53 protein-coding genes are annotated in these 57671 nt (G+C 65.3%); 25 read left to right on the plus strand and 28 right to left on the minus strand.

Going from position 1 to position 57671, the window contains the following annotated elements:
- The first annotated feature begins 47 nt into the window (after window positions 1–47).
- The 6 genes from C2U58_RS16760 (at window position 48) to C2U58_RS16785 (ending at window position 6065) form a co-directional block, all read left to right on the plus strand.
- Window positions 48–1268, plus strand: a complete 1221-nt coding sequence (locus C2U58_RS16760) for an HlyD family type I secretion periplasmic adaptor subunit (protein WP_301182359.1) — start codon at window positions 48–50, stop codon at window positions 1266–1268.
- Window positions 1269–1408: 140 nt separating this feature from the next.
- Entirely contained in the window at window positions 1409–2482 is a 1074-nt protein-coding gene (locus tag C2U58_RS16765; RefSeq protein WP_146033491.1) for a hypothetical protein, read from the plus strand.
- 14 nt (window positions 2483–2496) lie between these two features.
- Window positions 2497–3138, plus strand: a complete 642-nt coding sequence (locus C2U58_RS16770) for a sel1 repeat family protein (protein ID WP_146033492.1) — start codon at window positions 2497–2499, stop codon at window positions 3136–3138.
- Window positions 3139–3298: 160 nt separating this feature from the next.
- Window positions 3299–4738, plus strand: a complete 1440-nt coding sequence (locus tag C2U58_RS16775; RefSeq protein WP_102946896.1) for an SLC13 family permease — start codon at window positions 3299–3301, stop codon at window positions 4736–4738.
- A 34-nt stretch (window positions 4739–4772) separates the two neighbouring features.
- Entirely contained in the window at window positions 4773–5366 is a 594-nt protein-coding gene (locus tag C2U58_RS16780) for a HupE/UreJ family protein (protein WP_102946897.1), read from the plus strand.
- A gap of 15 nt (window positions 5367–5381) precedes the next feature.
- Window positions 5382–6065: an urease accessory protein UreF gene (locus tag C2U58_RS16785; protein WP_102946898.1), complete on the plus strand. Its 684-nt coding sequence runs from the start codon at window positions 5382–5384 to the stop codon at window positions 6063–6065.
- Here C2U58_RS16785 and C2U58_RS16790 read toward each other — a convergent pair whose 3' ends face one another.
- From C2U58_RS16790 to C2U58_RS16810, 5 genes are read right to left on the minus strand one after another with little or no spacing between them, the layout of a single operon-like run.
- Window positions 6066–7067, minus strand: coding sequence for an urea transporter (locus C2U58_RS16790; RefSeq protein WP_102946899.1), 1002 nt, complete (start codon window positions 7065–7067; stop codon window positions 6066–6068).
- A gap of 9 nt (window positions 7068–7076) precedes the next feature.
- Entirely contained in the window at window positions 7077–8780 is a 1704-nt protein-coding gene (gene ureC, locus C2U58_RS16795) for an urease subunit alpha (protein ID WP_102946900.1), read from the minus strand.
- Between the two features lie 10 nt (window positions 8781–8790).
- Complete coding sequence (locus tag C2U58_RS16800; protein ID WP_102946981.1) at window positions 8791–9096, minus strand: urease subunit beta; 306 nt, start codon at window positions 9094–9096, stop codon at window positions 8791–8793.
- A gap of 10 nt (window positions 9097–9106) precedes the next feature.
- Window positions 9107–9409 (minus strand): urease subunit gamma, encoded by a 303-nt coding sequence (gene ureA, locus C2U58_RS16805; protein WP_070207788.1) that lies wholly within the window; start codon window positions 9407–9409, stop codon window positions 9107–9109.
- Between the two features lie 22 nt (window positions 9410–9431).
- A complete protein-coding gene (locus C2U58_RS16810) occupies window positions 9432–10259 on the minus strand; it encodes an urease accessory protein UreD (protein ID WP_102946901.1) in 828 nt (275 codons plus the stop codon).
- Window positions 10260–10356: 97 nt separating this feature from the next.
- On the opposite strand from C2U58_RS16810, the gene C2U58_RS16815 reads away from it, so the two are divergent.
- The 4 genes from C2U58_RS16815 to C2U58_RS16830 are packed head-to-tail and all read left to right on the plus strand — an operon-like array spanning window position 10357 to window position 14197.
- The gene (locus C2U58_RS16815) at window positions 10357–10830 is read left to right on the plus strand and encodes an urease accessory protein UreE (RefSeq protein WP_102946902.1); all 474 of its coding nucleotides are present in this window, start codon (window positions 10357–10359) and stop codon (window positions 10828–10830) included.
- Complete coding sequence (gene ureG, locus C2U58_RS16820) at window positions 10827–11444, plus strand: urease accessory protein UreG (protein WP_102946903.1); 618 nt, start codon at window positions 10827–10829, stop codon at window positions 11442–11444. The genes C2U58_RS16815 and ureG overlap by 4 nt, the downstream gene beginning before the upstream one ends.
- Window positions 11398–12429, plus strand: coding sequence for a cobaltochelatase subunit CobS (cobS, locus tag C2U58_RS16825; RefSeq protein WP_102946904.1), 1032 nt, complete (start codon window positions 11398–11400; stop codon window positions 12427–12429). The genes ureG and cobS overlap by 47 nt, the downstream gene beginning before the upstream one ends.
- A gap of 1 nt (window position 12430) precedes the next feature.
- A complete protein-coding gene (locus tag C2U58_RS16830) occupies window positions 12431–14197 on the plus strand; it encodes a cobaltochelatase subunit CobT (RefSeq protein WP_102946905.1) in 1767 nt (588 codons plus the stop codon).
- Here C2U58_RS16830 and C2U58_RS16835 read toward each other — a convergent pair.
- Window positions 14152–14820, minus strand: coding sequence for a hypothetical protein (locus C2U58_RS16835; RefSeq protein WP_102946906.1), 669 nt, complete (start codon window positions 14818–14820; stop codon window positions 14152–14154). The two genes, C2U58_RS16830 and C2U58_RS16835, sit on opposite strands and share 46 nt — an antisense overlap.
- 60 nt (window positions 14821–14880) lie before the next feature.
- On the opposite strand from C2U58_RS16835, the gene C2U58_RS16840 reads away from it, so the two are divergent.
- From C2U58_RS16840 to C2U58_RS16860, 5 genes are all read left to right on the plus strand, one after another.
- Window positions 14881–16335: a PLP-dependent aminotransferase family protein gene (locus C2U58_RS16840; RefSeq protein WP_102946907.1), complete on the plus strand. Its 1455-nt coding sequence runs from the start codon at window positions 14881–14883 to the stop codon at window positions 16333–16335.
- Window positions 16336–16435: 100 nt separating this feature from the next.
- Entirely contained in the window at window positions 16436–17185 is a 750-nt protein-coding gene (locus tag C2U58_RS16845; protein WP_102946908.1) for a glucose 1-dehydrogenase, read from the plus strand.
- Window positions 17186–17564: 379 nt separating this feature from the next.
- Window positions 17565–17897, plus strand: a complete 333-nt coding sequence (locus tag C2U58_RS16850) for a multidrug efflux SMR transporter (RefSeq protein ID WP_070207799.1) — start codon at window positions 17565–17567, stop codon at window positions 17895–17897.
- A 96-nt stretch (window positions 17898–17993) separates the two neighbouring features.
- The gene (locus C2U58_RS16855; protein WP_102946909.1) at window positions 17994–18410 is read left to right on the plus strand and encodes a response regulator; all 417 of its coding nucleotides are present in this window, start codon (window positions 17994–17996) and stop codon (window positions 18408–18410) included.
- Between the two features lie 3 nt (window positions 18411–18413).
- Entirely contained in the window at window positions 18414–18773 is a 360-nt protein-coding gene (locus tag C2U58_RS16860) for a hypothetical protein (protein ID WP_102946910.1), read from the plus strand.
- A 25-nt stretch (window positions 18774–18798) separates the two neighbouring features.
- Here C2U58_RS16860 and C2U58_RS16865 read toward each other — a convergent pair whose 3' ends face one another.
- On the minus strand, window positions 18799–19185 hold the full coding sequence (locus tag C2U58_RS16865; protein ID WP_102946911.1) for a hypothetical protein: 387 nt from the start codon (window positions 19183–19185) through the stop codon (window positions 18799–18801).
- A gap of 91 nt (window positions 19186–19276) precedes the next feature.
- Window positions 19277–20161, minus strand: a complete 885-nt coding sequence (locus tag C2U58_RS16870) for a LytTR family DNA-binding domain-containing protein (protein ID WP_102946912.1) — start codon at window positions 20159–20161, stop codon at window positions 19277–19279.
- A gap of 154 nt (window positions 20162–20315) precedes the next feature.
- Between C2U58_RS16870 and C2U58_RS16875 the strand changes: the two genes are divergently transcribed.
- Entirely contained in the window at window positions 20316–21566 is a 1251-nt protein-coding gene (locus C2U58_RS16875) for an acyltransferase family protein (RefSeq protein ID WP_102946913.1), read from the plus strand.
- Here C2U58_RS16875 and C2U58_RS16880 read toward each other — a convergent pair.
- The gene (locus C2U58_RS16880; RefSeq protein WP_102946914.1) at window positions 21517–22425 is read right to left on the minus strand and encodes a LysR family transcriptional regulator; all 909 of its coding nucleotides are present in this window, start codon (window positions 22423–22425) and stop codon (window positions 21517–21519) included. The two genes, C2U58_RS16875 and C2U58_RS16880, sit on opposite strands and share 50 nt — an antisense overlap.
- Window positions 22426–22548: 123 nt before the next feature.
- On the opposite strand from C2U58_RS16880, the gene C2U58_RS16885 reads away from it, so the two are divergent.
- Window positions 22549–23298, plus strand: a complete 750-nt coding sequence (locus C2U58_RS16885; protein ID WP_102946915.1) for an SDR family oxidoreductase — start codon at window positions 22549–22551, stop codon at window positions 23296–23298.
- 13 nt (window positions 23299–23311) lie between these two features.
- Here C2U58_RS16885 and C2U58_RS20105 read toward each other — a convergent pair whose 3' ends face one another.
- Complete coding sequence (locus C2U58_RS20105) at window positions 23312–23530, minus strand: hypothetical protein (protein WP_172448176.1); 219 nt, start codon at window positions 23528–23530, stop codon at window positions 23312–23314.
- Between the two features lie 18 nt (window positions 23531–23548).
- On the opposite strand from C2U58_RS20105, the gene C2U58_RS16890 reads away from it, so the two are divergent.
- Window positions 23549–26755, plus strand: a complete 3207-nt coding sequence (locus C2U58_RS16890) for a response regulator (protein WP_172448177.1) — start codon at window positions 23549–23551, stop codon at window positions 26753–26755.
- 7 nt (window positions 26756–26762) lie between these two features.
- On the opposite strand, the gene C2U58_RS16895 is transcribed toward C2U58_RS16890, so the two are convergent.
- From C2U58_RS16895 to C2U58_RS16940, 9 genes are all read right to left on the minus strand, one after another.
- Window positions 26763–27167: a GFA family protein gene (locus C2U58_RS16895; protein WP_102946917.1), complete on the minus strand. Its 405-nt coding sequence runs from the start codon at window positions 27165–27167 to the stop codon at window positions 26763–26765.
- A 50-nt stretch (window positions 27168–27217) separates the two neighbouring features.
- Entirely contained in the window at window positions 27218–27742 is a 525-nt protein-coding gene (locus C2U58_RS16900; protein WP_102946918.1) for a DUF6622 family protein, read from the minus strand.
- 141 nt (window positions 27743–27883) lie between these two features.
- Window positions 27884–28306, minus strand: coding sequence for a GNAT family N-acetyltransferase (locus C2U58_RS16905; RefSeq protein WP_102946919.1), 423 nt, complete (start codon window positions 28304–28306; stop codon window positions 27884–27886).
- Window positions 28303–28692 carry a hypothetical protein gene (locus tag C2U58_RS16910; protein WP_102946920.1) on the minus strand — a complete coding sequence of 130 codons (390 nt, stop codon included), beginning with the start codon at window positions 28690–28692 and terminating at the stop codon, window positions 28303–28305. Before C2U58_RS16910 ends, C2U58_RS16905 begins: the two co-directional genes overlap by 4 nt.
- Window positions 28693–28770: 78 nt before the next feature.
- Entirely contained in the window at window positions 28771–29964 is a 1194-nt protein-coding gene (locus C2U58_RS16915; RefSeq protein WP_102946921.1) for a heparan-alpha-glucosaminide N-acetyltransferase domain-containing protein, read from the minus strand.
- Window positions 29965–30710: 746 nt separating this feature from the next.
- On the minus strand, window positions 30711–34532 hold the full coding sequence (locus C2U58_RS16925; RefSeq protein WP_216362414.1) for a M48 family metallopeptidase: 3822 nt from the start codon (window positions 34530–34532) through the stop codon (window positions 30711–30713).
- Between the two features lie 134 nt (window positions 34533–34666).
- The gene (locus C2U58_RS16930) at window positions 34667–35284 is read right to left on the minus strand and encodes a CPBP family glutamic-type intramembrane protease (RefSeq protein ID WP_102946923.1); all 618 of its coding nucleotides are present in this window, start codon (window positions 35282–35284) and stop codon (window positions 34667–34669) included.
- A 30-nt stretch (window positions 35285–35314) separates the two neighbouring features.
- On the minus strand, window positions 35315–35644 hold the full coding sequence (locus C2U58_RS16935) for a hypothetical protein (RefSeq protein WP_102946924.1): 330 nt from the start codon (window positions 35642–35644) through the stop codon (window positions 35315–35317).
- A gap of 88 nt (window positions 35645–35732) precedes the next feature.
- Entirely contained in the window at window positions 35733–36134 is a 402-nt protein-coding gene (locus C2U58_RS16940; RefSeq protein ID WP_146033493.1) for a hypothetical protein, read from the minus strand.
- 327 nt (window positions 36135–36461) lie between these two features.
- Here C2U58_RS16940 and C2U58_RS16945 point away from each other — a divergent pair, with 327 nt between their 5' ends.
- Complete coding sequence (locus C2U58_RS16945; RefSeq protein WP_102946926.1) at window positions 36462–36830, plus strand: DUF5329 domain-containing protein; 369 nt, start codon at window positions 36462–36464, stop codon at window positions 36828–36830.
- A gap of 13 nt (window positions 36831–36843) precedes the next feature.
- Here the strand turns inward: C2U58_RS16945 and C2U58_RS16950 are convergent, their stop codons facing one another.
- The 4 genes from C2U58_RS16950 to C2U58_RS16965 all read right to left on the minus strand — a co-directional run bounded on the left by C2U58_RS16950 (window position 36844) and on the right by C2U58_RS16965 (window position 40704).
- Entirely contained in the window at window positions 36844–37155 is a 312-nt protein-coding gene (locus C2U58_RS16950) for a SymE family type I addiction module toxin (RefSeq protein ID WP_102946927.1), read from the minus strand.
- A gap of 327 nt (window positions 37156–37482) precedes the next feature.
- On the minus strand, window positions 37483–38193 hold the full coding sequence (locus C2U58_RS16955; RefSeq protein ID WP_102946928.1) for a 2OG-Fe(II) oxygenase: 711 nt from the start codon (window positions 38191–38193) through the stop codon (window positions 37483–37485).
- 87 nt (window positions 38194–38280) lie between these two features.
- Window positions 38281–39294 (minus strand): class 1 fructose-bisphosphatase, encoded by a 1014-nt coding sequence (locus C2U58_RS16960; RefSeq protein ID WP_102946929.1) that lies wholly within the window; start codon window positions 39292–39294, stop codon window positions 38281–38283.
- Between the two features lie 207 nt (window positions 39295–39501).
- The gene (locus tag C2U58_RS16965) at window positions 39502–40704 is read right to left on the minus strand and encodes an amino acid aminotransferase (protein ID WP_102946930.1); all 1203 of its coding nucleotides are present in this window, start codon (window positions 40702–40704) and stop codon (window positions 39502–39504) included.
- Between the two features lie 133 nt (window positions 40705–40837).
- Here C2U58_RS16965 and C2U58_RS16970 point away from each other — a divergent pair, with 133 nt between their 5' ends.
- A complete protein-coding gene (locus C2U58_RS16970; RefSeq protein ID WP_102946983.1) occupies window positions 40838–42973 on the plus strand; it encodes a TonB-dependent receptor in 2136 nt (711 codons plus the stop codon).
- A gap of 48 nt (window positions 42974–43021) precedes the next feature.
- Here C2U58_RS16970 and C2U58_RS16975 read toward each other — a convergent pair whose 3' ends face one another.
- A complete protein-coding gene (locus C2U58_RS16975) occupies window positions 43022–43348 on the minus strand; it encodes a hypothetical protein (RefSeq protein ID WP_102946984.1) in 327 nt (108 codons plus the stop codon).
- A 179-nt stretch (window positions 43349–43527) separates the two neighbouring features.
- On the opposite strand from C2U58_RS16975, the gene C2U58_RS16980 reads away from it, so the two are divergent.
- The 3 genes from C2U58_RS16980 to ligD all read left to right on the plus strand — a co-directional run bounded on the left by C2U58_RS16980 (window position 43528) and on the right by ligD (window position 47574).
- Complete coding sequence (locus tag C2U58_RS16980; protein WP_102946931.1) at window positions 43528–43926, plus strand: hypothetical protein; 399 nt, start codon at window positions 43528–43530, stop codon at window positions 43924–43926.
- A 102-nt stretch (window positions 43927–44028) separates the two neighbouring features.
- Entirely contained in the window at window positions 44029–44991 is a 963-nt protein-coding gene (locus C2U58_RS16985) for a Ku protein (RefSeq protein ID WP_102946932.1), read from the plus strand.
- 6 nt (window positions 44992–44997) lie between these two features.
- Window positions 44998–47574: a DNA ligase D gene (gene ligD, locus C2U58_RS16990; RefSeq protein WP_102946933.1), complete on the plus strand. Its 2577-nt coding sequence runs from the start codon at window positions 44998–45000 to the stop codon at window positions 47572–47574.
- Between the two features lie 101 nt (window positions 47575–47675).
- Here ligD and C2U58_RS16995 read toward each other — a convergent pair whose 3' ends face one another.
- From C2U58_RS16995 to C2U58_RS17005, 3 genes are read right to left on the minus strand one after another with little or no spacing between them, the layout of a single operon-like run.
- Window positions 47676–48059, minus strand: a complete 384-nt coding sequence (locus C2U58_RS16995) for a hypothetical protein (protein WP_070208677.1) — start codon at window positions 48057–48059, stop codon at window positions 47676–47678.
- A 43-nt stretch (window positions 48060–48102) separates the two neighbouring features.
- Entirely contained in the window at window positions 48103–48741 is a 639-nt protein-coding gene (gene eda / locus C2U58_RS17000; RefSeq protein ID WP_102946934.1) for a bifunctional 4-hydroxy-2-oxoglutarate aldolase/2-dehydro-3-deoxy-phosphogluconate aldolase, read from the minus strand.
- Window positions 48728–49750, minus strand: coding sequence for a sugar kinase (locus C2U58_RS17005; RefSeq protein ID WP_172448183.1), 1023 nt, complete (start codon window positions 49748–49750; stop codon window positions 48728–48730). Before C2U58_RS17005 ends, eda begins: the two co-directional genes overlap by 14 nt.
- 266 nt (window positions 49751–50016) lie before the next feature.
- Here C2U58_RS17005 and C2U58_RS17010 point away from each other — a divergent pair, with 266 nt between their 5' ends.
- Together C2U58_RS17010 and C2U58_RS17015 are read left to right on the plus strand one after the other, a co-directional pair.
- Entirely contained in the window at window positions 50017–52776 is a 2760-nt protein-coding gene (locus tag C2U58_RS17010) for a TonB-dependent receptor (RefSeq protein WP_102946936.1), read from the plus strand.
- A gap of 140 nt (window positions 52777–52916) precedes the next feature.
- Complete coding sequence (locus C2U58_RS17015; RefSeq protein ID WP_102946937.1) at window positions 52917–56768, plus strand: LamG-like jellyroll fold domain-containing protein; 3852 nt, start codon at window positions 52917–52919, stop codon at window positions 56766–56768.
- Between the two features lie 24 nt (window positions 56769–56792).
- On the opposite strand, the gene C2U58_RS17020 is transcribed toward C2U58_RS17015, so the two are convergent.
- A complete protein-coding gene (locus C2U58_RS17020; RefSeq protein WP_102946938.1) occupies window positions 56793–57626 on the minus strand; it encodes a PhzF family phenazine biosynthesis protein in 834 nt (277 codons plus the stop codon).
- Window positions 57627–57671: the final 45 nt, after the last annotated feature.

Genomic DNA, 57671 nt, shown 5'->3' on the forward strand with positions numbered 1-57671 from the left:
GTAAGTGTCCGTGAAAACGGGGGTGAACCCCCAGGAGCGCGCTGATCATCGGATCCGTTGCGCTCCTGTCATGGGCGGCCCTGGTCCCACTCCCAAGCGACGTTGCATTGCAAGGGGTCGTCACACCAAATGGAAATAAGAAAGCAGTCGAAGCGCGCGGTCAAGGAGTGATCGATCAAATAAATGTTTCTGAAGGAGACATGGTCAGAGCAGGCGACGTGCTTGTTCGTCTTGACGCGACTTCTACTGTAGCCGACTACCACTCTCTTCAAGCGCGACACAAAATCGCCAAGGAAACTGCTACTCGAGTTCGCGCAGAACTGGCTTCCAGCAATCGACCGGGAGAAGCAAAAGCGCTTGACGAATCGACGCCACAGCTTGATCCCCTGCACCGTCAGATTCTCAAAGAAAATCTGGCCATCGACGCCCTGACGAGAATGGGAGCTCAATCTGAACTGGAAGCGGCAAAGAAGAAACGCCACGCGGCAACCCTCTCACTCGGCTACAAAAAGCGACAGCTGGAGTTGTCGTCGGAGCAACTGGCGGGCCTTCAAAGGTTGACCTTCGACGGATACCTGTCCAGACACCAACTCATTGGCATGGAGCGTGAGCATCTCAGTCTACAAGCGGAAGTAGCCCAGGAGCAGGCAGCGGTTGCCATTGCGAACGAATCCATCAAGCACCTGTCCTCGCGGCTATCGGGTGCCTCACATACAAGCGGCGCGCAGCGCCTTGACAGCTTGGTCATGCTTGATCGGGAGATGGAGGTCCTGAAGAGTGCGCTGACTTCTGCAAGGGTCTCGCTTGAGTCGGCAGATGTTCGAGCACCGGTGGCTGGAACAGTGGTTGCCTTGGCGGTGCACACCCGCGGAGGCGTAGTGCGTCCTGGCCAGCTCTTGATGGAAATCGTTCCTTCCGGTTCAAGTCTCGAGGTGACGGGGCGGCTGCCGGTCGGGCGCGTTGACGAAGTGGAGCTTGGGACGAACGCCGATCTCTACTTCACCGCAATGGACAGAAACAGCACCCCAAAGCGGCATGGCAGAGTGAAGCGAGTCTCGGCTGATCGAACGACTGACGAGCGATCTGGAGAGCCCTACTACACCGTTGTCATCTCCTTCCAAAATGCCCTGACCGCAGCAGCAGACTCGTTGCCGCTGAAACCCGGCATGCCGGTTGAGATTCGCATCAGGACGAAGGAGAGAACGCTACTAAGCAAGCTACTCAAGCCGGTCATAGACAGGACAAGGACCGAGCTCGCTCTGCAATGATCGATCGACCGTGCCGAAAATGAAATGCCAACTTCGAACGCAAAGGAAGCAAGATGCCCAAGCACTACTCGACTGTTCTACAGGAAGACACCCGCAACACATACGAGGTCTCCAGAGACAACGGACCAGGATATCTACACATGCAGAGCTTCACTGTGTGGACTGCTCCGGCAGGCTCAGTACGATCGGACGGCCACGTTTCGCGAACGGGACACGTATTCCTGACCGTAGAGCACTTCACGGACAACGGTTACAGGCGAGAGTCGATCGGCTTCAGTCCTGGCAGTGATTGGGGCACATCCAGCGACAACATGAGCTTCAGTGACATCGGGGACTACCCCGGGGCGTCCAGTCATCAGTTCTCTTCATACAATGCAAACTTCGCTGCGTCCATCGAAACAATGCTTGGCAACATCAATGGCTACAGATCGGGCGCCAAAACTCCCCCAAACTACAATCTGAAGGACAACAACTGCATTGACTTCGTCCAGGACTTCTTGGAGGCTGCCAGTGTCAACATTACCTTGGCAGCGACGCCCAACGGCGTTCTGGATCAGCTTAAGGATGTTGGAGATGCCTACTTCACTCCCATTGTCGTCGACCTTGACGGTGATGGAGTTCAGACACTGCCAAGTACCGCTGGCGTTTCCTTTGACTTCGATGGACACGGTGTGGCGGCTGCCACGGGGTGGGTCTCGGCACAAGACGGTCTGTTGGTGATGGACATTGACAAGAGTGGCAGCATCGATAGCGGTGCGGAGCTCTTCGGGGAGCACACGCTTCTTGGCAATGGCAATCGGGCGCGAGATGGCTTCCAAGCGCTAGCGGAGCTCGATTTGGATGGTAGTGGAATCATCGACCAGTCCGACGCCGCATGGAGCAGCTTGGGCGTGTGGCAGGACCTCAACATTAACGGCATATCTGAAGCGGGAGAGCTACGTACCTTGGAAGACTGGGGTATCGCGGCAATCAGTCTGGATGCACTCAGAAATGGCGGACGCGACGGGTCCGGAAACATCCATGCCCTTGACTCCAAGGTCTGGTGGGCCGACGGTCACGTTACTGAGGCTGTGGATGTGCTGTTCCGCCAAGGGCAGAATGATTGGTCCATGGAAACGGAAGGCCAAGCAGCGCTTGAGCTCGACGCAGAGGGTTTGGGACTACCGGACTTTGAATTCTGCATTCCCATTGACCAGCAGTATCTGGCTGCATGACAGGGGGATAGTTGATGAGGATTCGAGAAATATTGATAGCTATTGCCATGACACTATCAACGACATCACAAGCTACCGAAATAAGGATTGCAGATCCCATGGATCTCAAGGATCGCATCAAGCTTGCCGTTTCGAGCGGGCTGGATGGCTTTCCGGACTTGCCGCGGGCACAGGACGGTGGGGTCGACCTGGATGCGCTGTTGAACGCATCGGCACGCGGAGATGCGGCGGCAAGCTTGGCGCTTGGAAGAATACATGGCGATGCACGCATCTCAAATGGTTTCGAAGATTCCCGCAAGAGCGTGGCTTACCTGAAGCTGGCGATAGCACAGCGTCCGAGCTACGCGGCTGCCCACCTTTGGCTGGCAAACACTACACTTGAGCAAGGAGAACTTAGTGGAGAGCCTGTGTCCGTGGCATTAGAGCATTACCGGCTTGCAGGGGAGCTCGGGGACCCGAGGGGATATTACAACCTCTCTTCCCTTTACTTCATGGGGAAGGGCGTGACGCAGGATCTCAGACTATCGAAGGACTACGCAGAGAAAGCAGCGACACTCGGTAGTGAGAACGCCAAGCGCGATCTTGCTCACTGGGATCAGCTGGTGGATTCGCAGCTTGGAAGTTCAACTATGGGAGGTCAGAGCCCGCAGCACTGAAACAACGTTGGCGTGTAAGAAAAGTGTTAAGAACAGTCATTAGAGATACGCCGCCGTTAGTGCAGCACCAGTAAAAATACTGGAACAACCGCTGCACGTCCGTCGCGGCAGTATCCTTTCCCCATCCAGCCTCTGCGGGTTCGTCCTTGGGAGTGCATGTATGGGTCTGCTCGCGATTCTGATTTCCCTGGCGCTGCTCATGTGGCTGGCCTACAAGGGCTGGAGCGTGCTGCTGTTGGCGCCAGCGGCGGCACTGCTGACCGCGATACTCTCCGGCGAGGTGGTGCTGGCCAACTGGACCACCACCTTCATGTCCGGCGCTGGCAGCTTCGTCATCCGTTGGTTCCCGCTGTTCCTGCTCGGCGGCATCTTCGGCAAGCTGATGGACGATACCGGGTCCATCACCGCCATTGCGAAGTACCTGACGAAACAGCTCGGGGTGAAACGCACCATGTTGGCCGTGGTGCTGGCCTCTGCGGTGGTCACCTACGGTGGCGTCAGCGTGTTCGTGGCGTTCTTCGTGCTGGTGCCGATGACGCGCGAGATGTTCAAGGCCGCCAACATTCCTTCGCGGCTGATGCCCGCGGCCATCGGCCTGGGCGCTTTCACCTTCACCATGTCGGCGATGCCGGGCAGCCCGTCCACCAACAACGCCATCCCCATGCCGTACTTCGGCACCACCACCTTTGCCGCACCGGGATTGGGCATCGTGGCCTCGATCATCACCATGGCGTTCGGCATGTGGTGGCTGCACCGTGCCGAAGCCAAGGCGCGCACGGCGGGCGAGTCGTATACCGAAGACGATGGAAAGATCGTCATTCCGGAAAAGACCCGCGAGCAGGCCACGAACTCCGGCGACTTCGACCCGGCCGAACTGGAGCACGGCAAGCGCACCGACGACTACCCCTCCTTCATCGTCGCTGTCATGCCACTGGTCGTGGTCATCGTGGTCAACTTCTTGATGGCGCTGATCGTGCTGCCGCGCGTGGACTTCTCCGCGCTGGAAAGCGCGCCGTGGGGAATCGACGTCAACGCGTCCATAGGTGTCTGGTCGGTGCTGATCGCGCTGGCCACCGCCAACCTCACCGCCGTGGTGCTCAACTTCAAGCGCCTGCAATCGCTGCGCGAAAGCCTGGATGCCGGCGCCAACTCGTCCGCACTGCCCATCCTCACCATCGCCAGCCTGGTCGGCTTCGGCGCGGTGGTGGCGGCCATGCCCACCTTCGAAGTGGTGCGTGATGCAGTCCTGCAGATCCCGGGCGGCCCCCTGGTATCGCTGGTGGTGGCCATGAACTCACTGGCCGCATTGACCGGTACGGCCTCCGGCGGCATGGCCATCGCGCTCAACGCGCTGGGCAGCGAGTACATGCGGATGGCGGCCGAGTACGGCATCGACCCGGCGTTGATGCACCGGCTTACCGTGGTCAGCGCCGGCACGCTGGATGCGCTCCCGCACAACGGCACGGTGCTGCTGCTGCTGCAGATCAGCAAGCAGACCCACGCCAACAGCTACTTCGACATGTTCATGACGGTGATCGTCGGCGTGCTGATCTCGCTGGTGGCGATCTTCTTCCTCGGCGCTGCATTCGGTTCCTTCTGAACCCAACACCGCTTCCGTATCTGGAGAGTCAGCCATGAAAACGTTGGTGAAGTTCCTCGCGGCCACATCGCTCCTGCTGGCCTTCCCCGCGTTCGCGCACGTCAGCGCGACCGACCACGCGCACACCGACTTCGCCGCAGGCCTGGCGCACCCCTTCCTCGGGGTGGACCACATCCTGGCCATGGTCGCGGTGGGTCTGTGGGCGAGCACCCTGGGCAGGCGCGGACTGATCGCGGTGCCTGCCGCGTTCGTGGGGGTGATGGTGCTGGGCTTCCTGGCTGCGCTGGGCGGCCTGTCGCTGCCGTTGGTGGAGCCGGTGATCCTGGCGTCGGTGGCGGTGCTCGGGCTGGCCATCGCCTTTGCGCTGCCGGTGTCCCCGCTGTTTGGCGCTGCAGTCGCCGGCTTCTTCGGGTTCTTCCATGGCTACGCGCACGGCGCGGAAATCGGCAGTGCGCACATGCTCACCTACGGCGCCGGGTTCGTGCTCGCAACCGTGGTGCTGCATGCGGTCGGCCTGGGCCTCGGCGTGGGTGCCGGGCGTCTGATGAATGCCAGGGCCGGACGCCTGTCGCTGCGCGTGGCGGGGGGCGCCATCGCCGCCTGGGGCCTGCTGATGATGGTGGGCTGAAGCGGATTCCAGAACGTGGACTGCTTCGATCCCTCCTCTGCACTGCCCCTGCACCTGCTGCGGCTGATCAGCCCCAGCCAGCCGGTCGGCAGCTTCTCCTATTCCAGGGGACTGGAACCGGCCGTGCATGCCGGCGTCGTGCACGATGAAGGCACGGCGTCCTGCTGGATACTGGGCGTGCTGGAGCACAGCTACGCGCTGCTCGACGGCGCACTGTTCTGGCGCATGGCCCACGCTTTGGAGCAGGACGATGGCGCAGCGTTCCGATCAGCCAACGCGTGGCTGGCCGCCGGGCGCGAGAGCAGGGAGCTGGAGCTGGAGGACCGGCGCATGAGCGAGTCGCTGCTGCGCCTGCTTATCGACCTCGGCGTGAGGCGGGCCAGCGACGCTGCCAACGTGCGCCTCACCTACCCCGCGTCCTTTGCGCTGGCCTGCGCGCACTGGGATGTTGCGCCACCCACGGCGCTGCGCGGGCTGATGTGGAGCGTGGTGGAGGCCCAGGTCGCTGCCGCGATGCGACTGGTGCCGCTGGGGCACACCTCGGGCCAACGCATCCTGATTGCTTCGATGCCGGTCATCGAGCGCGCCGCTGGTCGGGCGATGACGGTGAGCGACGACGATATCGGCAACGTCTCCCCCGCGCTGGCGATGATGAGCGCGTGGCACGAGACCCAGTACAGCCGTCTGTTCCGCTCCTGATCAGGGCGGGGAGTGCGCGACGTGGCGCCGCCGGTTGTCTTCCGGCGTGGTCGACTCCGCCGGTGGTACCGGTACCAGCGCCTTGAACGCGTACTGCCCGACCAGCATCAACCAGGTCACGATCACGAACGACGAGGTCAGCACCGGCATGCCGATCGGCTTGAGGAAGATCGCCACCGACGCCCACAGCCACGCCGAAACCGCTGCGCCGAACAGCGCGTAGCAGAAGCTGCGCCAGGTCAACACCAGGAAGATGCCCCCCAGTGCCATCGCGGTCAGTGCCGCGTTGTAGCCGAACAGGCCATCGCGGATCGCCCCTTCCGGGCCACCGAACAGCGCGGCGACCACCGTACCCACCACCGCGCCCAGCAGGCACATCCCGGCCGCAATGCGCGAATGCAGCGCGATGCCCAGCAGAATGATGTAGCCGGTGATCCAGTTGTCCTGGAAGAAGATCTGCCCCACCGACGCGCCGATGCCCATGTACCAGGTGGGCAGCACATACGGCGCGACGTACGAGAACTGATCCGGCGACACCGGCTTGGCCATGGGCCCGGCCTCGATGGCGTCGAACTTCAGGATGGCGAACAGGAACAGCCAGCCGATCAGCACGAACGGCATCGTCAGCGGCGCCACCTTGTGCGGGCCCAGCAGTGCGGCCAGGCTGGCGAAGGCCAGGGTGCTCATGGCCGCGCCGCAGACCAGGTAGACGAACATCGCAACGGACGGGACCGCGCCGCTCTGGAAGTCCTCACTGGTGAACGCAATCAGGGCGAGTGCCACCAGCGCGCCGTTGAAGCCGAACAGCCCATCGCGGATCAGCCCGCGGTCGGCCTTGAGGACGACCGCCGTCAACGTGCTGGCCAGCACGCCGACCACGCAGATGGCGGCGTAGACCCAGGAGTTGAACGCGATGCCCAGCAGGATGACCAGGCCACTCCAGGGGTTGTTCTGGAAGACGACCTGGCCGATCCCCCGCAGTGTCCAGTTGGCCACATTCATCGCGCGGGCCTAGAACAGGAAGTAGCGCTGGGCCATGGGCAACACATCCACCGGTTCGCAGGTGATCAGTTCGCCGTCCACGCGGACCTGGTAGTTCTGCGGATCGACTTCCAGCTTGGGGGTGAGCCCGTTGTGGATCATGTCCTTCTTGCGCAGCGAACGGATGACCTTGACCGCCACCAGGTGCTTGTTGAGCTTGAGTTTCTCGCCGATGCCATCGGCCAGCGCGCTCCGGGACACGAACGTGACCCCGGTGGAGGCACCGGCACGGCCCATGCCGGCGTACATGGGCCGGTAGTGCACCGGCTGCGGCGTGGAAATGGACGCGTTCGGGTCGCCCATCGGGGCCACCGCGATCATGCCGCCAATCAGCACGGCCTTGGGTTTCACCCCGAAGAAGTCGGTCTTCCACAGCGCCAGGTCGGCGCGCTTGCCGACCTCGACCGAGCCCACCTCGTGCGCCAGGCCGTGGGTGATCGCCGGGTTGATCGTGTACTTGGCCACGTAGCGCTTGACCCGGAAGTTGTCATTACGCGCGTTGTCCTCGGGCAGCGGCCCACGCTGCACCTTCATCTTGTGCGCGGTCTGCCAGCAGCGCAGCGTGGTTTCGCCGATGCGGCCCATCGCCTGCGAGTCCGAGGACATCATGGAGAACACACCCATGTCATGCAGGATGTCTTCGGCGGCGATGGTCTCGCGACGGATCCGCGACTCGGCAAAGGCCACGTCCTCGGGCACCTGGGAACTGAGGTGATGGCAGACCATCAGCATGTCCAGGTGCTCGTCCACGGTGTTGATCGTGTACGGCCGGGTCGGATTGGTCGACGAGGGCAGGATGTTCTCTTCCCCGGCGGCGGTGATGATGTCCGGCGCATGGCCACCGCCGGCCCCTTCGGTATGGAAGCTGTGGATGGTGCGGCCCTTCATGGCCGCGAAGCTGTCGCGCACGAAGCCGCTCTCGTTGAGCGTATCGGTATGGATGGCGACCTGGATGTCTTCCTCATCGGCCACGGTCAGGCAGTTGTCGATGGTCGCCGGGGTGGTGCCCCAGTCCTCATGCAGCTTCAGCCCGATCACGCCCGCGCGGATCTGTTCGCGCAGCGGTTCGGGTTGGCTCGCATTGCCCTTGCCCAGCAATCCGACGTTGAGGGGCAGCACGTCGGCGGCCTCCAGCATGCGGTGGATCGCCCACGGTCCGGGCGTCACCGTGGTGGCCAGGGTGCCCACGGTGGGGCCGGTGCCGCCGCCGACCAGCGTGGTGGTGCCGCTGGCCAGTGCCTCGTCGGCCTGCTGCGGGCAGATGAAGTGGATATGGGTGTCGATGCCACCGGCGGTGACGATGTTGCCTTCGCCGGCGATGACGTCGGTACCGGGACCGATCACGATGTCCACGCCGGGCTGGATATCCGGATTGCCTGCCTTGCCGATGCCGGAAATGCGTCCGTCCTTGATCCCGATGTCGGCCTTGATGATGCCCCAGTGGTCGAGAATGATCACGCTGGTGATGACCACGTCGGCCACCTCGCTGGCCAGCCGCTGGCCCTGTCCCATGCCGTCGCGGATGACCTTGCCACCGCCGAAGATGACTTCCTCGCCGTAGATGGTGCGGTCTTCCTCGATCTCGATGATCAGCTCGGTGTCGGCCAGCCGTACACGGTCGCCCCTGGTCGGGCCATAAAGATTCGCATAGGCGTCGCGGGTGATGGTAACCATATGCCTGCCCCTACAGTTTGCCCATGATCAAGCCGTTGAACCCATGGACCTCGCGCGCTCCAGCGAGCGCCACAAGCTCCACCGTGCGGTCCTGGCCCGGCTCGAAACGAACTGCGGTGCCGGCAGGGATGTTCAGGCGGAAGCCGCGGGCCTGGTCGCGGTCGAACAGCAGTGCCGTGTTGGTTTCGAAGAAGTGGTAATGCGAGCCGACCTGGATGGGACGGTCGCCGGAATTGCTCACCTGCAGGCTGCGGCGTTCGCGTCCCTGGTTGAGCTCGATCGATCCTTCTTCGATGAAATACTCTCCGGGAATCATGACGACCACCTCACGGGATTGGATTGTGGACGGTAACGAGCTTGGTGCCGTCCGGGAACGTGGCTTCCACCTGGATGTCGTGGATCATCTCCGCCACGCCCTCCATTACATCGCTGCGGGTCAGCAGCGTGGCGCCATACGACATCAGGTCGGCCACGGTCCTGCCGTCACGTGCGCCCTCCACCACCGCTGCGGAAATCAACGCCACCGCTTCGGGGTAGTTGAGCTTCACGCCCCGCGCTTTGCGTCGTTCGGCGACCAACGCCGCAGTGAACAGCAGCAGCTTGTCTTTCTCACGTGGCAACAGGTCCATGGCTCTGCTCTCGTTGGTTGTCTCAGGTCGCCCAGATACGCGGTGCGACGCCACCCTTGCCGATACCGCCCTCACGCAGCACGTGCCACGCCCTGCGGAACAGCGACTTGGCCTGCGACATGTGGTCGCCCAGGTAACGGCAGACCACCACGCGCTCCAGCGCGCTCACCGAGAACACATGCTGCGCGTCGTCGCCGAGTGTGTCGCGGACACGCGCCGCCGCGTCTTCAATGGACGGTCCGGCGTACACCAGCGTGCCCATGATCGGTTGGCCTGCCAGCACGAAGGGCTGGTCTTTCACCGCCTCCGGCCCTGACACGCAGAAGCGTTCGAACCAGATCGGTTCGCCGTCGCGCACGATCTCCACGCACTGCCGGAACGTCCCTGCGCCGAAACGTTCGCCCGCAGCTGGCCGTCCGAAACTTACGAAGTCCCAGCCGATATACACGGCATCAGCCGCAAGCACGGCCTGGGTCTTCATGGAGGCGGTGGCACCGGCGAACACGATGGTCTCCTGGGGAAGGTATTCACAGACCGCTCCAGCGGCGACGTCGATGCGAACCTGCTGCATGCTGGTCCGTTCTTCGCTGCGGTAGAACTTGGTTGCGCCCGGTGTAGTGAGCACCGTCCGCGCCTGCTCGGCCAGGTGGCACTCGATCGCCAACTGGTCGCCACCGGCAATGCCACCGGGTGGGTGCAGTATGTACACATGTGCGGATCCGTCGGTTTCTGGATAGAACGCGCGCTGCACAGCCAGTGGCCCAACATGCTGGCGTCGCATGAGGCGGGTCTTGCCTTCCTGGTGCTCGAACCACAGCTCAAGCTTGCCACGCCAATCGTTCGCAGCCATCAAGGACTCCCTGTGACTTGCAGGCCAACGACGCATTCGAATCAACTGCGCTAGAGTAGATTCATTGGACACCCGTCATGTTCAGCCGGAGTGAAAGATGCTTAAGGCCATCGCGGTAGAAGACGGTTCCGTTGAACACGGCTGGTTGCCCCGAGTGTCACTGGGCACCTTGGTGCTGAGTTACGACGAACGGCATGTGCGCCGTCGCGCACTCACACTGCCGAGCGGCGAGAAGATCCTGCTGGACCTGCCTGAGCCGGTTGTGCTCGCTTCCGGCGCGCAGCTGCTGCTGGAAGATGGCACGGTCGTCCACATTCATGCAGCGGAAGAAGCGTTGCTGGAAGTCACCGCCAAGAACCCGCTGCACCTCACTGAACTGGCGTGGCACATCGGCAACCGGCACCTCGCCGCCGCCATCTATCCCGACCGCATCCTGATCGCGCGCGACCACGTCATTACCGCCATGCTGGAAGGCCTGGGCGCGAAGGTGCGCGAAGTCAATGAACCGTTCAGTCCGGTGCGCGGTGCGTACAGCCACCAACACTCGCATTCGCACGGACATACGCCATGAGCTCACAACATGGTCCCCTGCGTATCGGCATCGGCGGGCCGGTCGGCTCCGGCAAGACCACGCTGACCGAGAAGCTGTGCAAGGCACTGCGTGATCGCCTCTCCATTGCAGTGATCACCAACGACATCTACACCAAGGAAGACGCGATGATCCTCGCGCGTCGCCAAGCGCTGTCCGAGGACCGGATCATGGCCGTGGAAACCGGGGGTTGCCCGCACACCGCCATCCGCGAAGATGCCTCGATCAACCTGCAGGCGATTGCCGAGATGAACCGCGCGTTCCCCGATCTGGACGTGGTGTTCATCGAGTCCGGTGGTGACAATCTGGCCGCTACCTTCTCACCGGACCTGGCCGACCTTACCCTCTACGTGATCTCCGTCTGCCAAGGCGAAGAAATTCCGCGCAAGGGCGGGCCAGGCATCACCAAGTCGGACTTCCTGGTCATCAACAAGAGCGACCTGGCGCCATACGTGGATGTGGATCTCGAGGTGATGCAGCGCGACGCGCTGAAAATGCGCGGCACCCGTCCGTTCGGCTTCACGGACCTTTCCAGAGGAAAAGGGCTGGATGAAATTGTCGACTTCATCATGGAAAACGGCGGGCTCCACGCCTGATGCGGTGACGTCGGGCGATGCGAAAGCGTTGCCCGATTCCACGGTCGAGGTGGCGCAGCTGTTCGGCTTCGATAGCGGCATGCGTGTGCCCGCCTATGCGGAAGCAAGCGCGCACGTACCGGAAATCGATCCGGACTACGTGTTCCATCGCGAGACGACCCTGGCCATCCTCGCCGGCTTCGCCCATCGGCGCCGGGTAATGGTGTCCGGTTACCACGGCACCGGCAAGTCCACCCATATCGAGCAGGTTGCGGCGCGGCTCAACTGGCCGTGCGTGCGCATCAACCTGGACAGCCATGTCAGCCGCATCGATCTGATCGGCAAGGACGCCATCGTGATCCGGGACGGCAGGCAGGTCACCGAGTTCCGCGATGGCATCCTGCCGTGGGCTTACCAGAACAACGTGGCGCTGGTACTCGACGAGTACGACGCCGGGCGGCCTGACGTCATGTTCGTCATCCAGCGCGTGCTGGAATCGTCCAGCCGGCTCACCCTGCTCGACCAGGCGCGCGTGCTGCTGCCGCACCCGGCATTCCGCCTGTTCGCCACCGCCAATACGGTGGGGCTTGGCGACAGCACCGGCCTGTACCACGGCACGCAGCAGATCAACCAGGCGCAGATGGACCGCTGGTCGATCGTGGCAGCGCTCAACTATCTGGCGCAGGACGATGAAGTGGCGATCGTGCTGGCCAAGGCCAGGCACCACCGCAACGACGCGGGGCAGGAAACGGTGGTGCGGATGGTGCAGGTGGCGAATCTGACCCGCGCCGCATTCGCCAATGGCGACATCGCCACGGTAATGAGCCCACGCACGGTCATTACCTGGGCCGAGAACGTGGAGATCTTCGGTGACATCGCGTTTGCGTTCCGGCTCACCTTCCTCAACAAGTGCGACGAACTGGAGCGCGGCATCGTCGCGGAGTTCTATCAGCGCGTCTTCGGCGAGGACCTGCCGGAGTCGATAGCCAACGTGCAGTTGCCTTGACATGAAAGCGCAGCGCGGGGCGGAACAGGATGCGGTCCGGCTGGCCCTTGACGCATGTTCACGCGCACTTGCAGGTGACCGAAACGCTGAACAGACCGCGCCGCGAAGCAGCCTCGCGCTGAGCCGGCTTGCTGTCACCCGAGGCATCAGCGATGCCCGTGCGCTGCGCCGGGCCCACCATGACGCGCGCATGCATGAGGACATGGCACCGAACAATCCACATGCGCGCGCGGTGTACGACGCATTGGAGAGCGTCCGCATTGAAGCCGTGGGAGCCGTTCGCATGCGCGGCGTAGCGCGAAACCTGGCTGCTGCACTGGAGAACGCGCTGGACGAGCGCGAGGCGGACGCAACGACGGTGCTTGCGCTGATCCTTCGAACGCGGCTGACCAGTGAGCCGTCGCCAGTGACTGGAGCGGCGGCACTCGCGAAGCATGGAGCGTGGGTGCACGACCAGTTCGAAAATATGCTGCAGGAACTTCCATACGTTATGTACGAGCAGTCCAGCTTCGCACGGGTTGTCACCAGGCATCTGGATGCACTGGCAGCTGACGTGTTGCTGGAAGCGCACATGCATCGCGCACCATTGAACTACGCGTCCATCAAGGGGGCGGATGAACCTGGCCAGACCGATGCGGTGCGTGAGAAGCAGCATGAGCACTTTGAGGATGCGACCGAATTGGACCAGCCCGCCATCGTAGATGTGCCCTCAACCCTGGACCGGCGGGATGGACAGCCATTGAATCCGGCGCGGCTACGCGCGGCCAGCCGAACGATAGCCGCTGATACCGGCTACCGCGTGTTCACTACCGAGTTCGATCAGATCGCGAACGCGCGGGACCTTCGCACCCCGGAGGAGCTTCAGCGGCTACGCGGTGTGCTGAACCGGCATCGCGCCGCGCACCGCGTTACCGTAGGGCGCCTAGCGGCGCGCCTCCAGCGGCATCTGATGGCACGCCAACAGCGCGATTGGGCATTCGATCTCGAGGAAGGCGAGCTGGACACCGCCCGGCTTGCGCGCATCATCATCGACCCGACGCAGCCGCTGTCGTTCAAGCAGGAGCGCGAGAGCCGCTTCCGCGACACGGCGGTCACCCTGCTGATCGACAACTCCGGCTCCATGCACGGTCGCCCCATCGCCGTGGCTGCGGTCTGTTGCGACATCCTTGCCGCCACGCTGGAGCGCTGCGGTGTCAGCGTTGAGATCCTCGGCTTCACCACAGGGGCGTGGAACGGCGGACAGCCACGGGAGCGGTGGTTGAAGGCGGCTAGGCCCGCCGCACCGGGCCGCCTCAACCAGACCCGCCACATCATCTACAAATCCGCGCAGCAGCCGCTGCGTCGCGCCAGGAGCAGCCTCGGCCTGATGCTCTGCGATGAGCTCCTGAAGGAGAACATCGACGGCGAGGCCCTGCTATGGGCACACCAGCGCCTGCTCGCCCGGCCCGAGCAGCGCAGACTTCTCATCGTCGTCTCCGACGGCGCGCCCGCCGATGACGCCACGCTTTCGGCCAACCCACGGGATTATCTTGAGCGCCACCTGCGCGCGGTGATCGACATGATCGAAAAGCGCTCGCCTGTAGAGCTGGTGGCGATAGGCATGGGCCATGACGTTGGCAGGCACTACGCGAGTGCAGTCACCATCCGCGAGCCGGAGCAACTGGCAGGCGCGCTGACAAATGAGCTTGGCGGGCTGCTCGTGCAACGCGCCGCCCGTCGACATCACTGCGCCGGTGCCGGCGCCACATCCAGCCGCAGCACCAGGTAACGCATGAAGAACTGCGTGATCGGCCCCACGCACAGTGCGAACACCACCGTCCCCACACCGGCAATGCCACCCAGGGCGAAGCCCAGCGCCAGCACCACCAGCTCGATGCAGGTGCGGACCCGCTGGATGGACCACCCCGCTCGGCGGGCAAAGCCGGTCATCAGGCCGTCGCGCGGGCCGGTTCCCAGTTGTGCGCCGACATAGAGCGCGGTGGCGATCGCGCACACCACCACGCCGGTGAGCAGGTAGAGCCAGCGCAGCCCCAAGGCCTCCGGCGCGTCGAACACCTGCAGGTTGATGTCGGTGAACGGCCCCAGCAGCAGGGTGTTGGCCAGCGTGCCCAACCCGGGCATCTGCCGCAGGGGGATCCACAGCAGCAGCACCACCAGCGCCACCAGCACCATGATCGTGCCCAGCGACAGCGGCAGGTGCCGCGCGGCGCCCTCGTGGAACACTACCCACGGCGAACCGCCCAGCGTGCTGCGCATCAGCAGCGCGTTGGAAATGCCGTACAGATACAGCCCGACCAGCAGCCGTACCAGACGTTCGGGCAGGCGGCCTGCGCGGAGCTGGGCGAGAGGGCCGAGATTGGCCAGTCCAAGCGGAGAGGTATTCAGGTTCATGGGGCCAGTATCCCGACAAGTGGCACTTCCACGTAGAGCCAGTTCAGCCATAGTGGCTCCATGAATCGCACCCTGACTCCCCAGCACCTGGCCACCCTGGTCGGCCAGTTCCCGCGCAAGCCGGCGTATCGAGGGTTGCGCCAGGTCCTGCAGGAACTCATTGGCGACGGTCGCATCCCGCTCGACACCCGCCTGCCGAGTGAGCGCGCGGTCTCCGTGCAGCTCGGGGTGTCCCGCAACACAGTCACGCGTGCCTATGCCGACCTGGTGGCTGCCGGCTTCGCCAGCACCCGCCACGGCGCCGGCACGTTCGCCGCGGTGCCTGCCGAACGCCGCCGCGCGCACGACCACGCGCTGCGTTCGGTGGCTAATCCTTACGACCCGGAAGGCAGCATCGACCTCACCTGCGCATCCACCACGGCCATACCTGGCATAGGCGCTGCCTATGAGCGAGCCATGGAGCGATTGCCCGGATACCTCGGCAGCGATGGCTACCGTCCCACCGGCCTGCCAGCCTTGCGCGCCCTGATCGCCCAGCAGTTCGCCCAACGTGGGCTGCCTACCGATCCCGACCAGATCATGGTGTGCTCAGGCGCACTGGCCGCCACCGCCGTGGTGGCGCGGGCGCTGTCGCGCCCTGGCGACCGGGTGATGATCGAATCGCCGGTGTACCCCAACGTCATCGAAGCGCTTCGGCTCGGCGGCGCGCGGCTGGTGGCCTCTCCCATGGGCGACGCGTTGGGCGAAGAAGGCTGGGACCTCGATGGCGTAGCCGCCACCCTCACACAGACCCGGCCGCACCTGGCGTACCTCATTCCGGACTTCCAGAATCCCACCGGCTTCCTGATGCGCGACGACCAGCGCGCACGCTATGCCGCCGAACTGCAGGCCACGCGCACCGTCCCCATCGTCGACGAATCGTTGCAGGCGCTGTCGCTCACAGACGCGCCAATGCCGCTGCCGTTCGCCGCGCATGCCCCGGAGACGATCACCGTGGGCAGCGTGTCCAAGCTGTACTGGAGTGGTCTGCGCGTGGGCTGGATCCGCGCGCCGCAGGGAATGATGGACGCGGTCATCAAGGCACGGCTGCAGTTGGACCTGGGCACCGCCCTGTTCGACCAGCTGGTGGTGACCGAACTGCTGCAGGACGAGGCGTTGCTGGCCGCCCGCCGCACCCAGCTGCGCGAGCGCCGCGACACGCTGGCCAACGCCATCATCGAATACCTGCCGGAATGGCGCTTCCGTCTCCCGCAGGGCGGCATGACGCTGTGGCTGCAGCTGCCGGCGGGCACCAGCGCCACCCAGTTCGCGACCCGCCTGGAAGCCGCCGGCGTCCACATCCCGCCCGGCCCGATGTTCAGCGTGGAAGGTGGCGGCGACCAATGGCTGCGCATTCCCTTCGTGCGGCCCGAGGCGGATCTGAACGAAGCCGTGCGGCGCATCGCCGACGTCTGGTCCAGCGGCCCGTTACGCGCGTCGGCGCGCAGGCAGGGTGCCCAGGTCGTGATCCTCTGATTGGTTCACCGCGCTCAACACGCCGTTTCCCGTCCACCGTCTACCGTGCGTCCACGCGCCTGCCTATCGTGCTCCGAACCCCCCACGTTCCGGAAACACCATGCAGACCCTCCATGGCAAAACCGCCCTGATCACCGGCGGCAGCAGCGGCATTGGATTGGCGACCGCGAAGCTCTTCGCAGCGCAGGGCGCCCACGTCATCATCACCGGGCGGCGAAAAGACGTCGTTGACGCCGCAGTGGCCTCCATCGGCAGTGCGGCCACCGGCCTCGTTGGAGACGTCGCGGACATCGCCCACCATGACGCAGTGGCGGCCGAGCTGAAGCAACGCTTTGGCGGCCTGGACATCTACATGGCCAACGCCGGCCTGAATACCATCAACGACTCGACCCAGGTCAGTCCCGAAGAGTTCGATGCCCAGTTCAGCGCCAACGCGCGCGGCGTGTTCTTTGGCGTGCAGAACATCGCGCCGATCATGCGCGACGGCGGCGCCATCATCATCACCAGCTCGATCGCCAGCCAGAAGGTACTGGACGGCCACGCCGTGTACGCAGGTTCCAAGGCCGCCATCGAAGCCTTCGCACGCAGCTGGATGGTCGAGTTCAGCGCACGCCGCATCCGCGTCAACGTGCTCAGCCCGGGTCCGGTCAACACCCCGATCCTGGACAAGCTTGGCATCCCGCCGGAACAGCGCGGTGACTTCGAACAGCAGGTCGCAAGCGCCATCCCGCTGGGCCGGCTGGGCGAGCCCGAAGAGCTGGCCAGCGCCGCCTTGTTCTTGGCCTCCGACGCGGGCAGCTTCGTCAACGGCGTGGTGCTGCGCGTGGACGGTGGGATGTCTGTGCTGTAGGCACGTCAGATTTCCCTGATACTGCGGCGCCTGCGAACCCGCTAGCATCGGACGCCAACGCCCATCACCATGGCCTACCGATGACAAGCATCAAGGCAATGAAACTGCTGTTCGCAGGGTTGATCCTGGCAGCGGGAGTGTTCGTAGCGGGCTACCACGGTGGCAAGCAGTTGGCGAAGGCCGAGATAGCCGCGCAGAGCGTGGCAACCCGGAAGTGATAGGGAACTGACGCCGGCCGGGCGTCACTTGCCCGGCTGGGTTCCTCGCGCGTTGCGCACCACGTAACGACGGCTTTGCGCACAGTATTTCCGATCAGACAAGATTCCCCTTTCCAATGCCTTGGGCCAAGATCGGCCGATCCAGACAAAGGGCAACGGGAATGAATGCATGGATCTACCTGGCGGTGGCAATCCTCAGTGAGGTCATCGCCACCAGCGCATTGAAGGCCAGCGAGGGCTTCTCCAAGGTGGGACCTTCCATTCTGGTCGTGCTCTTCTACGGCGTTTCCTTCTACTGCCTGTCGCAGACCCTCAAGAGCGTTCCAGTCGGGGTGGCCTACGCCATCTGGTCCGGCGTCGGGATCGTCTTCATCACACTGGTGGCTTGGGTCCTGCACGGCCAGAAGATCGATCTGTGGGGCGTGATCGGCATGGCGATGATCACCGGCGGGGTGGTGGTCATGAACACGCTCTCCAAGACGTCGGGCCACTGACGAGGAAGATGTATGGTTCAGGGAAAAGCCGTTGAGCTGCGCCAGCCCACCGGACACACTGGCTTCCAGACCACCTACTGACGTATCGGAATCTGCATGTTGAGGCGGCCCCGCGTTCTACTGGTTGAAGACCAGCTGGACCTGCGCGATCTGATAGGTAATGCACTGGCGGACCACGGCGTTGACGTCGTCCTGGCAGAGGACGGCCGCTGCGCCGAGGAACTGATCAGGCTCCACGGCGATTTCGATGTCGTCTTCAGTGACATTGAGATGCCGAACGGTGTATCGGGAATCGAACTGGCCGAAACCGTGGCACGTTACCTGCCCCAGGCCCAGGTGATCCTGGCCTCGGGTTACGCCCGGAGCCAGCTGCCGCCGCTGCCGGAGGGCGTCACCTTCCTGTCCAAGCCCTATCGTCTCAAGCAACTCATGGCGCTGTTCAATGCTGTCACGCGCGCTGAGGGTGGACGCAACGCTCCAGGAACCGACCCGTTCGTTTCGACACCGGGATAGCACATGAAAGAGTCCGTCGATGTGTTCACTGCCCTTCGCGATCTCCTGCTCCCCCATCGGCAGCGGTTGCTCGTTGTCCACGATGAAGACGGCCACTTCTACGCCAACTGCCAGAACGCAGATGCCAAGGGCAAGGCACAGTTCTTTGGTGCAGTGAAGGCTTCAGGGCGTAAGTACGTCCTCCACTTCATGCCCATCTATGACTTTCCGGAGCTGCTGGACAGCATCAGCCCCGCACTGAGGAAGCGCAAGCAGGGGAAATCCTGCTTCAACTTCGACGCATACGATGCTGCTCTCATCCGGGAGCTGAAGGCGTTGGTCGACCAGGGTGTGGCGCGCTACGAAGTTGCCGGCAAGCTCTGAACGGACGCTGCCGGCAACGAAGCGATCAGCCTTGCGCCCCGCATGCGGTCACTTGCGCCGGCGCAGGGCTCATGTAGGTGACCTGCCCTGCACAGACCCGATAGGCGAACGAGATGCTGGCCACGCCAGGACCTGGAACGCTGGCCGTGTGCATGACCTTGCCATCGGGCGACAGCAACTTGATGCGGGCGCCATCCGGACTGGACGGGTTGCCAGGCGTTGTCAGCTCCAAGGTATAGCCACTGGAGAGCTGAAGCGTGGCGGCCTGGCTGGACGGGAGCTGCAGGTCGACGGCGACTGCCGGCAACGCATCCCGCTGCAGGGTGCCGGTGAACTGCACCCGCTGCGGGGCAACCGCAGACGAGGAGAACGAAACGCAACAAAGGGACAGTAAAGCGGCTGCAACCTTCATCGTGCACCTCCAATGTGTAGGAACCCAGAGTTGAGTCAACGCGTCCTGACGTGCGCAGCGTCGCCGTTACGGTGCAGAGAATCAAGTGCCCTCAGGCGGCCATCCCGCCTGCGTTGTCCCGCAGCTCCTGCCGGTAGGTGCGGCTGCACGGCAGGGTAGTGCCATCGCGCAGGTGCACGCGCGCATCGCCGGTTTCCAGCGGCTCGATCGAGGCCACGTGTGGCAGGGCCACCATGTAGCTGCGGTGGATGCGCACGAAGCGCTGCGGGTCCAGCCGCGTTTCCACGCCGGCCAGAGTGCTGCGCAGCGGGTAGTCATGCCCGCGCACGCGCAGGTTCACGTAGTTGCCGGCCGCCTGTACCCACTCGATGTCGCTGGCGGCGATCAGGAACTCCCTTCCCAGCTTGCGCACCAGGAAGCGCTCCGGTCGATCCACCGGCTCCAGCGGCGGACCCTGGTCCGGCGCGCTCAACAGGCTGACCTCGCCCCGCCAGCGTCGCATCATGAACCGGTAGCCTTCCATCACCAGCACGATGGAGATGAAGCTGCGTACGTCCTTGAGGTACTCGTAGGCCAGCTCGCGCGGCCATGGGCCGAAGTCGTACTCCTGGCCGACCGCGCGGTACGCCAGCATCCGCAGCGCCACCATGGCAGTTACGTGTACCAGGCACACCGCCATGCTCACCGGGATGTACTGGATCAGGCGCCGGCGCCAGTTGTCCCACAGCAGCGGGAAGCGGCGGGTGTACCAGGCCAGGAACGGGATCAGCACCAGCAGCCAGACCACCGCGCTGCTGGCCTCCCACACCACCGGCTTCCAGGTCTCGAAACCGGCATTGAGCCGGCGCAGGTCGATCACCGTGGTGATGCTGTTGCCCAGCAGGTTGGTCCCCACCAGAAACACCCAGAAGCCCCACTCCACCCAGCGTCGCCAGGGGAGATACCGTTCGTAGGGCATGGGATCGGGATGGGTCATCGGGAAAGTGTAGGCCGCAGGCCGGTGGCACACCATTCCGGTTCGTCCCTGTGGGCCCACGGCTCGTCCCCCAGCCCTTGCGGGCCGGCCCTTCGCGCTGGCGGGGCCGGGCGACTGGGCCCAGCGTTGGGCTACCTGCCCACTGGAGAGCACCATGCAACGCCGATACGACCTGGACTGGGTGCGCGTGTGCGCCTTTGGCGTGCTGGTCCTGTACCACGTGGGCATGTACTACGTGACCTGGGACTGGCATGTAAAAAGCCCGAATGCCAGCCACGCGCTGGAGCCCTTCATGGTGCTGACTGCGCCGTGGCGGCTGTCGCTGCTGTTCCTCGTCTCCGGCGCAGCGACCGCCTTCATGTTCGGAAAGATCGACGCCAGGGCGGGGGCTGGCGGCAGCCGACTGCGCCTGCTGGGGAGCCGCTCGTGGTTCCTGCTGGTGCCGCTGGTGTTCGGCATGGTCGTGGTGGTGACGCCGCAGTCCTACTACGAGGTGGTCGAGCAGCTGCCGGGTGGGTACCACCACGGTTACCTGACTTTCTGGGGCCAGTACCTTTCGGGCTACGAGGGCTTCTGCGACGCGGACGGCTGCCTGCGCGTACCCACGTGGAACCACCTGTGGTTCGTTGCCTACCTGTGGGTGTACACGGTGGTGATCTGGCTGCTGTGGAGCCTGGCGCCCGGTGCGCTGCGGGCGACTGGAACGGGAATGGAACGCATGCTTTCCGGGTACGGCGCGCTGATCTGGCCTGCCGTACTGTTGGCGGTGCTGCGGGTAACGCTTTCTGCCCGCTTCGAATCGACCCATGCACTGGTGGGCGACTGGTACAACCACGCGCAATACGGGGCAGTGTTCCTGCTGGGCTTCCTGCTGGCGAGGGCGGAGGCGTTCTGGAACGCCCTGGCCCGCTTGCGTTGGACCGCGCTGATCCTGTGGCTCGCCAGCTGGGCAGGACTGATCGCCTACTTCGTCACCTACTACGCCGAAAGTGAGCCGGTGCCGGCACTGCGCATGCTGATGCGGGCGGTGTGGGGCGTGAATCAATGGTGCGCGATCGTCGCGGTGCTGGGCTTTGCCCGGCATTGGAACCCCAGTGACAACCGCGCGTTGCGCTATCTCGTCCCAGCGGTGTTCCCGGTCTACATCCTGCACCAGACCATCATCGTGGTGGCCGCGCACAATCTGAAGCCGCTGGGTCTTGCGCCGCTGGTGGAGGGACCGTTGCTGGTGGTGGTGACGTTTGCACTGGCGTTCTTCCTCTACGAAGTCATCAGACGGATGACATGGGTGCGTCCGTTGTTTGGTCTGAAGATGCGTAGGCCCAGTGCGGCGACCCCGCTGCCATCGTCGCGGGTCAAGGTGTCGCCAACAACGGCGGCATCACCTCCACCAGCCAGTCGATGAAGACCCGCAGTCGATGGGTCACGTGTCGGTTGTTGGGGTACACCGCATGGAACGGATACGGCGCTGGCCGCCAAGGCTGCAGCACCTCCACCAGTGCCTTGCTGCGCAGCGCCGGGCCTGCCGCGTAGCTGAAGGTCTGCACCAGTCCCATGCCGGCAACGGCCGCCGCCAGATGTGCGTTACTTTCATTGATGCCGAGGCGGTGCTCTGCCTTGATCTCGAACGGGCCCTGCTCGCCCCGGAAGCGGAATGGCACTGGGCGCCCGCTCGAGGGCAGCAGATAGCTCACCAGCCGGTGCCCGTTACGCAGCTCATCCGGATAGGCCGGTACCCCATGTGCCTTGAGGTAGCTTGGGCTGGCGCAGGTGATCAGGTGCGCATTGCCGAGGTGGCGGGCCACCAGTGACGAGTCGTCCAGCGCGCCGCCGCGGATTACGCAGTCCACGTTCTCGCTGATCAGGTTGACCGTGCGATCAGAGACGCCCAACTCGATACGGATGTCCGGGTAACGTGCCATGAAGTCGGGCAGTGCCGGGATCAGCAGGTCGCGTGCGATGGAACCGCCAATGTCCACGCGCAGTAACCCGCGCGGCGCGCCACGGGCGGCACTGAAGGAGGCGTCGACGTCCTCCAGGTCGCGCAGCAGGCGACCCGCCTTCTCGTAGTACGCCTGGCCTTCGGCGGTAACAGACACCCGCCGGGTGGTCCGCTGCAGCAGGCGCACGCCAAGGTGGCCTTCAAGCTCGCGCACGAGCTTGCTCAGGGTGGTCACCGGCATGTCCAGCGAGTCTGCGGCCCGGGTGAAGCTGCCGGCTTCGACGACACGCGCGAAGGCGCGGATGGCGATGAGTTGGTTCATGGCATTGGATTATGCACCTGCGTGCATAGTCAATGTAATTCGGCAGTATTTATCGGACTATCGCCCGCGCCCATGATTCCTCCACCCCGCTGCCACCTTCCGGCAGCCCCAACGGAGAACATCATGAGCACTACCCTCAATGGCAAGGTCGCACTGGTCACCGGCGGCACCACCGGCATTGGCCTGGCTACCGCCCGGCACCTGGCTGCGCTGGGCGCCAAGGTCTTCATCACCGGCCGCCGCCAAGCTGAGCTGGATGCGGCAGTCGCCGCGATCGGTCCCGCGGCAACCGGCATCCGCGCCGATGCATCACGGCCCACCGACCTCGATGCGGTCTATGCGCAGATCGCCAGGCAGGCGGGCAAGCTGCACATCCTGTTCGCGAACGCCGGCGGTGGTGACATGCTGCCGCTGGGCGCAATCACCGAAGAACACTTCGACCGCATCTTCGCCACCAACGTACGCGGCGTGCTGTTCACTGTGCAGAAGGCGCTGCCACTGCTGGTGGATGGAGCTTCTGTCGTCCTCACCGGATCCACGGTGTCCATCCAGGGCACCGCCAACTTCAGCGTGTACAGCGCCAGCAAGGCGGCGGTGCGCAACTTCGCCCGCTCCTGGGCACTGGACCTGAAGGACCGCCATATCCGGGTCAACGTGGTCAGCCCCGGCCCGATCCGCACGCCGGGGCTGGGTGATCTGGTGCCGGACGAAGCGCGGCAGGGATTGTTCGATCACCTGGCGGCGCAGGTGCCACTGGGTCGGCTGGGCGAGGCGCAGGAAGTGGCCAATGCCGTTGCCTTCCTGGCATCGGATGAAGCGAGCTTCGTCAACGGCATCGAGTTCTTCGTGGATGGCGGCATGGCGCAGGTCTAAGCCTCCGGCCGTGCTAGCCTGCGCGGCTGCGCCCAACCACTCGCTTGCCCATGCCCTCGTCCCAAGCCCGCCTCGCCACCCGGGACACCGGATCCGCCTTCCGCACCCTCTGGCCGCTGTTGGCGGTCATGGTCTTCTTCCTCGGCAGCGGGTTCCTGGCCGGCAAGAACATCCAGACCATCCGGAAGGGCAGCGCACTGGTTATCCGCTCCCAGGCGACGATGAACGCCATGGGCGACGTCTCTCCGCGGTGCAGGACGCCGAGACCGGCCAGCGTGGTTACCTGTTGACCGGTGACGAGAGTTATCTCGAGCCCTACCGGACCGCGCTGGCCGTTGCCAGCACCCGGCTGGAGGCGATGGAAAGCGCGCTTTCAGACGATCCCGCGCAGCGTGACCGGCTCAAACTGCTGTCGCGCCGGGTCCAGGACAAGATGGACGAGCTGCGTGAAACCATCGACCTGCGCCGCAGCCAGGGGTTCGAGGCGGCGTTGGCCGTGGTCAACTCCAACAGCGGCAAGGCGGCCATGGATGACATCCGTGCGCGACTGGCGGCCATGCGCGCGATCGAACTCGACAAGCGGGCGGAGCGCCTGGCGGAAATGGAGTCCGCTTACAACACGGCGCTGAGCTCGGGCACGGCCAGCGCGGTGTTGGGAACGGTACTGACCATCTTCATCGCCTTCCTGCTGCGCCGACACACCCGCGCCCGCGAACGCGACGCCTGGCTGCAGCGCGGCCGGCTGGAGCTGGCCACCGCGACCGGTGGCGATCTGGACAGCGGTACGCTGGCGCGCACCAGCCTGGGCTTCCTCGCCCGATTCACCGGCGCCGAGGCCGGCATGCTGTTCGTGCCGGAGGGCTCCGGCTTCAGGCAGATCGGTGCGGTGGGCACCGCCTCGCCGACCGATGCGCCTGAAGACGGCGAGCTTCGCGGGAGTGGCAGCCTGCTCGGCCGCGCCGTGGACGAAAAGCGTGTGATCGTGGTGTCCGATGTGCCGCCGGGCTACTTCACGGTGGGCTCGGGCCTGGGCCAGGCCCAGCCGCGCCATCTGGTGATCGCACCCAGCCTCCACGAGGGCGAAGTAAGCGGCGTCATCGAGCTGGGCTTCTTCGGTGCGGTGCCGGCCGAGGTTGTGGAGCTGCTTGAGCGCGCCTCCGGAGACATGGCCGTTGCCCTGCGCTCCGCCGCGTACCGCGCCAGGCTCTCCGAGCTGCTGGCCAAGACCCAGCGGCAGTCCGAAACGCTGCAGGTGCAGAGCGAGGAACTGCGCGTTTCGAACGAAGAACTTGAAGAACAGAGCCGCGCGCTGCGTGCGTCCCAGCACGAGCTGGAAGAACAGCAGGCCGAGCTGGAGCAGACCAACAACCAGCTGTTCGACCAGTCGCAGCAGCTGGAGGACGAGCGCGACAAACTGGCCCGCGCCAATGCGGCGATCGTGGCCGAATCCAACAACGTACAGCGCGCCAGCCAGTACAAATCCGAGTTCCTGGCCAACATGTCGCACGAGCTGCGCACGCCGCTGAACTCCGCGCTGATTCTCTCCAAGCTGTTGGGCGACAACCGCGAAGGCAACCTCAGCGCGGAACAGGTGAAGTTCGCGCGCACCATCCACGCCTCCGGTACCGACCTGCTCAACCTCATCAACGAGATCCTGGACCTGTCCAAGATCGAGGCAGGCCACATCGAAGTGCACGCCGAGCGCTTCGGGGTGGAGAAGCTGCTGACCGACGTCTCGGCCCTGCTGGGCCCGGTGGCCAACGAGAAGGGGCTGACGTTCGACGTGTCCACAACGGCTGACTGCCCGGCAATCATCGAGTCGGACCGCCAGCGCATCGAACAGATACTCAAGAACCTGCTCTCGAACGCGTTGAAGTTCACCGACGTCGGCGGAGTCAGCGTGGTCGCCTCTGCAACGCATGATGGCAAGGTGGCGTTCGCGGTGACCGACAGCGGCATCGGCATTGAACCCGAACAGCAGTCGCGCATCTTCGAAGCCTTCCAGCAGGCCGACGGCTCCATCAGTCGGCGCTACGGCGGTACCGGCCTTGGACTGTCGATCTCGCAGGAACTTGCGCGACTGCTTGGCGGCGACATCAGCGTGGAAAGCGAACCCGGCAAGGGCAGCTGCTTCCGCCTTGTAGTGGCGGCTCGGTTGGCCAGTACGGAGCGCCCGGCGGCATCTGCAGCGGTATCCGTGCCTGCCGCAATGGCCCCCGTCCGCCCGGCCAAGGCGCAGGATACGCGTAGCCCGGCGCCCAGCAGCAACGGTCGTGGCCTGATCCTGATCATCGAAGACGACATCGCCTTCGGCGAGATCGTCAGCGACCTGGCGCAGGAGATGGGCTTCCGGGCGCAGGTAGCACGCACCGCGAGCGAAGCGCTCGCTGCAGCCCGCAGCGAGCTTCCGCACGCCATCGTGCTGGACATCGGCCTGCCCGACCAGTCCGGTCTCTCGGTACTCGACGTGCTCAAGCACGACATGCGGACCCGCCACATTCCCATCCACGTCGTCTCTGCAATGGACCATTCGCACAAGGCGTTGTCGCTCGGTGCGGTGGGGTACCTGGGCAAGCCGGCCACCCGCGAAGAGCTCGCCGGCGTGCTCGACTCGCTGGAGCGTCGTCTGTCGCAGCGCCCGCGTCGGGTGCTGGTGGTGGAGGATGACGCCGTACAACTGGATGCCGTGCGCGAGCTGCTGGCGGTAGCGGATGTCGAAACCATCGGCGCGCGCTCCGCATCGGAGTGCCTGCAGGCGCTGGAACAGCACAGCTTCGACTGCATGGTGCTCGACCTCACCCTGCCCGACGCCTCCGGCTTCGAGCTGCTCGAGCTGCTCACCGAGAAGAGCGTGCACGCGCTGCCGCCGGTGATCGTCTACACCGGCCGCGTGCTCTCGCAAGCCGAAGAGATGCGCCTGGGCCGTTACTCCAGCTCCATCATCATCAAGGGTGCGCGCTCACCCGAGCGCCTGCTCGATGAGGTCACCCTGTTCCTGCACAAGGTGGTCAGCGACCTGCCGGAATCGCAGCAGGGCATGATCCGCACCGCGCAGCATCGCGACACCGCGCTGGAAGGCCGTCGCGTGCTGATCGTCGAGGACGACGTGCGCAACATCTACGCGCTGATGAACGTGCTGGAGCCGCACGGCTGCAAGGTCACCATCGCGCGCAACGGCCAGGAGGCCATCGACACACTGACCAACGCGGTCGATGGCCCCGCACCGATCGAGCTGGTGCTGATGGACATCATGATGCCGGTCAAGGACGGCCTGACCGCCACCCGCGAGATCCGCCAGGACGGGCGCTTCAGCAAGTTGCCGATCATCGCCCTCACTGCCAAGGCGATGCCCGACGACCAGCAGCAGTGCATCCAGGCCGGTGCCAGCGATTACGTGGCCAAGCCGCTGGATGTGGACAAGCTGGTGTCGCTTATCCGGGTGTGGTTGATGGCGTAAGTGCGGGCTAGGTGCGTGCCCTGTCCGCCGGATGGTTGACGCCGTCTTCGACGGCGACGTCAGCAATGGCAAACGGATTGATGCCTTCCAGGCAACCGACGTTGAAGCCGTACTGCTCCGGGTTTGAACGGCGCTGGTGGTGCGTGTAGATCCCACAGATGCCGCAGAAGTAGTGCTTGGCCGCGTGGGTGTTGAACTGGTAAAGCTTCAGCTGTTCCGCACCCTTTACAACGTGCAACCCGGCCAGCGGCACGGACGCCACCACCGCACCCTTGCGCCGGCAGATGGAGCAGTCGCACCGGCGCGGGCTCACGATGCCATCGGGCAGATCAAGCTCAAGTTCCACCGCGCCGCAGTGGCAGGTGGCGCGGTGTCTGGGCTGGATGGGGACGCCGCCTACTTCCTTCAGCATGTTTCAGGTCTCCGACGCGCATGGAAAACTTGCATGATGCACGCGCGACCTCAGCTTGCGGTGCCCATTCGCCCTTCCGTGGCTTGCCGCGACGCGCGCAGGTAGCGGCAGTACTTTCCGATGAAGATACCGGTGAAACTGCCGGACAACAGCAGGTAGGCGGCACTGAAGGTGGCGTTCGCGCTCAGCGAAGGCGACACCGCCAGTGCGGACTCGAAGCCATACTTCACCGCAAACGTGATCAGCAGCAGCGGCAGCAACGTGAAGTCGGCGCTGCGCCACAGCTTGCCCGTGGCCGGGTTCATCGTCAGCGTGGCGCGACGCAACAGCATCCAGCCAATGCCCATGCCTGCAACGATGCCGACCAGCCATTCACCCCAGGCGACCCAGGACGCGCCGTAGCGCTGGCTGATCGACCACAGGCCCCAGACGGTGAACAGCGCGGGCACGATGGCCAGCTTGGCCAGCGAGGTTTCCCCGGGCTTCCTGGCGGCGATGCCACGGGTCAGCAGGAAAATGAGAAGCGCCCAGACCCAGAGGGGGGTATGCGAGGCGAACTGCTGCAGCATGTTCATGGGACGTCCTTGGCTTCGATGGGGCGCCGGTACAGCGCCGCGGTGTAGGCAAATTCTCCGGTTGCGTTACCCCGGGGCCAAGTGACAGCTGTCAGCCATCGCGGCGTACACCCGGAGGTAGAGCCGGGCCCTGCCCGGCTATCAAAGATCAGTCCGGAAGTGGAAGGAACTCACCGTAAGCCCCTCCCGGAAATAGAACCGGTGCGCCTGCGCGCGCTGCACCCCGGAGTCCAGGTGGAGCTGCACGCATCCCTTGGCCCGGGCCTCCTCCTTGAGCCAGTCCAGCAGCGCACGCCCATGGCCCCTGGAGCGCTGGCGCGCGTCGGTACTCAAGTCATCCACGTACATCAGCGGCCCACCGGTATAGAGCATCTCGAAGATCCGGAAACCTCCCACGGCGCGCACCTCGCCTTCCTCGAACGCCGCCGCCTGGCGGTAGCCGCCGTCCATCATGCGCCGAACCGTGGCGAGGTAGTCGTCGGCCGCAATGTCCGGGCGCAACTGCCGCATGACATCGCGGGCGGCAAGAATCTCTTCATCGGCGCGCAATTCGGCAACGTTCATGGCAGATCGCCTCGTGTTGAAACAGCGGTGTACGTCGGTCGTCGCAGGTAGCGCCAGGAGACAGCAAGCGCAACGCCGAATGTAATGAGCATCGACGCAATGACCCAAGGCCACAGTCGATTAAAGGTTGGTGGCCCATTTGCGATGGTCGGGTAGTAGTTGCTGTCGATCAGGACGAACGCATGCGGCAGGAACACCGTGAAAATCGGCGTCGGCACAGGAGCGATCAGCAGTGTGGCTACCAGGGAGAACACCACGACAGCCGCCGTACTGCGGACGGCGCGGCGGCGCATGTAGCGTGCAAAGAGATAGAACCCAAGCAGCAAGGGCGAGGACAGGATTGCCCAGAGCAAAAGCCAGAAGGGTATGGCGATTACAAGCTGCATGGGTGGATCCGCCGGGGGCCGCCGCCAGTCTACCTCCGCCGACGCCCGGGTTTCATGTGCCCGTCTTCGCCCCGGCGCTTACAGGTACTTCAACCACGCGATATCACGCCGGGCCGCCTTGAAGCGGGAGAACCAGGCGGTCGGAATGTACAGCGGAACGATCAGCGCCACGTACCAGGCCAGTACCCAGCCGTAGTTCCCGACGCCGAACACGCTCCCCTGGTTGGGCCCCCAGACGGCGAGGGCACCGTGGTAGAGCAGGCGCAGCACGCTGAGGTGGAGCAGGTAGAAGAACATCGGGGCGCCGCCGAACACCGCCAGCGCCGCCGAAATCCGGCCTTCGCGCAGCAGCTCGAAGGCGGCTAGCAGCAACGCACCCACGCCCAGCGTGAGCAGCAGGAACAGCAGCGAGGGCGGGTATTTGGTCAGCGCCAGGAAGCTCATCACCGTTCGCATCGGGTCGCCTTCCACCACGAACCACGGCGCATCGCCGTAACCGTTCCACAGGCGCACCAGGAAGAACGCCAGCAGCATGGCCGTGCCCAGCCAGATCAGCCGACGCCGACGCGCAGGAGCGGCGACACCCGGCGAGAACCAGGGACCAATGGCAAAGCCGAGCACGATCACGCCGATCCACGGCAGCACCGGGTAGGTGGTCTTGGCGACAAAACCAAACGGAAGGTCGATGACATCACGCTGGTGCAGCATCGCCCACGGCGCGAACAGCGGATGACCCGGTTCCAGCCGGATGCCGTCAAGCAGGTTGTGGCCGCACACGATCAGCAGGCCACCGACCAGCAGCAGCCGGCGCGGCAGGCCGATGAGCAGCGCCAGCACGATCATGCACACGCCGATGCACCAGATCACCTGCAGCCAGAAGGTGGGCGCGGCAATGCCCCAGTACAGCTCGGACAGGAAGAACACTTCAAGCGCCATCAGCACCAGCCCGCGCTTGATCAGGTACATGCGGGTCTCTGCCAGCGTGTGCTTCGTACTGAACAGGTAGGCAGAAATGCCCGTGAGCGCCACGAAGATGGGTGCACACAGACTCACCGCCAGGCGCGCCCAGTACATCGCCGGCAGCGCCGTGGTGGCATCGATGGGATCGGCCACCGGTACATGCAGGAACCAGGTCTCGCGCAGGTGGTCGAGCAGCATCAGGACCATTACGAAGCCACGCAGCGCGTCGATGCTATACAGGCGACCCGCACCCGGCTTGGCACCGAGGGGAGCATTCATCCCCATCGGCATGGAAGTCGGGGTACCGGTCATCTGTTCTCCTTCGATCAACTGCTTCAGCCCGGCAGAGGCGCGGCGCCGCAGGGGCTCGCAACCTGTGCAGGGACACTAGACTAGAAATGTTATAATATCTCAATTCAAGTCACAAACAGCCGACGTCATCCAGAGCTGCAGACTGCTAGGGACCGACACGAGCAATGGGCAGGCGACTCCCATCACTACTGTCCACGGCGCGAAGGGTTATCCCATCCGGCCCCGCCCTGAAATCCACACGGATGCTGGGTTCGCCTCGAGGCAAGGCCGGGACCCCTGAGATCTGGAACGTGCCCAACGACTCAGTTGCGTCGACGCGATCGGCGTCCCCTAGCAACATGTGGATGCGGATCTGGTCCTGGCCATCCTCTGCCGTGCTGAACGTCTGGGAAAGTGAGCACGGAAGACCGCACCCTTTGGCAAGCAGCGGAGTAAACACGCCGCCCAACGTTTCGATGCCAATGGACTGAGCAAGTGCGCCGTCCGACACGGGCATCGCGCTCGGCGGCGCAGCCAGAGTCGGGGCTTCATCCAGGTTGGCACAGCCGACGAGGCAGAGAGTGACGACCCCAAGGCAGGCTATCGTAAGTTGAGTCATGCTCGCATGCTGCCACGAACACCCCCGCAGCACAGCAAAACGGCCCATCAGCCCGGCCCGCGTTCCGGTCAGCTTCCCACCAGAGTGAGTGCCAGCTGCGGCGAGTCTTCGCCAACGACGCAGACTCGCCACACGTGCGTCCATACCCTCACATCAGGTGCGGACGCTCCGAACCGAACAGCAGGCGCTTGGCCCCTTCGCGCCATACCTGCGGGCACGCTTGGCCGCGCACTACGGCTGCAACGGTATAGGCGTAGCCGCGGTTGCTCGGATTGACGTGGCCAAGCACGGCCTCGGCCTGCTGTACCGAGGCATTCGCCCGCACCGCATCGACGAACGCCACCATGCGCGCTGCCTCGTCCGGGTCGGTGGCCAGCACCTTCTCACGCCATGCCGCTTCATCGCGGCCGTGCCGCAACGCCAGTGCCCACATGGTCCAGATGGAATCCCCATCCACGCCCGCCTCGGCCGGGAGCCCCAGTGCCTTCTCGGCCACGTCGGCCGACGCGCCATCGGACGCGGCAACCAGGCGAACCATGCGGGGCAACAGTTCGGCATCGGCCTGCGCCAATTCCAGCGCCTGCGCGTACTCGCCCCGCCCAAGCGGTAGATAGGCATCGTACGGCGAGCCGGTAGCCTCGCCGCTGTCGAGCGCCAACATGTTGGTCAGGTGGGCCGACTGGGACGCCAGCGACTCGATCTCGCCCGGGCTGGCGCCCAGCATGCGTTTGATGCGTGCCAACTCCGGTGCCACGAACTCCGCCGTCTGCTCCGACATCGCCGACTTCGACAGGACCTCGTTGGCGCCGGCCCAGTCGCCGCGAGCGGCAAGCACGTAACCGCTCGCAAGCGCGAACCACGGCTCCTGCGGCCAGCGGCGATGTCCAGCGGAGAACGCCTCGTCCTGCTCCGGACCATCAGCCATGCAGCGCACCGCCAGATAGGCCAGCGACGAAGACCCAGGCTTACGCTCGGACATCTGCCGCTGGCGAGCACACACTGCCTCGTGCGCTTGGCCCTCGCCGAGCTCCTGCTCCATGCGCAGCGTCGCCACGTCCTCGGGATACCGCGTCAGTCGATCTGCAATGAGGCCCGGCATGTTGTCCGAGTACATCGCAGCTGCAGAAAGCCACGTTGTCAGGTGGCGCGAGCCCGGCGCATCCCAGCGCGCATGGGCCATGACCAGGGCCGCACGCTGCTCGTCGCTGTTGACGAAGCCCAGCTGCTGCTGCGGAGACAGATCGCCCATGGCCGTCAGCACCGAACGTGTGCCTCCGGTTCCATACTTGGTCGAAATGGAGGTCGGCGGCGTCTCCAGCACGACGTCGGCATCGGTGGCCGACCAGCGCTGCGCACCCAGCTTGCGCTCAGGGGCGCCCTCTGCACCGCCATAGACCGCCGTCCACTCCACCAGCGGCGCCGCACCGGCCACGTTGTACGTGAAGTGCGAACGGCCAGGCATGCGCTCACTGTCGAAGGACTCGATCAGCTGCCCGTCCGCGCTGTGCGTGACCACCTTGTGCGCGGTCCCCGGTGCCACGTCCACGGTGGCGCTCTGCTGCGGCTGCAGCGCGACCGTAGTGCCGTCGACGGTCACCCGCACCGCTGTGGCCAGGCCGTTGTACAGCGAGACCGTCGCGGTGCCGGTGTGCATGCCGAACACCAGCACGCCGACCACGATGGCCGCCGCAACCGACGCACGCACGACGCTGGCCGCCCAGCCGTCGGCGGTCTGGAATCGATCCCACCAGCCCAGCTTGGTCTGCAGCTTGCGCTCCTGGCCGGGGACCAGCACCGGGTAGCCCGCGGGAACCCGCGACGGCGTCGGTGCGGCGGGCGCCGCCTCGCCGGAATCCAGGCGCCCGACCACGGCGTCTTCGTTCGCCAGCAGCGCCTCCAGCGCCGCCGCGCGCAGCAGTGAGAGTGTGCCGCAGGTATGCGCAACCCAACCGCCCGCGCGCTGCACCCAGTCGTTGATGTTCTGCTGCGATGGTCCGAGCAGGCCCAGCTCGCCCAGCGCCTGCGCCAGGGGCTGGCCACCGTGCTCGACCACGGTCGCGTCGACGACGCAGTCCCCGGCGCGGCCGTAGATGAATTCGAGGGCGCGCTGCACGCGATCGGCGTCACCGAGCAGTCGGCGCATCTCCTTGTCGGAAACGCGCTTGTCGGCCGTCACCACGTGCAGCGTGTTGACGAAGACCCCGTACACATCGCGCAGGTCCGCCTCCACGTGTTCGCAGAAGTGCAGCAGGGCGACCTGGCCTTCCAGCACCGCCTCCCAACCTTCGCTGTTGCGGCGCGCGGCCAGCCGGTGCAGGCTGCGGCACTCCTGATCGTGCTGGACGACGGCCTGGCGCAGCGGTGCGATCTCTGCATCCAGGGTCGCGATGGCCGGGCCGAGGCGCCGGGCGTCCAGCACCTGGCCGCGCCAATGCACGCGGTTTCCCGACGCACGCAGGTGACCCAATCGGGCGGCGTCCAGCGTCGCGCGCTCTTCTTCCAGCACGCGCAGCTGCTGCAGTGCCTGGCCATGCCGGGCTGCATACAGGCCGGCGATGCGCTCGCGCACCTCGGTGTTGTCCAGCGGCGTCAGCGTACGCAGGAACAGCTCGGCGGGCGTGGCGACACCACGCACGAAGGAGCGACGCAGGTAGGTTCCCTGGTAGCGATGGTGCATGGCGCGGATGTCGAACTCGGCGTCGAGCCGGCTCAGCGTTTCCGCACCGTCGGCGAAGGCCGGCGGCGTCTCGCGGAGCATGTCGCGGGTGATCTGGTGCCGGAGCGCGTCCGCATCGCGGAACAGCAGCATGGCAGGGCGTTCGTCGATGGCAGCCGCCACGTAACGTCGCTTCAGGTTGTTTTCGCGGTCGGCGTTGGCCGGATGCGTGGACCACATCTGCGGCACGCGCACCATCGCACTGCGGAACACGCGATGCTGCTCGCGGTCGCTCTCCGGCAGCTGCGGTGGATCGGCATACAGCGGGTCGGGCGACACCCGGCGCAGGTTGGCGAGCATCCGCGTCTGCACTGCGAACAGGTCGGCCACGGCACGGCCGGCCTCGAACTCGCGCGAGGCGAAGGCCACCGACCGGTCCCAGGCTTCGTCCGCCGCGCCCAGCCGGTGCAGGGCATGCACCAGCGCATCGCTGCCGGCCAGCGAGGCGGCCACCAGGTCGGCCTGATACTCCATCTCGCGCGACAGGGCACGCTCGGACAGCGCGACCACGCTGAAGGCGGTGTCCACCAGCGAGCGGATGGCCCAGACCACCAGCGACAGCAGCCAGCCTACCCAGGCGATGCGGAAGTCCGTGCGCGAAAGGCCGGCCAGGAACGTATCCAGCGCATCGCGCCGGGCCACCAGCTGGCTGGCGATCTGGTGGGCCACGTACACCCAGCGCCCCACCGCCATCGTGCGCTGCGCGAAGTGGCCGAACTCATGGCCCAGCACCGCCTTGAACTCGGTCAGGTTCAGCGCATTGACAAGCGCCAGCCCGATGTCCAGGTTCTTGCGCGAGGGCAGCAGCAGGTTGAACAGCGAAAGGTCGTAGAAGACCCCGGCGTTGACCCGCGAGGACAGATACACCCGCTTGGGCCGCGGCGCGCCGGCCTCGTCGGCCAGGCGGTGCAGGAATGCGAACAGCTCAGGCTGGTCGGCCGGCTTGAGCTCCAGCTCCTTGGACGCCTGGCCACGCTTGAGGAAGATCAGCCCCTTGGCCATGAACGCAGCCAGGAACAGCGCGCACACGCCCACGATGATGTTCACCAGCGTGTTGCCGCCCTCGCCGGACACAAGCGTGCGGAGTACACGGAACGCGGTCCAGCCAAACCAGCCCATCAGGGCAAAGTAGGCAGCGGCGAAACTCAGCAGGCCGGCCACCGCAAGCCATGCATGGCGTCGGTACGCGGAGCTGGGTGCGGTCAACTGAGCAGGCACGGCCGAAGGCCCCGCCGGATAAAGCGAATCCAACATGATCATCCCCCTGTTGTAGTGCCCCGCGCGGTCCCCCCGGACATGGCGCGGAACGTACCCGGCGTCATGCCCGGTCCCGGGGCGATTGTGCACTTTGTCTGGCGGGTGCGATATAGGCCCAGGCCTTTATCTGATTACAGATTTGGATAGACCGGAACCCAGTGTGTAATCACCAGGTTGATTACCCCGTGGATAACCGCCCGCTGCAGGGTATCCAGCTTGAATGAGTACACGCTGGCGCAGAGGGCCACCGAGACGAGGAAGGCAGACACCATTGCATCGGTGTGGACCCATGCGAACAAGGCACTAACGCCCAGGGAAGCGAGGAATCTGCCGAGGTAATGCGCAGAGCCGGACCGCAGCAGGTGCCTGACCACCTTTTCCTCGAACAGGGGCGCGACAATACAGCCCGTAACCAGACCAAGCAGGTAGTAGGCGACCGGGACCTTGTCCCATGTCAGCCACTGCGGGTTGTGCCGGTCCGGATAGCCTACGAACGCTACCCAGAGAGCACCGCCCAGAAGGCCAAGCGAAACCAGGATCAGGACAAGCTTCCCCGACCATGCCGCGCGCTCCTCACGGGGGAACAGCCACATGCAGACCAGGAAGGCGGCCAGCTCCGTCATCGCCTTCGAACCGAAGACGTCGAACGCGTTGAGCAATCCCTGTCCCGCGCCAACGGCGATGGTTGCGATGGCCGCGACGAAGATCCTGTTCTCGGGTTTGCTGACAGGCCGCCAGAATGAAGCCACGGAAGGACTCACAGAAGAGGTCGATCTGGATCATTCATCGTCCCAAGGCCCAACCCTGAAGCTAACGCGCCCCTCCTTGATGCTCATGATCCAGGTTGACTTGAACTCTTCACCAAGACACCGCACCTCCAGCATCCCATCGGTAACCAATGGGGCCATCTCTGCAAAAAGGGTCTGGAGATAAGCGGGGTGTAGGTTGCAGCTAGCCTCGCCCTGTTCAAAGGATTTACGCAGCTGATCGAGCACGTCCGGATGAACACCGTCGCGCTTCAAGTTAGAAGCAACCTCGGCTTCCACAGTTTCGAACGCAACCTCTACGTCCCCGACGTTCGACACTTGGACGATCGTGTACCAACTCATTCCACGCTCCTTGTGATCACTTCTGAAAATTTGGCCATTCCCAAGAAACGCCGATTAATGCTGTCAGGTCCGCCTGGGCTGCTGAAGGCTACTTTTTCCTGATCCGCTCAACCGGTTGGAACTGGCCGTTGCCCATGCGAGCTATGTGGATAAAATCCAAGTCTTCTGGAAGCTCAACACGCACCACTTCTTCAATCCATTCGTCAGAGTAGTCAAGACCTTCCTCGGGTTCGAAGGACGGATTCCATGATATCTCGTACATGGGAAGCGTCTCGGAAATCAGGTAGCGAACAGCAAACACTGCGAGAGGGCTTTGTCGCAGACCAATCCGACGTGCTTGTCTCCAGAACGCCGGATACTTCGCCGACGAGACCTCCTCTGCTTTGGCCAAAGCGTGACTGACGTCAGCGAAAGCGCTATCTACACTGATCTGCGCGATGCTCAGTTGCTGATCCATCGGATGGGCAGCGTCGTACTCCACGTAGATCATGGTTGAGCCATGCTGGAACTCGCATACGCTCGGATCTGTGTGTGTCCAGTTGCCCAGCATCCTGGCGGGGTGAAGCGATACAGTCACTTGAAAAAGCCCCAGAATTTGTACTTACCAGATCAAAGAGGTCGATAACTCACAACGGGTAGAGCCCTGCTATACAGCCCTGGGGAGTGGCAAACTGCTTCACCAACGTGTAGCTGCGGTAAGGCACGCTCTGCCCCGTCACCACTGGCCCTTCTCGCTGTGCTTCATGCGTGATCCTTCACTTGCGATGCGAGAAGTAGCACATTATCCGATTCAAGTATGACTGGCGGAGCTAACCCGATGAAGATCAGATTGATCCTGGCCATGGCAATAGCTCAAACGGCGCTCACCGGCAGTGCGACAGCCGCGCCGAGCGAAGCGGCGCGCGGCGAAATCGAGTCCTTGATCGGCGCCTTGGACGGTTCAACCTGCCGCTTCCAGCGCAACGGCAGCTGGCACGATGCTGCCGAAGCCCGGGCGCACCTGCAGCGCAAGTACGACTACCTGCTCAAGAAGGACAAGGTGGATACCGCCGAGCAGTTCATCGAGCGGGCGGCCAGCCGCAGCAGCATGAGCGGCAAGCCCTACCGGATCGCCTGCCCGGGGCAGCCCGAGCAGACTGCGGCGTCGTGGTTTGGCGCGCGGCTGCAGGCGCTGCGGACGCGCTGAACCCGGGCTCCTCTCAGTCCGCGACCTCGCCGTATCTCACAGCGAGCACTTTGGCATTTTCGGGCGGCGCATCGCGCCAGTTCGGCCTCACGGTGATCTCGTCGATCCTGCCCTCGATCCTGATCTCCGACCCCACCTCGAACCCCAGGCCACGCAGCCAGGCGCCGCGGATCATCACGAAGGGGATGGGGCCGTACTCGTCGCGGTCGAGGGCGTTGATCTGCGGTACGGCGCGTACGCTGCGTAGCTGGACGGCCTTCAAGGTCTCGTCGCGGGGAGTGAGCCGGCTGTCGTCCGGGTGAACCTGCTTCAAGTTCGCATTCATGGATGTACCTCCAATTCCAACAGGGAATGGCCCTCGCCGGTAAGGGCGAGGGCGTCGGGAGGTCAAAAACCGAAAGCAACCGATCGGCGGGCGTATTCCCCCGTGGAGGGTCTTGTATTAGCCGCCCTCCCGACATGGGTTATCCACAAGTTTGGTTGCTTTGGAGTTTTTGCGCTCCGGCGCGAACCTTGCGGAGATCGAGCGGGAAACACAAAGCATTTGTTTCTGTTGATTTTTCCGTTTCGATAGACGGCGCCTACTGATTGACGCGTCTGACCCGTGCAGCATCCAAAATGCTGTATTCACATGTGAACGCGGTCGCAGTTCTCACCCAGCGCCAAACAGCTTCTGTGCGTTCTGGAACAGGATCCAGCTTGTCGCAATGAACTTGTCCCCGCCCTCGGGGCGGTTCCCCCGGTGGGTGTGCGTGAAGGCCGTGGGCGCGATCAGCAGGCTGCCGGTGCGTGGCGCGATCTTCCGCTCCTGGAACAGGAATTCGGTTTCCCCCGCGTCGAATTCGTCATTGAGGTACAGCGTCCACAGCAGGTGGCGATGCAGGGTCTCTCCTGCGGAGTCGCGCGGATACAGCTCGCAATGCCAGTAGGGGTAGCCGCCTTCGCCTGCCGCGTACCACTGCAGGTTGATGGCGCCCGGGCGCAGGCACGTACGGGCCAGTTCGGAGAGCGCGTTGTCGTCCATGCCGGGAAAATCTTCGGCACGCAGGCGGCGTGCGCTGCCATCGTTGTCTTGGACCTGCAACATGAGCGGGGAAATCAGCGCCTGTGGATAACGGCGTAGATAACTCAAAACCCCGCTGAATACTGCCTGCTGCAGCTGGATTTCCACCTGGCGCCATTCCGGGCGGCCGCTGATGCGGAGATCCTTGCTGTGCTTGAGTTCCGGGAAGACGCCGCTGCCAACTTCGCCGGGCACCAACTGTGCGCTGGCTCGCATCTGGGCCAGGATGGCGGCGCAGGCGTCGGCGGGAATGGCGTTGTGGATTACTTCGATGAAGTCGCGCGGTGTTTCGGCCGTCATGGGGTCATCCGTGGGCGTTTGAGCCCGATGGTGACCTGTGTTGGTGCACGTGTCACCCCGTTGCCATGTGGCAACGGGGTGGCGCGGTCAGGCCTGCGCGTCGTGTTCGCGGTGGTAACGGGTGGCTTCGGCCACTTCGTTGCGCGAACCCAGGAACACCGGCACGCGCTGGTGCAGCTGGTCCGGCTGGATATCCAGGATGCGCTCGCGGCCGGTGGTGGCGGCGCCGCCGGCCTGTTCCACCAGCAGGCCCATGGGGTTGGCTTCGTACATCAGGCGCAGCTTGCCGGCCTTGCCCGGGTCCTTCTTGTCCCACGGGTAGATGAAGATGCCGCCGCGGGTGAGGATGCGGTGCACGTCCGCCACCATGCTGGCGATCCAGCGCATGTTGAAGTTCTTGCCGCGCGCGCCTTCTTTGCCGGCCAGCAGGTCCTGCACGTAGCCCTGCATGGGAGCTTCCCAGTGGCGCTGGTTGGACATGTTGATGGCGAATTCCTGGGTGTCTTCGGGAATCTGCATGCCGCGCTGGGTCAGAACGAACTCGCCGGTTTCACGGTCCAGGGTGAACGCGTGGGTGCCGTGGCCGGTGGTCAGCACCATCTGGGTGCTGGGGCCGTAGATGCAGTAGCCGGCGGCGATCTGGGCAGTGCCCGGCTGCAGGAAGCTGGCGTCGGTGGGCTGTTCGGTGCCGGCCGGGCTGCGCAGCACCGAGAAGATGGTGCCCACGGAGACGTTCACGTCGATGTTGGAGCTGCCGTCCAGGGGATCGAACAGGAGCAGGAAGTCGCCGCGCGGGTAGGTGTCCGGCACCGGCTGACAGTGGTCCATTTCCTCGGAGGCGCAGGCGGCGAGGTGGCCGCCCCAGGCGTTGGCTTCGAGCAGGATCTCGTTGCTGATGACGTCCAGCTTCTTCTGCGCTTCGCCCTGTACGTTGCCGGTGCCTGCATCGCCAAGTACGCCACCCAGCGCGCCCTTGCTGACCGCGATGGAGATGTTGGTGCAGGCGCGGCCCACCACTGCAATGAGCTGGCGCAGGTCAGCGTTGATGCGGCCGGCGTGCTGCTCTTCGATAAGGTACCGGGTAAGCGACGTACGGGACATGGAATGGCTGCCAAAGACATTTCGGGGGCCGTATTGTGGCCCGTCGGTGGCGGGTTTACGAGGCGCGGTTTTCGGTAACCGGTTACAGCGGTGGCCGCAAATGGATCGGTTGGGGACGGATCGTGAGGGCCGGCCAGCGGCCGGCGCTACCGGTCAATGCACGAGGGCCGCATCAGCGGCCCCCGTGGATTACCTTTTTGCCGAAGCTCAGCCTTTGGCGATGGTCGCCACGGCCTTGGCCACGTATTCCAGGTTGCCCTGGTTGAGCGCGGCCACGCAGATGCGGCCGGTGCCGACGGCGTAGATGCCGTACTCGTCACGCAGGCGGTCCACCTGCGGGCGGCTCAGGCCCGAGTACGAGAACATGCCGGCCTGGTCGTTGATGAAGGCGAATTCCGGTGCACCGGCGGCCACCAGCTTGTCTACCAGGCCATGGCGCAGGGCGTGGATGCGCTCGCGCATTTCGGTCAGTTCCTGCTCCCACAGCTGGCGCAGCTCGGGGCTGGTCAGCACGCCGGCCACCAGTGCAGCGCCGTGGTTGGACGGGCTGGAGTAGATGGTGCGGATGATGCGCTTGACCTGCGACTGCACGGCCTTGGCCGCGTCAGCGGTGGGCGCCACGATCGACAGCGCGCCAATGCGTTCGCCGTACAGCGAGAACGACTTGGAGTACGAGTTGGCGACCACGAAGCTGTCGATGCCGGCCTCGGCAATGATGCGCACGGCCGCGCCGTCCTGTTCGATGCCCTTGTCGAAGCCCTGGTAGGCCATGTCGATGAAGGGGAACAGCTGGCGTTCCTTCAGCAGCTCGGCCACCTGCTTCCACTGGGCCACGGTGAGGTCGGCGCCGGTGGGGTTGTGGCAGCAGGCATGCAGCAGCACCACGGTGCCCGGCTGCAGCTTGTTCAGGTCGGCCACCATGGCGTCGAAATCAACGCCGTGGGTCTTCGGGTCGAAGTAGCTGTATTCCACCACTTCGAAGCCGGCCGCGCCGAACACCGCGCGGTGGTTTTCCCAGCTGGGGTTGCTGATGGCGATGGTGGCGTGCGGCAGCAGGCGGTGCAGCAGGTCCGCGCCCACGCGCAGGGCGCCGCTGCCACCGATGGTCTGCGAGGTCGCCACGCGGCCGGCAGCCAGCAGCGGGGAGTCTTTGCCGAACACCAGTTCGCGGGTGGCCTGGTTGTAGGCGGGCAGGCCGTCGATGGGCAGGTAGCCGCGCGGCTTGGCCTCGTTGGCCAGCTGCTGCTCGATCTGCTTCACGGCGCGAAGCAGCGGAATACGGCCGCTTTCGTCGTAGTAGATGCCCACGCCCAGGTTGACCTTGGTGGGTCGGCTGTCGGCGTTGTACGCTTCGGTCAGACCCAGGATCGGGTCGCCCGGGACCAGTTCCACATTTGCAAAGAAGGACACGGCGGTACTCTTTCGATGACGGAGGGGGGGACCGCATCGTAACAAAGCCGCAGCGGGGGCGCGGCGCCTGCCGTCACGTTGAAGTCCGTACCCTGTCGTGCGGTACCTGTTTTCCGGAGAGCCCCCTCTGAATATCTTTCGTTTGACCCCCCTGGCGCGCGCGTGTGCGCTGCTTTCGGCCACCGCCCTGCCGAACCTGGCACAGGCCCAGGCCAGCGCGCCTCCGCCCGACCCCATCGAGCGCCTGCCCACGGTTCAGGTGCAGGCTGCGCGGGGCCAGCAGGTGGCCGACGTGGACCTGCCGGCGTCGATCAGCACGGTCTGGCTGGATGACGAAACCAATGGAAACCTGGCCCAGATCGCTGACGCTTTGAGCGGGGTGCCCGGCGTGGTGGCGCGCGATCGCCAGAACCTGGCCCAGGACACCCAGCTGTCGATCCGCGGGTTTGGCGCGCGTTCCACGTTCGGCGTGCGCGGCGTGCGGGTGCTGGTGGACGGGGTGCCGGCCACCATGCCCGACGGCCAGGGCCAGCTGTCCCATGCCAGCATGCTCTCGGCACAGCGGGTGGAGGTGCTGCGCGGGCCGTTCTCGGCGCTGTACGGCAACTCCTCGGGCGGCGTGGTGCAGATCTGGAGCGCCGACGGGCAGGCCGGGGACCCCTGGCGGGTGCGGATGGCCGGCGGCAGCGACGGCACCCTCAGCACCGGCGCGCAGCTGCGCGGCGAACAGGGGCCGGTGCGCTACAACGTGGCGGCCAACCATTTCCGCACCGACGGCTGGCGCGACCACAGCGCCGCGCGGCGCGAGTCGGTCAACGCGCGGCTGGGCACGGACGTGGCCGGTGGCACGCTGGACCTGGTGCTGAACTACTTCGATTCGCCCGACGCGCAGGACCCGCTGGGCCTCACCCGCGAGCAGGTGCGGCAGGATCCTCGGCAGGCCACGGCCGTGGCCACCCAGTACAACACCCGCAAATCCGCGCGCCAGGCCCAGGCCGGACTGGTGTTCACCCGCACCGAAGGCGCGCAGACCTGGCGCGCCATGGGCTATGCCGGGCAGCGCAGCGTGGAGCAGTACCTGGCCATCCCGCCAGGGCCGCAGGCCAACCCGCTGCATGCCGGTGGGGTGATCGACCTGGAGGGAGGCTACGGTGGGCTGGACCTGCGCTGGGGCTGGCAGGGCGACTGGGCGGGGCGGCCGCTGGAAGTGGTGATCGGCGCCAATGCCGACCAACAGCAGCAGGATCGGCGCGGTTACGAGAATTTCGTGGGGTCCGAGCTGGGCGTGCGCGGCGCGCTGCGGCGCGACCAGAGCGACCGGGTGCGCAACGTGGACCAGTTCGCGCAGGCGTTCTGGCAGTGGGCGCCGCGCTGGTCGCTGCTGCTCGGCGTGCGCCACAGCGAGGTGCGCTTCCGCTCCAACGACCATTACGTTACCGCGCGCAACCCGGACGACAGCGGCGCGCGCGACTACTCGGCCACCACCCCGGTAGCGGGCGTGGTGTTCCATGCCAGCGACGCATGGCGGGTGTATGCCTCGGCCGGGCGCGGATTTGAAACGCCCACCTTCAACGAGCTGGGCTACCGGGCCGACGGCGCGCCCGGGCTGGCGCTGAACCTGTCGGCGGCGCGCAGCCGGAACCTGGAGCTGGGCACCAAGTGGCGCGGCAGCGGCGGCGCTGCGTTCGAGGCCGCTGTGTTCCGCGCCGATACCGATGACGAGCTGGCCGTGGCCAGCAACACCAACGGGCGCAGCACCTACCGCAACATCGGGCGCACCCGTCGCCAGGGGCTGGAAGCCAGCCTGCTCTACCCGATCAGCGCTGAGCTGGAGGCCAGCCTCGCCTACACCTATCTCGAGGCGACGGTGCGCGAGCCATATCTGGTCTGCGCCAGTACCGGCTGCGCCACCCCGAACACCACCGTGCCAGCCGGCTCACGCCTGCCGGGCGTGCCGGAGCAGCAGTGGTTCGGCCGCCTGCAGTACCAGCCAGGCGCGTGGCAGTGGGCGGGCGAGGTGGTGGCCTCGAGCGATACGGTGGTCAACGATCTCGCCAAGGACAGTGCGCCGGGCTACGCACTGCTCAACCTGGAGGCAGCGCGTCGCTGGACCACGGCGCAGGGCGCGCTGCGGGTATTTGCGCGGGTCGATAACGTGCTGGATCAGCGCTACATCGGTTCGGTCATCGTCAACGACGGCAACCAGCGCTACTTCGAGCCGGGCCCGGACCGCCGTTACAGCGTGGGCGTGCAGTGGGCCTGGCTGTAATTTCCGGCAGGGCACGACCGTTGGTCGTGCCGTTCCGGAGGCTCGCATTCACTTCGGAATCTTGGCCGGTACAAACGGCGACGTAGGATCGCTGGCGGGGAATGTCTCCTCCAGCGCCTCGTCCTGGTTGTCGCTCTCATGCGCCTTGCGCGCGGCGCGGTGGTGCGGATGTTCCTCGCAGTCAGCGTTCGGCTGGCCGGAAGGATCCTTGCGGTCGCGCGAGGCGTGGACCTCGTCGACGCCGGTGCGCAGGTATTCGGGGGCTTCGGAAGGCGACATGCCGGCGCCGCGGTCTTCGGCGTCCTGCAGGTCATGTTTGGCGCGCTGTTCGCCGGGAACCGGGGGTGTGGCTTCGCGCAGGGGATCGCGTGGCATGGTGATGGGCTCCACAAACAAAGGGTGAAACACGGCCCGATGCCGTGCGGAAAAAGCATACGCACCACGGGTGGATGGCCGACGTGAAGCAATGCCAAGACCACCACAACGCATCTGTCACGGCTGGATAACGGCGCCGGGGCTATTCCTGCCAGCCCCACCCTCGCCGGAGACGTGTCATGCCCCGCCTGGATCGCCGCAACGCCCCCGTGCTGTTCAACGCCTACCTGCAGCCGGACCGGAGTGCGCGGCGGGGCCGCCGCCCGCGCGCTGAAGAGCCCGAAGCGGTGGCGCAGGACTACCTGCAGTACATGCGCAACGACTACGAGCGTCGCCGCAGTCAGGGAAGGCGCAGCTGGAAAGACCTGTACCCGGCCTACACCTTCGCGCTGACCACCCACTACGCCGACTGGCCGCGTGGCGACGACGACGACACCGACGGCGAGCTGGCCGAACATTGGGAGCAGATGCGTGGCCAGTCGCGACTCGGCTGGTCGCAGGCGCGCGCCATCGTGGAAGACGCCTGGATGGCCCTCGACCACATGCCCGCAGCAGCCGTCCACGGCGCCCTGCAGTAACCCACGCGGTGCCAGACACACTCGATACACAGCCCCACCACAACCGTTTCACGCCCCCCGAGCTAAAGCTGGCGCCTCTCTCTGCACTGGAGTGGCGCCGCCATGGCCCGACCGATCTGGACCGGAACCCTGTCATTCGGGCTGTTGAACGTGCCGGTCTCGCTCATGTCGGGCGAGCGCAAGGTCGACCTGCAGTTCCGCATGCTCGATTCGCGCGACAAAAAGCCGATCCGCTTCGAGCGGGTGAATGCGGACACCGGCGAAGAAGTGCCGTGGAAGGATATCGTCAAGGCCTACGAGTACGACAAGGGCAGTTATGTCGTACTGGAAGAGAGCGACATAAAGTCCGCCGCGCCGGAAAGCCATGAAACGGTGGAAGTGGAAACCTTCGTCGACGCATCCCAGATCGATCCGCGCTATTACGAGAAACCCTACCTGCTGGTACCCGGCAAGAAGGCCGAGAAAGGCTACGTGCTGCTGCGCGAGACCCTGCGCAGCACCGGCAAGGTCGGCATTGCGCGCGTGGTGGTGCGCACCCGCGAATACCTGTGTGCGGTGATGCCGAATGAAGATGCCCTGGTCCTGATGATCCTGCGCTATCCGCAGGAACTGGTGGATCCGGAAGAACACAAGCTCCCCACGGGCTCGCTGGCCGACTACCGGATCAGCAGCAAGGAAACCGCGATGGCCGAGCAGCTGATCGAGTCGATGTCGGGCGAGTGGAAGCCGGACGACTACCACGATGAGTTCCGCGAGCGCCTGCAGACCCTGCTGACCAAGCGCATCAAGTCCAAGGGCGGTACCACCACGGTGGAAGACGAGCCGGCCCCGCGTGAAGATGCCGCTACCAACGTAGTGGACTTCATGTCGCTGCTGCAGAAGAGCCTGGATGCCAAGAAACGCACTCCGGCCAAGAAGAGCGCGGCCGTCTCGAAGGTGGTGAAGAAGGCCAAGCCGGCCAAAAAGGCAGCCAAGGCCACCAAGTCCGCGAGCAAGGCCACCAAGGCAACCAAGGCCACGAAAAAGGCGGCCGCCAAACGCGCCCCGACGCGCAAGGCGGGATAACCCACCATGTCGCTGCAGGAATACCGCCGCAAGCGCCGCTTCGGAGAAACACCGGAGCCGGACCATGACCCGCAGGGCGCCACGGCACGCCGCCCGATCTTCGTGGTGCAGCTGCACCATGCCAGCTCGCGGCATTACGACTTCCGGCTGGAAGCCGACGGCGTGCTGAAGAGCTGGGCGGTGCCGAAGGGTCCGTCCCTGCGCGTGGGCGAGAAGCGGCTGGCGGTGGAGGTGGAAGATCACCCCATTTCCTATGCCACGTTTGAAGGTGACATTCCGAAGGGCCATTACGGGGCCGGGCACGTGGACGTGTTCGACCACGGCACCTGGGCCTGCGAGGGCGACCCGCTGGAGGCGATCGCCGCCGGAAAACTGGACTTCGTGCTGCATGGCACCCGGCTCAACGGTGGCTGGAAGCTGGTACGCACCGCGATGAAAGGCCGCCAGCACCAATGGCTGCTGATCAAGCGCGATGACGGCGAGGCGCGGGATGCCGATGCCGACGCACTGCTGGAGGAACCCGTGGCGAAGACGAAGACCACTCGATCCACGAGAACCTCGACGACCTCAAAAGTTGCAACGAAGACCACGAAGACCACCACGACCCGGACCTCGAAACCGGCGTCCCGCCGCAATGCGGACGCGCGCTGGGCCAAGCGCGCGCTGCAACTCGAACAGGCACGCGAAAAGCCCTACCCCCACGACTTCAAGCCGCAGCTCACCGACCACCGTGACAGTGCGCCCAATGGCGATGCCTGGCTGCACGAGATCAAATGGGACGGTTACCGCCTGCTGGCCGACGTTAGCGAGGGCGTGGTCTCGCTGCGCTCGCGCGGTGGATTGAACTGGAACAATGATTTCCCCGAAGTGGTCCAGGCCATCACCGCCCTGCCGGTCACTGACCTGCGCCTGGATGGCGAACTGGTGGTGCTGGATGCCGATGGCCGTAGTGACTTCACCGCGTTGCAGAAGGTCATCGACGGCACCAGCAAGCAGCCGCTGCGCTATGTGGTCTTCGACATGCCCGGTATCGCGGGCGTGGACATCAGCCGCTCCCCGCTGCTGGATCGCAAGGAGCTGCTGAAGGACCTGCTGGGCGATGTGCCTGGCACCCTGGCCTACAGCGACCATGTGCTGGACCATGGCCCGGAGGTGTTTGCCGCCAGCGGCGCTGCGGGGTTTGAAGGTATCGTCAGCAAGCGGGTGGACGCGGCGTATGTCAACGCGCGCTCGCCGACATGGGTGAAAGTGAAACACGAGAACACCGACGAGTTCCTGATCGTGGGCTACACCGATCCGAAGGGATCGCGCAGTGGATTCGGCTCGCTGCTGATGGCCGCCCCCGATAAAAGCGGCCTGCGTTACGTAGGCCGCGTGGGAACCGGCTTCGACGATGCGAAGCTGGCGGCCATGCACAAGCAGCTCAAGGCGCTGGCGACCGACAAGGCGGCGGTGGCCCTGCCTTCGCACGTGCCGTTCAAGGCCAGCAGCGTGCATTGGGTGAAGCCCACGTTGGTGGCCGAAGTCGCGTTCCGGGGCTGGGCCAAGGAAGGGTTGCTGCGCCAGGCCAGTTTCAAGCGTCTGCGCGAAGACAAGACTGCCAAGGACCTGGGCGCTGGGGCGACGAACGCGGCGACCGGTGTAGGCAGCAGAACGAAAGCCCCGGTTACGAAGGTCGCTCCAGCGAAATCACGCGCAGGAGCCAAGTCGGTTGGCGCTGAGGTTGCGGATGTAGCCATCAGCCATCCCGAACGCGTGGTCTTCGCCAAGGCCAAGCTCACCAAAGGCGACGTGGCCGACTACTACCGGCAGATGGCGCGATGGATCCTGCCGGAAGTGGCGCGCCGCCCGCTGTCGCTGCTGCGCTGCCCCGATGGCGTGGACAAGCAGTGTTTCTTCCAGAAGCACCACGGCACCGGCCTGGGCGACGCCGTGCAGGCGATACCGCTGCAGCAGAAGAGCGGGCGCGAGGACTACCTGTACGTCGAAGATGTGGAAGGGCTGCTGCAACTGGTGCAGATGAACACCCTGGAGCTGCATCCGTGGGGCGCCACGGTGGACGACCCGGAACATCCGGACCGGCTGGTGTTCGACCTGGATCCGGGCGAAGGCGTGACCTGGACCGCGATCAAGGCGGCCGCCCGTGACATCCGTGCGCGGCTGCAGGAAGTGGGACTCGAAAGTTTCGTGCGTCTCTCTGGCGGCAAGGGCGTGCACGTGGTGGTGCCGTTGAAGCCCAGGGCGGACTGGGCGCAGGCCAAGGACTTCTGCGAATCATTCGCGCAGGCCATGGCCGAGCACGCGCCGGAGCGCTACGTGGCCACCATGAGCAAGGCCAAGCGCAACGGCGTGATCTTCATCGACTGGCTGCGCAATGCGCGTGGCGCAACGAGTGTGTGTTCGTGGTCGTTGCGCGCACGGCCGTCAGCGGGCGTTGCGGTGCCGCTGCGCTGGGAGGAGCTGGGCAGGATCACTGCCGCCGATGCCTTCCCGTTGCCGAAGGCGCTGCAGCGGGCGCAGCGGCTGAAAGCCGATCCCTGGGAAGGGATCGAAGACGTGGATCAGGTGTTGCCGACGGTGTGATGCGGTGTTCGCATCGCGTGGAGCCGGCCGGCGGCCGGCACTACGGCGTGTCGCGCGGCCGCTGCTGCGTAGTGCCGGCCGCCGGCCGGCTCCACGGAATGCTACCGAGGCCGATAGCGCGCCCCAATCCAGATCCCAACTGCCTGCACCGGCAGCGACACCAGCAGCGTCACCACGAACCAGAACGGGAAGTCGTTGCCCAGGTCCCACGCCGCAAACGCGGACGCGCCGGCGATCAGAAACCACACCACCCCGCCATGCACGTACGGTGCATTCGGCGCATAGCGCGCAGCGAATGCCGTGGCCGCCACCCCCCCGAGGATGGTCCAGGCCAGGTCCCACGCCAGCCGCAGCTGGCTGTCGCCCAGTCCCACCCACGGCGCGGTCCAGCCGGCGATGCCGCTGACCATGCCCAGAACGAACAGCGCCACCACCACCGACAACACGGACAGCACCACGGTTTTTGCGATCGACAAAGCAGACATGGGTCACACAGACGGCAGCGGCACTGCCGTCATTATGAGCGCCTCAGCCGACCAGCGCAGCCGATGCCCTTGCCAGACCTTCAATGCCCGCCCAGTCCTTCGCCTGCAGCAGCGCACGCGTGGTCAGCCACGAACCGCCCACGCACAGCACGTTGGGCAGGTGCAGGAAGTCGCGCGCGGTCTGCGCGCTGATGCCGCCGGTGGGACAGAAGCGCACGTCGCCGAACGGGCCGTTCCAGGCCTGCAGCATGCCGATGCCACCGGCCTGCACTGCGGGGAAGAACTTGAAGGTATCGAGCCCCTGTTCCAGGCCCAGCATCAGCTCCGACGAGGTCGCCACGCCCGGCAGGAACGGCAGGTCGGTGTCGCGTGCAGCGGCATACAGCGTCGGCGTGGCGCCGGGCGCCACTGCAAACCGCCCGCCCACGGCCTTCACCTTTTCCATCTGCGCGGCGGTCACTACCGTGCCCGCGCCCACCACCGCGTCCGGCACGGCCTCCACCATCGCCTGGATCGCGTCCATCGCGACGGCGGTGCGCAGGGTCACCTCGATCACCGGCAGGCCGCCGTTGAACAGGGCCTGGGCCACCTGGACGGCTTCGTCCACGCTCTCCGGGGTGTACACCGGAATCACCGGGGCCAGTTTCAATACTGCGCGTACGCGGGGATCAGCGCCGGACATCGAATCGCTCCTCGCCCGTCAGGGCCAGTACGTCAGCTTCACTGACGGGGTTGAAATCACCGGGGATCGAATGCTTCAGGCTGGCCGCAGCCAGGCCGAAACGCACGATCGCGTCCGGTTCGAAGCCCTGCATCATGCCATGCAGGATCCCGGCGGCGAACGCATCGCCACCGCCGATGCGGTCCACGATGCCGATCATCTCGCGCGTGGGCGCCACTGCGCGGGTGCCGTCGCGACCCAGCAGCATCGCGCCCAGCGCATGGTGGTCCACGCTATGGGTGGTGCGCTGCGTGCACGCCATCCACTGCAGGCGCGGGAACGCAGCGAACGCCTGCACGGCGGCAGCGTCCACGCGCTCGGCCAGCGCGGGCTGTTCGAACTGCCCGCCCAGCACCACGCCGATGTCGCGGTAGTCGGCGAAGGCGACCGTGGCGCAGGCGAACAGCTCCCGCAGGATGGCCGGCGCATCGCCTTCCCAGCGCGCCCACAGCGAGGGCCGGAAGTTGCCGTCGAAGGACACCTTGACGCCACGCTCGCAGGCGGCGCGCGCGGCGACCAGGGTGGCGTCGGCCATGGCCGGGTTCAGCGCAGGGCTCACCCCGGAAAGGTGCAGCCACTGCACGCCGCGCAGCAGGGTGTCCCAGTCGTAGTCGCTGGCCTGGCCCAGCGAAAATGCCGAGTCCACCCGGTCGTAGACCACTTCGCTGGCGCGCTGCACCGCGCCGGTGGTGAGGAAGTACACGCCCATGCGGCCCGGGCGGGTCTGCAAATGGGTGGTGTCCACCCCGTGCCGGCGCAGTTCGCCTGCCACGTACTGGCCCAGCGGGTTGGCCGGCAGCGTGCTGACCATCTGCACGCTGTGGCCGAAGTGGGCCAGCGACACACCGACGTTGGCCTCCGCGCCGCCGGCGTGTACCGCCAGCTGCGGCGTCTGCAGCAGCAGTTCACGGCCAGGCGCGCTCATGCGCAGCAACAACTCCCCGAAACAGACAACACGACTCATGGCGATGGATCCTTCGTGGTGGTCATGACCCGGGGACAGGCCCCGAATCGCAATGGCTAGCGGTGTCATTCTAGCGGTGTGGCGCGCTCCGTCCACCGGTTCGGTGGGCAGAAACCTTTGTCCCGCAGGCGTCTACGGGACATTTCAAGTCTGTTGCGGTGCAAGATGCTCGATTCCCAACGGACTGTTAACGTCGGCTCTGACCAGCGGTGTCATTGCACTGACATGTCGCCGGATAGCTGTTTCATGTAGCACCTTGGGAGAGGGAAAACATGCAATATCGAAACATCCATAAAAAGACACCGGTTACCTTGCTCGCCCTGTCGATCGGCCTGGCGCTGAGCGGAACCACCCTGGCGCAGGACCCGGCCCCGGCTTCGGCCACCGACCTGGACACCGTCACCGTCACCGGCTACCGCGCCAGCGTCGAGAAGGCGCTGGACATCAAGCGCGGCGAAGCCGGCGTGGTAGATGCCATCGTCGCCGAAGACATCGGCAAGTTCCCCGATCTGAACCTGGCCGAGTCGCTGCAGCGCGTACCCGGCGTGGTCATCACCCGCGAAGCCGGCGAAGGCCGCAACATCTCGGTGCGCGGCCTGGGCCCGGACTTCACCCGCGTACGCATCAACGGCATGGAAGCGCTGACCACGGTCGGCGCCGGCGACCAGAGCGGCGGCACCAACCGCGGCCGCGGCTTCGACTTCAACGTGTTCGCCTCGGACCTGTTCTCGCAGCTGCTGGTGCGCAAGACCGCCTCGGCCGACGTGGAAGAAGGCTCGCTGGGTGCCACCGTCGACCTGCGCACCGCGCGCCCGTTCGACTACGACGGCTTCACCTTCGCCGCCAGCGGCCAGGCCAGCTACAACGCGATGGCCGAAAAGGCTGACCCGCGCGTGGCCGCGCTGATCTCCAACACCTGGGCTGATGGCACCTTCGGCGCGCTGCTGTCGGTGGCCTACTCCGAGCGCCAGGCGCTGGAAGAAGGCTCCAACACCGGCCGCTGGGCCAACGGCCCGAGCAACGGCAACTTCAATGCGGCGTCGCCGTTCACCCAGGCGCGTTCTGCCAGCGTGTACCACCCGCGCTTCCCGCGTTACGTGCAGATGGAACACGAGCAGAAGCGCCTGGGCGTGACCGGCACCCTGCAGTGGAAGCCGACCGACGCCACCGAGATCTCGCTGGACACGCTGTACTCGAAGATCGACGCCAAGCGCGACGAGCACTACATCGAAGCCATTTCCTTCAGCCGCGGCACCAGCACCACCCCGCGCCTGGTCGGCAAGCCGGCGATGATCGTCAAGGACGGCGTGATCGAGAACAACGCGCTGGTCTACGGTGAATTCGACAACGTCGACATCCGCACCGAAAACCGCCACGACGAGTGGAGCACCGAGTTCAAGCAGATCGCCCTGAACGGCCAGCACCGTTTCGGCGACGACTTCACCTTGTCCGGCAAGGTCGGCATCTCGCGCTCCAAGCACGAGAACCCGATCCAGACCACCATCATCATGGATAAGTACGATGTGGACGGTTACAGCTACGACTACCGTGGCAACAGCCGTTTCCCGAAGCTGAACTACGGTATCGACCCGACCAACCCGGTCGGCTGGGAACTGGCGGAAATCCGCCTGCGTCCGCAGTACGTGGACAACGACTTCGACACCGGCCAGATCGACTTCAACTGGAACCTGAGCCCGGGCTTCCGCCTGAAGGGCGGCATCCTGGCCAAGAACTACACCTTCGACACCGTGGAACTGCGCCGCGCCAGCGAGCTGGCCGTGCCGAACTTCCCCAACGGCACCAAGATCGTGCCGGTGGACATGACCCAGCAGTCCGGCCTGAAGGGCATCACCGGTACGCCTGACCAGTGGGTGGTGCCGAACCTGGACGCCATTGCCGACCAGTTCGACATCTACAGCAACAGCGGTACCTTCGCCGTCGCCCCGCGCGCCAACAACTCGCGCAGCGTGGAAGAAGAAGACAGTGGCGGCTACCTGATGGGCGAGTTCTCCACCGAACTGGGCAGCATTCCGTTCTCGGGCAACTTCGGCGTGCGCTATGTAAAGACCAAGCAGAGCTCCACCGGTCTTTCCACGCTGGCCACCGGCACCGTGGCAACCACGGTGGATCGTGAGTACGACGACACCCTGCCCTCGTTCAACCTGGTCGCGGAAATCACCCCGGACTTCCTGATCCGCCTCGGTGCGGCCAAGGTGATGAGCCGCCCGGGCCTGGGCAGCCTGACCCCGGGCGCCACCGTGGCCGTAGCCGGCGGTGCGCGCACCATCTCCAGCGGCAACCCGTACCTGGACCCGATCCGCGCCAAGAACGTGGACCTGGGCTTCGAGTGGTACTTCTCCGAAGGCGCGATGGCCGGCATCGGCCTGTTCTACAAGGACATCGAAAGCTTCGTGCAGACCACCCGCGAAGTGGCGCCGTACAGCGCCAGCGGCCTGCCCGACTCGCTGCTGATCGGTACCGGCGCCTCACCGTCGGATGACTTCACCTACACCAAGCCGGTCAACACCCCGGGTGGCGAACTGCACGGCGTGGAAGCGAACTACATCCAGCCGTTCACCTTCCTGCCGGGCAACTGGTCGAACCTGGGCATCCAGTTGAACTACACCTGGGTCGAGTCGCAGATCCAGTACATCAACTCCAGCGGCCAGCCGGTAATGAAGGCCGACCTGACCGGTCTGTCCAAGTCGTCCTGGAACGCCACGCTGTTCTATGAAGGCACCGTCTGGTCCGGCCGCGTTTCGGCCACCAACCGCGACGATTACCTGACCCAGGTGCCCGGCACCGAAGCAGGCTTCAACGTGGACGGTACCCACGGCATGACCGGCACCACCTTCATCGATGCGTCGATCCGCTACGCGATCAACGACAAGCTGGAGCTGAGCCTGGAAGGCATGAACCTGACCAACGAAGCCAGCGACGAGTGGGTGTACTCGCCGGCCACCGGTCGCCTGCCGCTGCAGTACACCGAAACCGGCCGGCAGTACCAGCTGGGCGTTCGTTACAAGTTCTGAGTGCGCGTAACCGGCAGCGGCGTGGGCAACCACGCCGCTGTTGCGGCGCAAGATGCCGCACTGCTTCCCGTTTGCTAGTTTCTGGCGGCCCTGCGCACACGCTGCGGCCGTGGTGATGTGCTGTGGAAAGGAAAGGTCACATGGTGCTTTGGGGTGGGGTGGTTCGGGCCGTTTCGGGCGTTGACGGGTGTGCGAGGGTCGGCCGACGGCCGACGCTACCGCGAACGTTGGCACTGGCGGTGTTGGTGGCCTTGTCCGGTACCGCCGCCGCGCAGAGCACGCCACAGCTGCTGTTCCATGTCTCGGCCGAGCACGGCCTGGAGGCCGACCACGCCGAAGGCGATGCCGTTCCCAACTTCGTCGACAAGGTCACCACCGTGGCCGACGGTGCGCGTGGCCGCGGCATCCAATGGGCCGACGACGGTGTGCTGTCGTGGAACGCCCCGGGCAATATCCAGGCGCAGCGCGGGACCCTGGGTTTCTACTGGCGCCCGCGCTACGCGGTGGGCGAAGCGCCGTTCGTGATCTTCCGGGTCGGCTACGCCGACCACAGCAGCTGGGACATGGCCTGGCTGCGCATCGACTGGAACGGTCACGGCTTCGATGCCTTCGTGACCGACGCCAACCTGGCGCGCACCCGCGTGTCGTTCAAGCTGGACAAGACGCCCGATCCCGAACAGTGGCAGCACATCGCCTTTGGCTGGGACGAAAACCACGGCGTGCGCCTGTACGTGGACGGCAAGGAGGTCGCCCGCGCGGAGACCACCGCCGACTATGACGCGGCGCTGGACCAGCTCGGCCTGGCCGGGCGGGTGATGGCGCCCTACCAGGTGCAGAGCCGCTACAACTTCCTGCGTGGCAGCGATTTCGACGAGATCCGCGTCTATGATCGCCTGCTCGACCCCGCCGGCATGGCGGCGCTGGCTGCCAACAAGGCGCCCACCGGCAGCGTGGCCGACACCGGCCCGATGCGCGCCTGGAACCATCGCTTCGGGTGGGACAACGCCGCACCGCCGGTGCTCACCGCACCCACCACGACCATCCGCAAGATCGAGTTCGCCGATACCAAGGACCACAAGCAGTGGATGTGGAAGGCGACCGACGGCATCGCCGAAACCACCTGGCCGGGCGTGTACAACCGCTCGCGCCTGCCCGGCCGCAACGACTACTTCCAGCTGCCGGACTGGAACACGTACGTGGAAGGCGGCCAGCAACTCGACCTGACCGTTCCCGCCGGTGAGACCGTCAACCGCGTTGAAGTGCGCGGCGCGGCCTTCGGTGGGCTCAGCCACAGCATGGGCGACGCCGCTGCCACGCCGCTGCTGCAGCGCCCGCAGGGCGTGGTGCGCAGCGTGGACGACATTCCGGCGCAGACCGGTGGCGTGCTGCATTTCCACAATACCGCGCAGGAAACCCCAATCCAGGAGATCTGGGCCTACCAGGTCAGCGACGCCGCCGAGCCGGAAGGCACGGTGAAGCAGCGCTACCTGATCGACAGCCAGGCCCTGCCCGACTACCTCAACATCACCACCCTGCGCGAGTACATCGACGGCCGCTACCCGGCCGCAGAGCGCAGCACGGTGATGGCGCTGCCCAAGGGCGCCGGCTCGCGCCGTCGCGGCGCGGACACGCTGCCGGCCCACCCGCTCCCGATCGTGCACGTGCTGATCCCGTCCGGCGTGGGCGACGCCCCAGCTGCGCAGCCGCTGATCCGCAGCTGGGCGCACAGCTGGGAAAACATGTACGACGGCTTGGACGGCGTGGCCATCGACCTGCCGGCACTCGACCTGCCGCCCGCGCGCGATGGCCTGATCCCGCTCAACATCCGCATCAAGGACCCGATCTGGCCGGCGCGCGACATGATCGATGTGTCGGTCTCGGTCAAGCCGAACGAGAAGCGCACGCTGTGGCTGGACCTCCGCGACCGCATCCTCACCGCCGACAGCCTGTGGATCAGCATCGCCTCGGGCGCGCCGGGCTTCAACGCGGGCTCGTTGGACGGTGCGGAGATCCGCATGGTCTACAAGGACCGCGCCGAAGCGAAGAAGGAACACGTGGCCGACCGCTTCAACCAGGCGCGCGACAACTGGGGCTTCCTGGTCGAAGAGCACACCACCTCCAAGCGCCAGCGTCTGTATGCGCGCGTGTACGCGGACCTGAGCGACCTGCTGCGGGTGGACCCGGACCACGAACTGGGCCGGCTGTACTGGAACTACATCAGCTACAACAGCCAGGGCAAACCGCCGTTCACCCAGCCCGAAGCGCCGAAGGGTGTGCCGCTCTGGGCGTTCCGGCAGACCGAAGACCTCAAATACGTGCGCCGCTTCGTGGACTGGTGGATCGACAACCGGCAGATCGCCTACGGCGACTTCGGCGGCGGCATCTCCGACGATACCGACCTGACCCAGCAGTGGCCGGGGCTGGCGCTGATGGGCGTGCAGCCGGACCGCCTGAACCGCTCGCTCACCGCGTTGTCCGACGCGGTGTACCGCAACGGCATGTTCTCCAACGGCCTGAGCACCATCGAAACCGATGAGCTGCATTCCTACGAAGAAGGCATCAACGCCAACAGCGCGATGCTGTACCTCAACTGGGGCGATCCGCTCACCCTGGAACGCCTGATGGAAACGGTGAAGGCGTTCGACGAGCGCATCATCCTGCCCAATCCACAGGGCAACCTGCTGTTCTCCAGCAACTGGTTCGGCGGCAACAAGGTGTACCGCGAGCCGAACTGGCAATGGCAGAAGCCGTATTCGTTCCCGGCGCTGCACCCGGCCTTCCTGGTCGGCCAGTACAACGCCGACCCGACCGGCCGCAAGCTGGTCACCGGGCTGGCCGACAGCTACCTGGCGCACGCCTACACCGACGACAAGGGCCGCTGGGCGCTGCCCAACGAGATCAACTGGCAGACAGGCAAGGTGCGCGGCGGTGAGCTCAACAACGGCTCGGGCGGCGGCGATGTCATGCACACATTCTGGGCGGCATGGCGCTGGAGCGGTGACGACAAATACCTGAAGGCGCTGGATTACCGCGTGCAGCGCGGGGGCCCCGGCGCATTGGCCAACCTGGGCGAAAACTTCGTCGAGGTGCTGGGCAAGGGCGCCGAATGGAACCCGAAGCTGGTGGCCGATGCGGACGCCGGCAACACCGGGTTCTCAAGCCTGATGGCGTGGCAAGCCACCGGCGACAAGAAGTACCTGGAAGCGCTGCATGCCGACGGCATCCAGGCCAAGGCGCAGCGCGAGTACATGAACACTGAAGGCCACTGGTGGTCCGACCGCGTGGAAGCGCCGAGCGAGTTCCTGCAGCGGGCACGCCTGGGTGGCATTGCCCTGAAGCGCAACCAGAGCTGGCCCGGGCACACGGTGAGCTGGCGCTTCGCGCAGCCTGACGCGGCCGAGCAGGTGGCGCTGCTGGTGCATGCGCCGTCCACCGAGCACTTCAAGGTCATTGCGTACAACACCGGCAAGCATGCGGTGGATGCGGAGATGAGTACCTGGAACGTCACCGCCGGGCAGTGGCGGATGACCAGCGGCGTGGACCGTGACGGCGACGACCGCATCGATGGCAAGGGCGAAACGCGTGAGGTATCGCTGGAGCGCAGTGCAAGCCTTCCGCTGCGGTTCGCACCGGGCGTGGCGCAGGTGTTCGAGTTCGAACTGATCAAGGCCGGTACGCCGGTGGAGCTGCGCCCCGACCTGGGCGTGGGTCGTGGCGATGTGCGCGTTGACGGACGCCAGGTGCACGTGACCGTGCACAGCTTGGGGCACGTGGGCACACCGGTGGGCACGGCGGTGCTGGAGGACGCGAACGGGCGTGAGCTGGCGCGTATCGAGATTCCGGCGATGGAAGCGCCGGTGGATCTGGTGCCGAAGACGACCACGGTGAGCCTGCCGTTGCCAGCGGGTATTCGCAGCGGCCTTCGCGTGCGCGTGGAGCTGCAGGATGGCGGCGCGGAAGTCACCCAGCGCAACAACACCGTGACCTTCTGACGTAGAGCCGGGCTCTGCCCGGCTCTACAGCGTGACGGTGCCCTCGATGCAGGTCACGCACGTTCCCCCGATCCACAACGCATCGCCCTCCTGCTCCACCTGCACCCGCCCCGCACGCCCCAACACGGTGCCCTGGCTGATCACATACCGCGTCGGCGCCTCGCCCAGCAACCACCGCGCAATGCCCGCATTGAGGCTGCCGGTCACCGGATCCTCCGGCGCCGCCTCGCCGGCGATGAACGCACGCGACTCGTACTGCGCGTCTACGCCGTCGCTTTCGCTGCACGCGGCAAACACGCCCACCATCAATCCGTCCAACGCCGCGTAGTCCGGCCGCACCGCCAACACCGCTGCCCGGCTTTCCAGGCGCACCGCGATCCACGGCGGCCCGTTGTCCACCCACCGGGCGTCCACCACGTCGTCGGCGGCCACGCCAAGGCCTGCAACAACGCGCTCCCGCAACGCGGGCACCAGCGGCCCCTCGCGCAACAGCGGCGGCGCATCGAAGGCAAATCCGGTCTCGCTTCGACGAATCCGCACCAGCCCGATCCCGCACTCCTGCACGATCTCTGCGCCCCGCGGTACGCCGCCATTGGTCAACCACGCATGGCAACTGCCCAGGGTGGGATGCCCGGCGAACGGCAATTCGCCCAGCGGGGTGAAGATGCGCACGCGGTAATCCGCACGCGGGTCGCCCGGCGCGGAAACGAAGGTGGTTTCGCTGAGGTTCGTCCAGCGGGCGAACGCTGCCATGCGGGCATCGCCCAGCCCATCGGCATTGAGAACCACCGCAAGCGGGTTGCCCAGCAGCGGATCGGTGCTGAAAACGTTGACCTGGACGAACGGGTGGGTGGACACGGAAGCAGTTCCTGCGCGGTGGGGTTCCCCATCATCGCGTGCAGG

The sequence above is a fragment of the Stenotrophomonas sp. VV52 genome (assembly GCF_002893095.1).
In the GTDB taxonomy this organism is placed as follows: Bacteria; Pseudomonadota; Gammaproteobacteria; order Xanthomonadales; family Xanthomonadaceae; genus Stenotrophomonas; species Stenotrophomonas aracearum.

Bases quoted from the DNA above. Each gene is read 5' to 3' on its own strand.
- C2U58_RS16940 (WP_146033493.1), bottom strand. From the start codon at position 36,134: ATGATCTACGTGGAGTACGACGCTGCCCATCCGATGGATCAGCAACTG.
- C2U58_RS16855 (WP_102946909.1), top strand. From the start codon at position 17,994: ATGTTGAGGCGGCCCCGCGTTCTACTGGTTGAAGACCAGCTGGACCTG.
- C2U58_RS16915 (WP_102946921.1), bottom strand. From the start codon at position 29,964: ATGACCGGTACCCCGACTTCCATGCCGATGGGGATGAATGCTCCCCTC.
- C2U58_RS16980 (WP_102946931.1), top strand. From the start codon at position 43,528: ATGCCCCGCCTGGATCGCCGCAACGCCCCCGTGCTGTTCAACGCCTAC.
- C2U58_RS16845 (WP_102946908.1), top strand. From the start codon at position 16,436: ATGCAGACCCTCCATGGCAAAACCGCCCTGATCACCGGCGGCAGCAGC.
- ligD (WP_102946933.1), top strand. From the start codon at position 44,998: ATGTCGCTGCAGGAATACCGCCGCAAGCGCCGCTTCGGAGAAACACCG.
- C2U58_RS16775 (WP_102946896.1), top strand. From the start codon at position 3,299: ATGGGTCTGCTCGCGATTCTGATTTCCCTGGCGCTGCTCATGTGGCTG.
- C2U58_RS16985 (WP_102946932.1), top strand. From the start codon at position 44,029: ATGGCCCGACCGATCTGGACCGGAACCCTGTCATTCGGGCTGTTGAAC.
- C2U58_RS16960 (WP_102946929.1), bottom strand. From the start codon at position 39,294: ATGTCCCGTACGTCGCTTACCCGGTACCTTATCGAAGAGCAGCACGCC.
- ureG (WP_102946903.1), top strand. From the start codon at position 10,827: ATGAGCTCACAACATGGTCCCCTGCGTATCGGCATCGGCGGGCCGGTC.
- C2U58_RS16935 (WP_102946924.1), bottom strand. From the start codon at position 35,644: ATGAGTTGGTACACGATCGTCCAAGTGTCGAACGTCGGGGACGTAGAG.
- eda (WP_102946934.1), bottom strand. From the start codon at position 48,741: ATGTCCGGCGCTGATCCCCGCGTACGCGCAGTATTGAAACTGGCCCCG.
- C2U58_RS16910 (WP_102946920.1), bottom strand. From the start codon at position 28,692: ATGCAGCTTGTAATCGCCATACCCTTCTGGCTTTTGCTCTGGGCAATC.
- cobS (WP_102946904.1), top strand. From the start codon at position 11,398: ATGAAATTGTCGACTTCATCATGGAAAACGGCGGGCTCCACGCCTGAT.
- C2U58_RS16945 (WP_102946926.1), top strand. From the start codon at position 36,462: ATGAAGATCAGATTGATCCTGGCCATGGCAATAGCTCAAACGGCGCTC.
- C2U58_RS16975 (WP_102946984.1), bottom strand. From the start codon at position 43,348: ATGCCACGCGATCCCCTGCGCGAAGCCACACCCCCGGTTCCCGGCGAA.
- C2U58_RS20105 (WP_172448176.1), bottom strand. From the start codon at position 23,530: ATGGCGTTCATCGTCGCCTGGGAGCGGATAACCAGTGCGCTGCCCTTC.
- C2U58_RS16780 (WP_102946897.1), top strand. From the start codon at position 4,773: ATGAAAACGTTGGTGAAGTTCCTCGCGGCCACATCGCTCCTGCTGGCC.
- C2U58_RS16840 (WP_102946907.1), top strand. From the start codon at position 14,881: ATGAATCGCACCCTGACTCCCCAGCACCTGGCCACCCTGGTCGGCCAG.
- C2U58_RS16885 (WP_102946915.1), top strand. From the start codon at position 22,549: ATGAGCACTACCCTCAATGGCAAGGTCGCACTGGTCACCGGCGGCACC.
- C2U58_RS16765 (WP_146033491.1), top strand. From the start codon at position 1,409: ATGCAGAGCTTCACTGTGTGGACTGCTCCGGCAGGCTCAGTACGATCG.
- C2U58_RS16895 (WP_102946917.1), bottom strand. From the start codon at position 27,167: ATGCTGAAGGAAGTAGGCGGCGTCCCCATCCAGCCCAGACACCGCGCC.
- C2U58_RS16810 (WP_102946901.1), bottom strand. From the start codon at position 10,259: ATGGCTGCGAACGATTGGCGTGGCAAGCTTGAGCTGTGGTTCGAGCAC.
- ureC (WP_102946900.1), bottom strand. From the start codon at position 8,780: ATGGTTACCATCACCCGCGACGCCTATGCGAATCTTTATGGCCCGACC.
- C2U58_RS16860 (WP_102946910.1), top strand. From the start codon at position 18,414: ATGAAAGAGTCCGTCGATGTGTTCACTGCCCTTCGCGATCTCCTGCTC.
- C2U58_RS16800 (WP_102946981.1), bottom strand. From the start codon at position 9,096: ATGATTCCCGGAGAGTATTTCATCGAAGAAGGATCGATCGAGCTCAAC.
- C2U58_RS16955 (WP_102946928.1), bottom strand. From the start codon at position 38,193: ATGACGGCCGAAACACCGCGCGACTTCATCGAAGTAATCCACAACGCC.
- C2U58_RS16850 (WP_070207799.1), top strand. From the start codon at position 17,565: ATGAATGCATGGATCTACCTGGCGGTGGCAATCCTCAGTGAGGTCATC.
- C2U58_RS16995 (WP_070208677.1), bottom strand. From the start codon at position 48,059: ATGTCTGCTTTGTCGATCGCAAAAACCGTGGTGCTGTCCGTGTTGTCG.
- C2U58_RS16950 (WP_102946927.1), bottom strand. From the start codon at position 37,155: ATGAATGCGAACTTGAAGCAGGTTCACCCGGACGACAGCCGGCTCACT.
- C2U58_RS16790 (WP_102946899.1), bottom strand. From the start codon at position 7,067: ATGAATGTGGCCAACTGGACACTGCGGGGGATCGGCCAGGTCGTCTTC.
- C2U58_RS17010 (WP_102946936.1), top strand. From the start codon at position 50,017: ATGCAATATCGAAACATCCATAAAAAGACACCGGTTACCTTGCTCGCC.
- C2U58_RS17015 (WP_102946937.1), top strand. From the start codon at position 52,917: ATGGTGCTTTGGGGTGGGGTGGTTCGGGCCGTTTCGGGCGTTGACGGG.
- C2U58_RS16875 (WP_102946913.1), top strand. From the start codon at position 20,316: ATGCAACGCCGATACGACCTGGACTGGGTGCGCGTGTGCGCCTTTGGC.
- C2U58_RS16900 (WP_102946918.1), bottom strand. From the start codon at position 27,742: ATGAACATGCTGCAGCAGTTCGCCTCGCATACCCCCCTCTGGGTCTGG.
- C2U58_RS16925 (WP_216362414.1), bottom strand. From the start codon at position 34,532: ATGTTGGATTCGCTTTATCCGGCGGGGCCTTCGGCCGTGCCTGCTCAG.
- C2U58_RS16865 (WP_102946911.1), bottom strand. From the start codon at position 19,185: ATGAAGGTTGCAGCCGCTTTACTGTCCCTTTGTTGCGTTTCGTTCTCC.
- C2U58_RS16870 (WP_102946912.1), bottom strand. From the start codon at position 20,161: ATGACCCATCCCGATCCCATGCCCTACGAACGGTATCTCCCCTGGCGA.
- C2U58_RS16830 (WP_102946905.1), top strand. From the start codon at position 12,431: ATGAAAGCGCAGCGCGGGGCGGAACAGGATGCGGTCCGGCTGGCCCTT.
- C2U58_RS16770 (WP_146033492.1), top strand. From the start codon at position 2,497: ATGAGGATTCGAGAAATATTGATAGCTATTGCCATGACACTATCAACG.
- C2U58_RS16835 (WP_102946906.1), bottom strand. From the start codon at position 14,820: ATGAACCTGAATACCTCTCCGCTTGGACTGGCCAATCTCGGCCCTCTC.
- ureA (WP_070207788.1), bottom strand. From the start codon at position 9,409: ATGGACCTGTTGCCACGTGAGAAAGACAAGCTGCTGCTGTTCACTGCG.
- C2U58_RS16815 (WP_102946902.1), top strand. From the start codon at position 10,357: ATGCTTAAGGCCATCGCGGTAGAAGACGGTTCCGTTGAACACGGCTGG.
- C2U58_RS16880 (WP_102946914.1), bottom strand. From the start codon at position 22,425: ATGAACCAACTCATCGCCATCCGCGCCTTCGCGCGTGTCGTCGAAGCC.
- C2U58_RS16905 (WP_102946919.1), bottom strand. From the start codon at position 28,306: ATGAACGTTGCCGAATTGCGCGCCGATGAAGAGATTCTTGCCGCCCGC.